Source organism: Streptococcus sp. DD12, from assembly GCF_001578885.1.
Classification (GTDB): Bacteria; Bacillota; Bacilli; order Lactobacillales; family Streptococcaceae; genus Streptococcus.
This window is the reverse complement of the sequence record NZ_KQ969495.1, coordinates 281532-338334: the sequence shown is the minus strand read 5'-3', so window position 1 is coordinate 338334 and position 56803 is coordinate 281532. Positions and strand designations below refer to the sequence as shown.

59 protein-coding genes, 4 tRNA genes and 2 pseudogenes (1 of these 65 running past the window's edge) are annotated in these 56803 nt (G+C 44.2%); 7 read left to right on the top strand and 58 right to left on the bottom strand.

What is annotated here, in order from left to right; genetic code table 11:
* The 21 genes and pseudogenes from mmuM to STRDD12_RS01510 all read right to left on the bottom strand — a co-directional run.
* A protein-coding gene (mmuM, locus tag STRDD12_RS01610) for a homocysteine S-methyltransferase (protein WP_066914311.1) crosses the window boundary here: on the bottom strand, positions 1–209 show its start. Its footprint begins 763 nt before the window's first position; only the first 209 of its 972 coding nucleotides appear in the window; its start codon is at positions 207–209; its stop codon lies beyond the left edge, outside the window.
* Positions 209–1585, bottom strand: a complete 1377-nt coding sequence (locus STRDD12_RS01605) for an amino acid permease (RefSeq protein WP_066914309.1) — start codon at positions 1583–1585, stop codon at positions 209–211. The genes mmuM and STRDD12_RS01605 overlap by 1 nt, the downstream gene beginning before the upstream one ends.
* A gap of 122 nt (positions 1586–1707) precedes the next feature.
* Positions 1708–1779, bottom strand: a tRNA-Arg gene (locus tag STRDD12_RS01600).
* Between the two features lie 66 nt (positions 1780–1845).
* Complete coding sequence (gene rpsA, locus STRDD12_RS01595; protein ID WP_066914307.1) at positions 1846–3045, bottom strand: 30S ribosomal protein S1; 1200 nt, start codon at positions 3043–3045, stop codon at positions 1846–1848.
* 120 nt (positions 3046–3165) lie between these two features.
* Positions 3166–3237: transfer RNA gene (locus tag STRDD12_RS01590), tRNA-Gln, on the bottom strand.
* Between the two features lie 26 nt (positions 3238–3263).
* Positions 3264–3344 (bottom strand) — tRNA-Tyr (locus STRDD12_RS01585).
* Between the two features lie 52 nt (positions 3345–3396).
* Positions 3397–3627: a DUF2969 family protein gene (locus STRDD12_RS01580; protein ID WP_066914306.1), complete on the bottom strand. Its 231-nt coding sequence runs from the start codon at positions 3625–3627 to the stop codon at positions 3397–3399.
* A 72-nt stretch (positions 3628–3699) separates the two neighbouring features.
* Positions 3700–4725 (bottom strand): branched-chain amino acid aminotransferase, encoded by a 1026-nt coding sequence (locus STRDD12_RS01575; RefSeq protein WP_066914304.1) that lies wholly within the window; start codon positions 4723–4725, stop codon positions 3700–3702.
* 96 nt (positions 4726–4821) lie between these two features.
* Positions 4822–6573 (bottom strand): thiol-activated cytolysin family protein, encoded by a 1752-nt coding sequence (locus STRDD12_RS01570; protein WP_066914302.1) that lies wholly within the window; start codon positions 6571–6573, stop codon positions 4822–4824.
* A 158-nt stretch (positions 6574–6731) separates the two neighbouring features.
* Positions 6732–9206 (bottom strand): DNA topoisomerase IV subunit A, encoded by a 2475-nt coding sequence (parC, locus tag STRDD12_RS01565; RefSeq protein WP_066914300.1) that lies wholly within the window; start codon positions 9204–9206, stop codon positions 6732–6734.
* Positions 9207–9412: 206 nt separating this feature from the next.
* A complete protein-coding gene (locus tag STRDD12_RS01560) occupies positions 9413–11083 on the bottom strand; it encodes a formate--tetrahydrofolate ligase (RefSeq protein WP_066914297.1) in 1671 nt (556 codons plus the stop codon).
* A 122-nt stretch (positions 11084–11205) separates the two neighbouring features.
* The gene (locus STRDD12_RS01555; protein ID WP_066914295.1) at positions 11206–11943 is read right to left on the bottom strand and encodes a PHP domain-containing protein; all 738 of its coding nucleotides are present in this window, start codon (positions 11941–11943) and stop codon (positions 11206–11208) included.
* Positions 11944–11948: 5 nt separating this feature from the next.
* The gene (locus STRDD12_RS01550) at positions 11949–12974 is read right to left on the bottom strand and encodes a SepM family pheromone-processing serine protease (RefSeq protein WP_066914293.1); all 1026 of its coding nucleotides are present in this window, start codon (positions 12972–12974) and stop codon (positions 11949–11951) included.
* A complete protein-coding gene (coaD, locus tag STRDD12_RS01545) occupies positions 12971–13453 on the bottom strand; it encodes a pantetheine-phosphate adenylyltransferase (protein WP_066914291.1) in 483 nt (160 codons plus the stop codon). Before coaD ends, STRDD12_RS01550 begins: the two co-directional genes overlap by 4 nt.
* Positions 13443–13982 carry a 16S rRNA (guanine(966)-N(2))-methyltransferase RsmD gene (gene rsmD, locus STRDD12_RS01540; RefSeq protein ID WP_066914289.1) on the bottom strand — a complete coding sequence of 180 codons (540 nt, stop codon included), beginning with the start codon at positions 13980–13982 and terminating at the stop codon, positions 13443–13445. Before rsmD ends, coaD begins: the two co-directional genes overlap by 11 nt.
* 50 nt (positions 13983–14032) lie before the next feature.
* Complete coding sequence (locus STRDD12_RS01535; protein WP_066914287.1) at positions 14033–14377, bottom strand: P-II family nitrogen regulator; 345 nt, start codon at positions 14375–14377, stop codon at positions 14033–14035.
* 13 nt (positions 14378–14390) lie between these two features.
* Positions 14391–15626, bottom strand: a complete 1236-nt coding sequence (locus tag STRDD12_RS01530; protein ID WP_066914285.1) for an ammonium transporter — start codon at positions 15624–15626, stop codon at positions 14391–14393.
* 251 nt (positions 15627–15877) lie between these two features.
* On the bottom strand, positions 15878–16123 hold the full coding sequence (locus STRDD12_RS01525) for a KH domain-containing protein (protein ID WP_066914283.1): 246 nt from the start codon (positions 16121–16123) through the stop codon (positions 15878–15880).
* A gap of 8 nt (positions 16124–16131) precedes the next feature.
* Positions 16132–16404, bottom strand: a complete 273-nt coding sequence (gene rpsP, locus STRDD12_RS01520) for a 30S ribosomal protein S16 (RefSeq protein ID WP_066914281.1) — start codon at positions 16402–16404, stop codon at positions 16132–16134.
* A 101-nt stretch (positions 16405–16505) separates the two neighbouring features.
* Positions 16506–18232: pseudogene (locus tag STRDD12_RS01515) on the bottom strand (ABC transporter ATP-binding protein).
* Positions 18222–20015 (bottom strand): ABC transporter ATP-binding protein, encoded by a 1794-nt coding sequence (locus tag STRDD12_RS01510; RefSeq protein WP_066914280.1) that lies wholly within the window; start codon positions 20013–20015, stop codon positions 18222–18224. Before STRDD12_RS01510 ends, STRDD12_RS01515 begins: the two are co-directional and overlap by 11 nt.
* Before the next feature lie 280 nt (positions 20016–20295).
* Here STRDD12_RS01510 and nrdI point away from each other — a divergent pair, with 280 nt between their 5' ends.
* Entirely contained in the window at positions 20296–20739 is a 444-nt protein-coding gene (gene nrdI, locus STRDD12_RS01505; protein WP_231853436.1) for a class Ib ribonucleoside-diphosphate reductase assembly flavoprotein NrdI, read from the top strand.
* A gap of 119 nt (positions 20740–20858) precedes the next feature.
* Here nrdI and STRDD12_RS01500 read toward each other — a convergent pair whose 3' ends face one another.
* The 19 genes from STRDD12_RS01500 to dnaG form a co-directional block, all read right to left on the bottom strand.
* Entirely contained in the window at positions 20859–21950 is a 1092-nt protein-coding gene (locus STRDD12_RS01500) for a nucleotidyltransferase (RefSeq protein ID WP_066914275.1), read from the bottom strand.
* A complete protein-coding gene (locus STRDD12_RS01495; protein ID WP_066914273.1) occupies positions 21947–22684 on the bottom strand; it encodes a class I SAM-dependent DNA methyltransferase in 738 nt (245 codons plus the stop codon). Before STRDD12_RS01495 ends, STRDD12_RS01500 begins: the two co-directional genes overlap by 4 nt.
* A gap of 42 nt (positions 22685–22726) precedes the next feature.
* A complete protein-coding gene (gene rsfS, locus STRDD12_RS01490; protein ID WP_066914271.1) occupies positions 22727–23080 on the bottom strand; it encodes a ribosome silencing factor in 354 nt (117 codons plus the stop codon).
* A 1-nt stretch (position 23081) separates the two neighbouring features.
* Positions 23082–23675 (bottom strand): bis(5'-nucleosyl)-tetraphosphatase (symmetrical) YqeK, encoded by a 594-nt coding sequence (gene yqeK / locus STRDD12_RS01485; RefSeq protein ID WP_066914269.1) that lies wholly within the window; start codon positions 23673–23675, stop codon positions 23082–23084.
* The gene (locus tag STRDD12_RS01480) at positions 23672–24304 is read right to left on the bottom strand and encodes a nicotinate-nucleotide adenylyltransferase (RefSeq protein ID WP_066914268.1); all 633 of its coding nucleotides are present in this window, start codon (positions 24302–24304) and stop codon (positions 23672–23674) included. The genes yqeK and STRDD12_RS01480 overlap by 4 nt, the downstream gene beginning before the upstream one ends.
* Positions 24305–24332: 28 nt before the next feature.
* Complete coding sequence (yhbY, locus tag STRDD12_RS01475) at positions 24333–24644, bottom strand: ribosome assembly RNA-binding protein YhbY (RefSeq protein WP_066914266.1); 312 nt, start codon at positions 24642–24644, stop codon at positions 24333–24335.
* 11 nt (positions 24645–24655) lie between these two features.
* The gene (gene yqeH / locus STRDD12_RS01470) at positions 24656–25762 is read right to left on the bottom strand and encodes a ribosome biogenesis GTPase YqeH (RefSeq protein WP_066914264.1); all 1107 of its coding nucleotides are present in this window, start codon (positions 25760–25762) and stop codon (positions 24656–24658) included.
* The gene (locus STRDD12_RS01465) at positions 25763–26290 is read right to left on the bottom strand and encodes a YqeG family HAD IIIA-type phosphatase (protein WP_066914263.1); all 528 of its coding nucleotides are present in this window, start codon (positions 26288–26290) and stop codon (positions 25763–25765) included.
* A 159-nt stretch (positions 26291–26449) separates the two neighbouring features.
* A complete protein-coding gene (locus tag STRDD12_RS01460) occupies positions 26450–26680 on the bottom strand; it encodes a DUF4649 family protein (protein WP_066914261.1) in 231 nt (76 codons plus the stop codon).
* A 102-nt stretch (positions 26681–26782) separates the two neighbouring features.
* Complete coding sequence (locus STRDD12_RS01455; RefSeq protein WP_066914259.1) at positions 26783–27376, bottom strand: MptD family putative ECF transporter S component; 594 nt, start codon at positions 27374–27376, stop codon at positions 26783–26785.
* Positions 27377–28081, bottom strand: a complete 705-nt coding sequence (locus STRDD12_RS01450) for a YjjG family noncanonical pyrimidine nucleotidase (protein ID WP_066914257.1) — start codon at positions 28079–28081, stop codon at positions 27377–27379. It lies immediately after the preceding gene.
* Between the two features lie 68 nt (positions 28082–28149).
* Entirely contained in the window at positions 28150–29067 is a 918-nt protein-coding gene (locus STRDD12_RS01445) for a DMT family transporter (RefSeq protein WP_066914255.1), read from the bottom strand.
* A complete protein-coding gene (locus STRDD12_RS01440; protein WP_066914253.1) occupies positions 29064–29561 on the bottom strand; it encodes a YkgJ family cysteine cluster protein in 498 nt (165 codons plus the stop codon). Before STRDD12_RS01440 ends, STRDD12_RS01445 begins: the two co-directional genes overlap by 4 nt.
* A gap of 215 nt (positions 29562–29776) precedes the next feature.
* Entirely contained in the window at positions 29777–31585 is a 1809-nt protein-coding gene (gene lepA / locus STRDD12_RS01435) for a translation elongation factor 4 (RefSeq protein ID WP_156471426.1), read from the bottom strand.
* A gap of 166 nt (positions 31586–31751) precedes the next feature.
* Positions 31752–32246: a thiol peroxidase gene (gene tpx, locus STRDD12_RS01430; protein ID WP_066914251.1), complete on the bottom strand. Its 495-nt coding sequence runs from the start codon at positions 32244–32246 to the stop codon at positions 31752–31754.
* A 79-nt stretch (positions 32247–32325) separates the two neighbouring features.
* A complete protein-coding gene (locus tag STRDD12_RS01425) occupies positions 32326–33282 on the bottom strand; it encodes a glycosyltransferase family 2 protein (protein ID WP_066914249.1) in 957 nt (318 codons plus the stop codon).
* Positions 33283–33618 (bottom strand): metal-sulfur cluster assembly factor, encoded by a 336-nt coding sequence (locus STRDD12_RS01420; RefSeq protein ID WP_066914248.1) that lies wholly within the window; start codon positions 33616–33618, stop codon positions 33283–33285.
* Positions 33619–33628: 10 nt separating this feature from the next.
* On the bottom strand, positions 33629–34738 hold the full coding sequence (gene rpoD / locus STRDD12_RS01415; RefSeq protein WP_066914246.1) for an RNA polymerase sigma factor RpoD: 1110 nt from the start codon (positions 34736–34738) through the stop codon (positions 33629–33631).
* Between the two features lie 9 nt (positions 34739–34747).
* A complete protein-coding gene (gene dnaG, locus STRDD12_RS01410) occupies positions 34748–36562 on the bottom strand; it encodes a DNA primase (protein WP_066914244.1) in 1815 nt (604 codons plus the stop codon).
* 138 nt (positions 36563–36700) lie between these two features.
* Here dnaG and mscL point away from each other — a divergent pair, with 138 nt between their 5' ends.
* Both mscL and STRDD12_RS01400 read left to right on the top strand, forming a co-directional pair.
* On the top strand, positions 36701–37081 hold the full coding sequence (mscL, locus tag STRDD12_RS01405; protein ID WP_066914242.1) for a large conductance mechanosensitive channel protein MscL: 381 nt from the start codon (positions 36701–36703) through the stop codon (positions 37079–37081).
* Positions 37082–37139: 58 nt separating this feature from the next.
* A tRNA-Thr gene (locus tag STRDD12_RS01400) sits at positions 37140–37210 on the top strand.
* Positions 37211–37298: 88 nt separating this feature from the next.
* On the opposite strand, the gene udk is transcribed toward STRDD12_RS01400, so the two are convergent.
* Complete coding sequence (udk, locus tag STRDD12_RS01395; protein WP_066914240.1) at positions 37299–37922, bottom strand: uridine kinase; 624 nt, start codon at positions 37920–37922, stop codon at positions 37299–37301.
* Between the two features lie 251 nt (positions 37923–38173).
* Between udk and STRDD12_RS01390 the strand changes: the two genes are divergently transcribed.
* Both STRDD12_RS01390 and STRDD12_RS01385 read left to right on the top strand, forming a co-directional pair.
* Positions 38174–39271: a DEAD/DEAH box helicase gene (locus STRDD12_RS01390; protein WP_066914238.1), complete on the top strand. Its 1098-nt coding sequence runs from the start codon at positions 38174–38176 to the stop codon at positions 39269–39271.
* 9 nt (positions 39272–39280) lie between these two features.
* Positions 39281–39967, top strand: a complete 687-nt coding sequence (locus STRDD12_RS01385) for a YoaK family protein (protein ID WP_066914236.1) — start codon at positions 39281–39283, stop codon at positions 39965–39967.
* Between the two features lie 129 nt (positions 39968–40096).
* Here STRDD12_RS01385 and STRDD12_RS08400 read toward each other — a convergent pair whose 3' ends face one another.
* The 17 genes and pseudogenes from STRDD12_RS08400 to STRDD12_RS01300 all read right to left on the bottom strand — a co-directional run bounded on the left by STRDD12_RS08400 (position 40097) and on the right by STRDD12_RS01300 (position 55248).
* A complete protein-coding gene (locus STRDD12_RS08400) occupies positions 40097–40330 on the bottom strand; it encodes a hypothetical protein (RefSeq protein WP_066914234.1) in 234 nt (77 codons plus the stop codon).
* Positions 40331–40390: 60 nt separating this feature from the next.
* On the bottom strand, positions 40391–40588 hold the full coding sequence (locus tag STRDD12_RS01375; RefSeq protein WP_066914232.1) for a hypothetical protein: 198 nt from the start codon (positions 40586–40588) through the stop codon (positions 40391–40393).
* Positions 40588–40875 (bottom strand): hypothetical protein, encoded by a 288-nt coding sequence (locus tag STRDD12_RS01370; RefSeq protein WP_066914229.1) that lies wholly within the window; start codon positions 40873–40875, stop codon positions 40588–40590. Before STRDD12_RS01370 ends, STRDD12_RS01375 begins: the two co-directional genes overlap by 1 nt.
* Before the next feature lie 27 nt (positions 40876–40902).
* A pseudogene (locus STRDD12_RS01365) lies at positions 40903–41379 on the bottom strand (phage minor capsid protein); the annotation flags it as partial.
* A gap of 127 nt (positions 41380–41506) precedes the next feature.
* Entirely contained in the window at positions 41507–42934 is a 1428-nt protein-coding gene (locus STRDD12_RS01360) for an NADP-dependent glyceraldehyde-3-phosphate dehydrogenase (RefSeq protein ID WP_066914227.1), read from the bottom strand.
* Between the two features lie 113 nt (positions 42935–43047).
* The gene (locus STRDD12_RS01355) at positions 43048–43743 is read right to left on the bottom strand and encodes a LexA family transcriptional regulator (RefSeq protein WP_066914225.1); all 696 of its coding nucleotides are present in this window, start codon (positions 43741–43743) and stop codon (positions 43048–43050) included.
* A gap of 69 nt (positions 43744–43812) precedes the next feature.
* Positions 43813–45942 (bottom strand): type I DNA topoisomerase, encoded by a 2130-nt coding sequence (gene topA / locus STRDD12_RS01350; protein WP_066914223.1) that lies wholly within the window; start codon positions 45940–45942, stop codon positions 43813–43815.
* Between the two features lie 112 nt (positions 45943–46054).
* On the bottom strand, positions 46055–46900 hold the full coding sequence (gene dprA, locus STRDD12_RS01345; RefSeq protein ID WP_066914221.1) for a DNA-processing protein DprA: 846 nt from the start codon (positions 46898–46900) through the stop codon (positions 46055–46057).
* 161 nt (positions 46901–47061) lie between these two features.
* On the bottom strand, positions 47062–47472 hold the full coding sequence (gene ndk / locus STRDD12_RS01340) for a nucleoside-diphosphate kinase (protein WP_066914219.1): 411 nt from the start codon (positions 47470–47472) through the stop codon (positions 47062–47064).
* Positions 47473–47502: 30 nt separating this feature from the next.
* Complete coding sequence (locus STRDD12_RS01335) at positions 47503–48459, bottom strand: ABC transporter permease (protein ID WP_066914217.1); 957 nt, start codon at positions 48457–48459, stop codon at positions 47503–47505.
* Positions 48456–49526, bottom strand: a complete 1071-nt coding sequence (locus tag STRDD12_RS01330; protein WP_066914215.1) for an ABC transporter permease — start codon at positions 49524–49526, stop codon at positions 48456–48458. The genes STRDD12_RS01335 and STRDD12_RS01330 overlap by 4 nt, the downstream gene beginning before the upstream one ends.
* On the bottom strand, positions 49519–51054 hold the full coding sequence (locus STRDD12_RS01325; protein WP_066914213.1) for an ABC transporter ATP-binding protein: 1536 nt from the start codon (positions 51052–51054) through the stop codon (positions 49519–49521). Before STRDD12_RS01325 ends, STRDD12_RS01330 begins: the two co-directional genes overlap by 8 nt.
* Before the next feature lie 122 nt (positions 51055–51176).
* Positions 51177–52241, bottom strand: a complete 1065-nt coding sequence (locus STRDD12_RS01320) for a BMP family lipoprotein (RefSeq protein WP_082753035.1) — start codon at positions 52239–52241, stop codon at positions 51177–51179.
* Between the two features lie 86 nt (positions 52242–52327).
* Positions 52328–52720, bottom strand: a complete 393-nt coding sequence (locus STRDD12_RS01315) for a cytidine deaminase (protein WP_066914209.1) — start codon at positions 52718–52720, stop codon at positions 52328–52330.
* Complete coding sequence (gene deoC / locus STRDD12_RS01310; protein WP_066914207.1) at positions 52707–53372, bottom strand: deoxyribose-phosphate aldolase; 666 nt, start codon at positions 53370–53372, stop codon at positions 52707–52709. Before deoC ends, STRDD12_RS01315 begins: the two co-directional genes overlap by 14 nt.
* Positions 53369–54661: a pyrimidine-nucleoside phosphorylase gene (locus STRDD12_RS01305; protein WP_066914205.1), complete on the bottom strand. Its 1293-nt coding sequence runs from the start codon at positions 54659–54661 to the stop codon at positions 53369–53371. Before STRDD12_RS01305 ends, deoC begins: the two co-directional genes overlap by 4 nt.
* A complete protein-coding gene (locus tag STRDD12_RS01300; RefSeq protein WP_066914203.1) occupies positions 54658–55248 on the bottom strand; it encodes a class I SAM-dependent methyltransferase in 591 nt (196 codons plus the stop codon). Before STRDD12_RS01300 ends, STRDD12_RS01305 begins: the two co-directional genes overlap by 4 nt.
* A gap of 186 nt (positions 55249–55434) precedes the next feature.
* Here STRDD12_RS01300 and coaA point away from each other — a divergent pair, with 186 nt between their 5' ends.
* Both coaA and rpsT read left to right on the top strand, forming a co-directional pair.
* Positions 55435–56355, top strand: coding sequence for a type I pantothenate kinase (gene coaA, locus STRDD12_RS01295; protein ID WP_066914201.1), 921 nt, complete (start codon positions 55435–55437; stop codon positions 56353–56355).
* Between the two features lie 52 nt (positions 56356–56407).
* Positions 56408–56659: a 30S ribosomal protein S20 gene (rpsT, locus tag STRDD12_RS01290; protein ID WP_066914199.1), complete on the top strand. Its 252-nt coding sequence runs from the start codon at positions 56408–56410 to the stop codon at positions 56657–56659.
* Positions 56660–56803: the final 144 nt, after the last annotated feature.

The window sequence follows — 56803 nt, the reverse complement described above, 5'->3', positions numbered from 1 at the left end:
GCCTGATAAGACGAAGTTGTCACCACATCAGCCCCTGCCAGAATGTAATCCTCATGTATCTGACGAATGACATCCGGTTGTTTACTGATGTATTGCGCAGACCAAAGGCTACCAGATACATCATAGCCTCGAGCTTCTAGCTCTGTTCCCAGAGCGCCATGTAAAATCAAAGGGCGCCCCTCTTTTAAAACTGATTCAAATCGATTCATTACCAACTCCTATGACGTAAGTAATAATAGAGATAACATAGACCAATAAAAGGCACACCAAAGTATAGACCAGCCCTTTGAGAAGCATCCCAAGCAATCCCAATGATTGAAATAACCAGTAAAATAACGGTAATCCAAGGCAAAATTGGGGTTAAGGGTGTTTTATAAGATAGGTCATCTTCTGTATGTGTTTTAAGCCATTGCTTGCGAAATCTAATCTGTGCAATCGGGATACTCAACCAGACCACTACCACGGCAAAACCAGCAATGGAAACCAAAGCGAGATAAACCGTATCAGCTGCGTAGATACTTGAAAACAAAGCTAAAACAGCACCAACCATAGACAAAATCAAGGCACGGAATGGAACCCCATGTTTGTTGATTTTTACCACACGTTTGTCCAACATGCCCTCATTGGCTAAAGACCATAACATCCGACTAGAAGCGTAAAGTCCTGAATTTCCTGCCGACAAAATGGCTGTTAAAATAACAAAATTCATGATGTCTGCTGCGTAAGGAATGCCCATTTTATCAAATACATCAACAAAAGGTGCCTGAGATACCCCAGCCTCTTTCATGGGGAGGAGTGAGGCCAATACAACAATCGTTAAAACGAAGAAAATAACCAAACGTCCAATGGTGGTTTTGATAGCCCTGGGAACAGCTACTTCCGGATGTTCTGTTTCACCAGCAGCAATCCCAATCAATTCGGTTCCTGAAAAAGCATAGTTAACAGCCAACATGACTGAAACAACAGCTACAAGACCATTAGGAAAAGCCCCATTAGCCACTAAATTTTCAAAAAGAATGGGACGATGCCCGCCCTCATAAGAAACCAGACCAAACATAGCACCAAGTCCAAGTACAATAAAGACGATAATGGCAATAACCTTGATACTAGAGAAGAAGCTTTCAGCCTCAGCAAAAAGTCGTACACTTAAAACATTCAAGCCAAAGATTAAAAGAGCAAATAAGGTTGCAAATAACCAGGCCGGTACTTGTGGAAACCAGCGTTGCATCAGCATGGCTGCTCCTAGAAACTCCGTCCCTAAAGCAACAGTCCAACAAATCCAGTAGAGCCAAGCAATCGTAAAACCAGTCCCTGGACTAATAAAGCGAGTAGCATAGGTATGAAACGAGCCAGTTACGGGCATGGCCACAGCCAGTTCTCCCAAAGACAGCATAACCAGATAGACCACTACCGCTCCAATCAAGTAAGAAATGACTGCACCTAGTGGACCGGCTTGAGCAATCGTATAACCCGAACTCAAAAATAGCCCCGTTCCAATAACACCACCTAAAGACAGCATAAATAAATGACGACTCGTCATCTTGCGATGAAACTGTCCATCAGTTGTTTCAATTTTTTCTGACATAAAAATCTCCTTTATCCTATTTTACCATGTTTAAGGTCTAAAGACCTATTAAGATTTCCTATCACTTGATAAGGAAAAACTATAAGGACAAGAAAAAAAGCCACCCCTAAAGGTGACACTAGTCCGTCCTGAGGGAATCGAACCCCCATCTCAAGAACCGGAATCTTACGTGATATCCATTACACTAAGGACGGTTACTCAACTAGTATATCATAAAAAAGCGACAAAAAAAAGAGCTAATTAAGCTCTTTTTCAAATTATTATAACTCGATATCACCGAACAAGTCAGCCATAGAGAAACCAGTTTGTGTTTCTGGTAATTCATAGTCACGTTGTTGACGTTTTTGACGACGTGGACGTGATTGACGACGTTCAGATTTTTGTTCTTCAACACCTTCTGGACGTTCTTCCAAAGCTTTGATAGACAATGAAACACGTTCGTTTTCAGCATCGACGCTCAATACTTTAACTTGAACTTCTTGACCTACAGACAAGACATCTTTAGGATGCTCAATACGTTTGTGTGAGATTTGAGAAATGTGAACCAATCCATCGATTCCAGGAAGCACTTCAACGAAAGCACCGAAATCAGTCAAGCGTTTCACTTTACCGTCGATAACATCACCTGCAGCCAATTTTTGAGCAACGCCATCCCAAGGTCCAGGGGTTGTTGCTTTCAATGACAAGGAGATACGTCCTGATTCTTCATCCAAATCAAGAACCTTAACTTCGATTTCTTCACCAACTGAAACCACTGATTTAGGGCTAACGTTGTGATCGTGTGACAATTCTGTCACGTGAACCAACCCATCAACACCACCAAGGTCTACGAAGGCACCAAAGTTTGTCAAGCGAGCTACTGTACCAGTAACAACTTCACCAACAGCCAATTTAGAGAAGATTTCTTTACGAGCTTCTGCTGCTTGCTCTTCAACAACGTCACGACGTGACAAGATGAAACGGTTCTCAGCTGGATCAACTTCTTTGATTTTAGCTTCAACATCTTGACCAACGAAACGTTCAGTGTTACGTACGAAACGTGTATCGATCATTGATGCTGGAATGAAACCACGAAGACCTTCGAAATCAACAGACAAGCCACCTTTGACAGCGCGTGTTACTTTAACAGTAACAACTTCGCCTTCGCGACCGACTAATTTATCCCAAGCTTTGCGTGCTTCCAAACGTTTTTTAGAAACCAGATAAGAAACAGTGTCAGTATCTTTACCAACTAATTGTTTAACAACGAGTAATTCCAAGCTGTCGCCAACTTTTACCAAATCGTTGATATCTGCATTGCGGTCGTTGGTCAATTCACGAAGCGTCAATACGCCTTCAACGCCTGTACCAGAGATGATAACGTTCGCTTGGTCGCTTTCTACAGCTAAAACTTCAGCGGTAACGATATCGCCTTGATTCACTTCAGCAACACTGTTTAGCAAATCTTCAAATTCATTCATTCTAAAAAATCCTCCAACAGGAACTAGCCCATTCTAGCCCTGACTATATTATTTTAAGGTAACCCGCAACGACAATGACTATCTTTGACGGTGTCAGATGTTGCCATCTAATACCTTGTACTGGGGTAGCTGGATTCGAACCAACGCATGAGGGAGTCAAAGTCCCTTGCCTTACCGCTTGGCTATACCCCAAAATTATCGGATGTTGCACATCCAAGTGGAAGGGGAGGGATTCGAACCCCCGAACCCGAAGGAGCGGATTTACAGTCCGCCGCGTTTAGCCACTTCGCTACCCTTCCGATATGTAACAGTAGCTATTCTAGCATACAAAACTTAAAATAGCAACCCTTTTTAATGATTTAAATGATATTTTTCCAGAATGGCTGTGATTGCTTGATCAAGGGTCTTATACTGTTGTGTCACATTGCCTTCTTCAATCTGACTAAAGCCGTTATCTGTCTCAATGAGTTCTCCGATAGTCTTGGAGCCTAGTGCCAACTTAAGGCCATCAAGGGCTTGTCCCTGAAGCGTTAAAGTCACTTCTTCTAATGTCACGTCGATTTTCTTATCTTTTTTTCGCATACCTACTCCTTTACAACAGCTACTATTTTACAAAAAAAAAGAGAGCCTGACAAGCTCTCTTTTTCTAAAATCTTAAGCCTCAACTGGGAAAATCCAACCTTCTGGCGCTTCGACATCACCAAATTGGATACCGGTCAATTCGTCATAAAGGCGACGGGTCACAGGACCGACTTCTGTTTCACTGTAAAAGACATGGAAGTCATCGCCGTGTTGCACGCCTCCAATTGGGGAGATAACTGCGGCTGTCCCACAGGCACCTGCTTCGATGAATTTGTCCAACTCATCAATCCGTACATCCCCCTCGATAGCGGTCATACCAAAGCGTTTTTCGGCTAACTCTAGGAGAGAATACTTGGTGATAGATGGAAGGATTGATGGGCTTAGCGGTGTAATAAATTCATTATCAGCTGTAATACCAAAGAAGTTTGCGGATCCGACTTCTTCTATTTTCGTATGTGTCGCTGGATCCAAGTAGATAACATCAGAGAAATTGCGGTCATGTGCAATCTTACCTGGAAGCATGCTGGCAGCATAGTTTCCACCAACCTTTGCTGCACCAGTTCCATGGGGAGCAGCCCGGTCATATTCATCCTGAATAAGGAAGTTGGTTGGCGCTAAGCCACCTTTGAAGTAATTGCCAACAGGCATTGCAAAGATGGTAAAAATGTATTCGTCGGCTGGATGAACCCCAATGATATCCCCAACACCAATCAGAAGCGGACGCAAATAGAGGGTAGCCCCACTGCCATAAGGTGGCACATAATCTTCATTGGCACGAACCACTTGCTTACATGCATCGACAAATTTATCCGTTGGCACTTGTGGCATCAAAAGACGATCGGCCGTTCTTTGCAGACGTTCCGCATTCTTATCAGGACGGAACAGTTGAACAGAACCTGACTTTGTCCGGTAAGCTTTTAGTCCTTCAAAGGCCTCTTGACCATAGTGCAAGGATGGTGACGCTTCGGAAATATGTAAGGTTGCATCTTCTGTTAGTTGCCCCTCATCCCATTTGCCATCTTTAAAATAAGAAATATAGCGAAATGGTAACTTTCGGTATTCGAACCCTAAATTTTCCCAATCTAAATCTATCGTCATAGCAAGTCTCCCTTTTTTATGTTGAGACTAGTTTAGTCCTTTTTTCAGAAAATTGCAAGTATTTTTCATAAAATTCTGACAATTCATCTCTTAATCTCAGGCGTTTACGATTTCTTCTTTCACTTTTGGATTAAGGGTTGTGCCACGATGCGTAATAGTCCGATTTTGAACCAAAGGCAAATCGACACGGTTGTATACTGTTCGCCAAGGTTCCCAAGCCAGGCCTGTCCGCTCTTCGATTTTGACGGAAAGATTGCGTACATTCCCCTTAAACTGAAGTTCTGTCTTAAAGCCGGCTGTTCGGCCTTTACCATTATCTTCCCACTGGCGGTGAGTGATAACTTCTTTGCCATCCTTATCGTAAGACACTTCGTCCCAAGTGATGGTATAACGCGCAATATAGGCCCCTTTATGTTCGAGTTTTAGGAAACCATTCTTATAGGCAGTAGCCTTGGTTTCAATGTAATCTGTATGATTTTTAAAAGTTGCTGTCGCATTGTCTTTCAAGAAGGCTGTCTTATAAGAAATGGCTACCGCTGGGCTTTGTGCGCTAAAGCTTGCGCCTTCACGGATGAGTTCTTTAAGGGTTTCGATGTCTCCTGTTACCACGCGCGCGGCTCCTTGCGCATTTCCACCAAGGATGACAGCTTTCACTTTGACATCTTTAAGGGCATGGGCCCATTCTGTTCCTGGTGCAATTGTAACGCCTTTGATAAGAGCGCCGATTGCAGCTTTAAACTCAGTAGACTTGCTAGTTGTTTCAAAAGTCACATACATTTGACGCCCATAAGACACACTAGACACGTATACAGGTGGCGTTTTTGCATCAACTCCCCGTCGCTTCAAGTCAGTCACAGATACCTTGGCATCAAAGACATCTGCTGGATTTTCCGGAGCATCCATAGTCACTGTGTAGTAGATTTGCTTGAAGTCTACGATTTCAATTTGTTTTTCACCTTTATTGACCGCTTCAAAATCAATTTTGAGTGGTGCTCCGATTTTTTCAAAATCAAGACCTAGTTTAGCTTTCACCTGGTTCATGCTGTAGGCAGAGGTCATTTCATACTGCATACGAGCTGGTGTCGCTTGACTACCTGCATGATTTGATTGCCAATTAGCAACTAAGGTATTGACGGCATCTTGCACTTGACTTGCAGTCGGCTTCACACTAAGGCTACTTTGCTTGCCAACCAAGCCTGGTAGATCAATCGAAATGGTTGCCTTTTGCCGAGGGACACTAATGAGCGTTGGTTGATTTTCCAAAAGGCTTTGGTCTGCTTTTAGCAAGGCGCCAACATAGATGGCATCATTTCCGTTGACGGATACATCACTAGTCCCAGTAGATAGGGTCTTTTTCGTTTTTTCAACGACAACAAATTCCCCATTCTTTTCTTGTGTGCTGGTAGCAGGGACATTTTCAACGGTCTCACCTTGACGCGTTAAGATATTCGTTTTGTCGTAATCCAAACCATAAAGATAATCATTGACAGAGTCAGAGTTGGTTTTTTCAGCGACAGTTGCTTGTTCTGCTGCTGTGTCGTTCTTTGTAGGATTGGCAACTGCAGTATTTTCAGCAACTGAACTCACTTCTTGAGTCTTGACGTCTGACGTGGTAACGTTTGACACATCAGCAAGACCTTGGTCACTAGAAACAGTTTCATCACCTGTTACTGGAGAGGCAGTCGTAACCACTGTCTCAACACTTATCGGTGCTTCTTGTGCAACTTCATCTGCTTGAACAACTGGGGACGCTCCCAAAATAAACGCCCCAATGACAGCAGCGCAAACGCCGATACTTAACTTGCGGATACCATAACGCAACCGCTGTTCACCATTATTTTGACTCATGTCAATCTCCTTTTCTGACTTAGGAAACTGTAACCGTTTTCCTAGACGCGACTATTTTACTACTGATTTTGATGAAATGTCAACACTTTTTGTATTAAACGTTTGACATTTTTTAAGAAAGAAAAAAAGAGGACATAATCCTCTCCGTTTTTTTAGTATTAATCAACATAAGCTTGAGCGACACCTTGGTCGGAAATCGTATCTGAGATGAAACGCCCATTGTTTGTGCGCTCTGACAGGGATAGGTCCTCTAGGATAACTTCATAATGCTGACCAGCTTGGTCAAAGACATGAAGTGTCTCTGTTTCCTCTTTGTCCGTCTCCTTAGGTGATGCGAAAAGATTTAACTCCTCCACAGCTTGATCACTGTGACCGGAGACAGGACCCCCTACAAAGACTTGGTGAGGTTGCGTCTTAAGCTCACGCAGGACAAGTAGCCCACGATTGGCCCGTGACGTGACCGGTATGGTATCAACCGCTTGACGTTTAAGACTTCCCCTTTGTGTTAGTAAATAAAAACTATCCGAAACTGTTAAAAAGGCACTGGCAATCGTATCATCATTTTTAAGGTTCATGGCCTTGACACCGGCAGCCTTGGCCCCTACAAGAGGCACCTCCGTCATGTCAAATCGTAAGGCATAGCCCTTCTGACTGATCAAAAGGACTTGATCTCGTTCAGCCACCTCACCAACAGAAAGAACGCGGTCATCTGCAGCCTTTAATTTGGCATATTTGGCCGCCTTGCTCTTGTAGGAACGCCCAGGCTTGAGGTCCATTTGTGCAAAACGTTTTATCTGCCCCTTAGCTGTAACAGCGTAATAGGCGGTAGCTTCTGAAAAATCTGAAAGCACTTGCGCTAAAATAATTTCTTCTTCGGTCGCATATGCCGTAATGGTCTGTGACAGGTGTTCACCGATGTCTTTCCATCGAATATCCGCGAGTTCGTGGATAGGACGGTAAATGACATTCCCTAAATTGGTAAACATCAGCAAGACCTGCGTTGTTTTAGCTTGCTCGCGCAAGATTAAACGGTCATCATCCCGTTTTCCGAGTTCGTCAGGGGTTGATGCCGCATAAGATCTCAACGAGGTTCGTTTAATATAACCTGAACGCGTGACGGTCACCATGACATCTTCTTCAGCAATCAAGCTGGCCGTATCAATCTCGATGGTTTGCGTCTGGTCTTGGAGTTCTGATAAGCGAGGGCTAGCAAATTTCTTTTTGACCTCTCTGAGCTCTTTTTTCATGACATTAAAGAGCGTGCGCTCATCGCCGATGATAGCTTTTAGTCGTGCGATTTCTTGGCGTAGTTCCTCTTCTTCTTGCTGCAAGGTCACAATATCCGTATTGGTTAAACGGTAAAGTTGCAGCGTCACGATAGCCTCAGCCTGTTCTTCTGTGAAGGCGTAGCTGACCTTAAGGTTTTCCTTGGCATCTGACTTGTTTTCAGAGGCTCGAATCAAGGCAATCACCTCGTCGAGGATGGAAATGACACGAATCAAGCCTTCAACAATGTGCAAGCGCTTCTCTGCTTTTTCCTTATCAAAGCGGGAACGTGCGACAATAATATCCTGACGGTGGGCAACATAACTTTTTAAGATAGGAAGAAGCCCAACCTGCCTTGGCGTATAGTTGTCGATGGCAACCATGTTAAAATTGTAATTAATTTGTAAATCTGTATACTTGAGCAGGTAGTTGAGTACCACCGTGTCATCCGTATCTTTTTTTAATTCGATGGCAATACGCAAGCCATCACGGTCAGATTCATCCCGCACATCGGCAATCCCAGGAACCTTATTGGCCAGAGCAATTTCTTCGATCTTTTTAACCAGATTCGCTTTATTGACTTCGTATGGAATTTCTGTGACGACGATTTGTTTTTTGCCACCTTTGAGGCTTTCGATAGCTGTTTTTGAGCGAACGACAACACGGCCCTTGCCGGTCTCGTATGCCTTTTTGATCTCACTACGCCCTTGAATGATGGCACCAGTCGGAAAATCAGGCCCTGGCAAAAAAGTCATGAGTTTGTCAACATTTGCCTGGGGGTGATCAATCAAGTAAATGACGGCATCAATGACTTCCGAAAGATTGTGAGGTGGAATATCCGTCGCATACCCTGCCGAGATACCCGTTGCACCATTGACCAACAGATTGGGAAAGGCAGCTGGTAGGACGGTCGGTTCTTTTTCGGTATCATCAAAGTTCCACGCAAAAGGTACCGTTTTTTTGTCGATATCTTTTAAGAGATAGCCGGCAATTTCGGACAAGCGAGCCTCAGTATACCGCATAGCTGCGGGGGGATCGGCATCCATGGACCCATTGTTTCCGTGCATCTCAATGAGCGTTTCACGGTTTTTCCAATCTTGCGACATCCGAACCATCGCATCATAGATGGACGAATCCCCATGGGGGTGGAAATTCCCCATGACATTACCGACTGATTTAGCCGATTTTCGATAGCCTTTATCAAATGTATTGCCATCCTTATTCATCGAATAAAGAATGCGTCGTTGCACAGGTTTTAACCCATCACGAATATCTGGTAGGGCCCGTTCTTGGATGATGTACTTGGAATAACGTCCAAATCGGTCTCCCATAATGTCCTCTAGGGACATGTTTTGTATAGTAGTCATGCTCTACCTCCCCAAAAGACAAGACCAAAATCATTGGCTTTCTTAGGGCTATTCCTTTCTAGAAGGTAACTTGTCTATGCGCTCAAACAATAGACAGTTCAATCACCAAGTATATCATAAGCAGGGCACAAATACAAACAAACCCTCGCTTTTGACTGACGAAAAAGGCTTGTGGTCTTATACGCACAAACCTTTTTAACATTGTTTTAAAAGAGACCGATTGCAGTTCCGTCAGCTGCGACATCCATCTTCAGTGCTGCTGGTTGTTTTGGCAAGCCAGGCATGGTCATCACATCACCAGTCAAGGCAACGATAAAGCCAGCCCCCAATTTTGGTACCAGTTCACGCACGGTAATATCGAAACCTTCCGGTGCGCCCAAAGCTGTCGGATTGTCTGAAAAGCTATATTGCGTTTTTGCCATACATACTGGTAACTTGTCCCATCCCAGACGCTTAAATTGCGCCAATTGGGTTAAGGCTTTCTTTTCAAAAACAACCTGACGGCCACGGTAAATGTCACGAACAATCGTTTGGATTTTTTCTTCGATACCTGCTTCTGCATCATACAAGGTATGGTAGTCGGCAGTGCCTTCATCCAACACCTTAACAAGAGTTTCCGCCAACTCTACACCACCTGCAGCACCGTCAGCCCAAACACTCGCCAAGGCGACCGGCACGTCAATGCTTGCACACAATTCGCGTAAAGCTGCGATTTCAGCAGGGGTATCGCTAACAAATTCATTAATGGCAACAACAGCTGGCAGGCCAAATTTACGCACATTTTCAACGTGGCGAGCAAGGTTTGCAAAACCAGCACGAACTGCTTCGACATTTTCTTCGTTGAGTTGGTCTTTTGCAACCCCACCATGCATCTTCAAGGCACGAAGTGTCGCCACAATCACAACCGCATCTGGTGCTGTTGGTAAGTTAGGTGCCTTGATATCCAAAAACTTCTCAGCCCCTAAATCAGCTCCAAAACCTGCTTCTGTTACCGTGATATCAGCCAAACGGAGGGCTGTAGCTGTCGCCAACACTGAGTTACAGCCATGAGCGATATTGGCAAATGGTCCACCATGAACAAAGGCTGGAGTTCCATAAATGGTTTGGACCAAGTTTGGTTTAATGGCATCTTTAAGAATGAGCGCAAGGGCGCCTTCAACCTCAAGGTCACGAACATATACCGGTGTCCGGTCATAGCGGTAGCCAATCACGATACTTGCCAAACGTTCCTTAAGGTCTTCAATATCCGTCGCCAAACATAGAATAGCCATAATCTCAGAGGCTACAGTGATATCAAAACCATCCTCACGTGGAATACCATTTACAGGACTTCCCAAGCCAATGGTGACGTGGCGCAAAGCACGGTCGTTCAAGTCTACGACGCGTTTCCAGATAATGCGACGTTGGTCAATTCCCAAGGCATTCCCCTGATGGAGGTGATTATCAATCAAGGCAGACAGGGCATTATTAGCAGTTGTAATAGCATGCATATCTCCTGTAAAATGCAGATTGATATCTTCCATAGGGAGAACTTGCGCATAACCACCACCTGCAGCGCCTCCTTTAATCCCCATGACAGGGCCTAAAGAAGGTTCACGTAGGGCAATCATCGTTTTTTGACCGATTTTATTCAAGGCATCTGCGAGCCCGATGGTCACGGTTGATTTTCCTTCACCTGCGGCAGTCGGGTTAATGGCTGTCACCAAAACTAACTTCCCTGGTTTTTCATCACGAAGACTCGCAATCTTATCAAATGACAACTTGGCCTTGTATTTGCCATACAATTCCAAATCATCAGAGGTAATTCCCAAAGGAGCAACGACCTCGGTAATGGGTTTTAACGACACCTCTTGGGCGATTTCGATATCTGACTTCATAGAAACTCCGTTCTTCTTTTTGATACCCTTTTATTATAGCAAAGTTCGCAAAAAACTGCCAAATATTTCTCTCAGAGAAGACATTTAGCAGTTTTTTATGTATTATCCGAACATTCTAGCGCTTAATGCAACAATTGTTCCTCGCTAATATGACGACTGTCCAAAATGTCTGCCAGTCGTTCAAATTGTAAACGAAAATGGTTCAACTGATGACCATCAGAACCCAATGAAAAGCGTCGACCGCCCAAGTCAAGAACCAAATCCAAAGCATAGAGATATAAGGCTTCATGGTGGTAGAGGTACATGGACTTGCTATTGAGTTCAAAGGCGAGATCATGCGCAATCATTTTTTGAAAAATGCGACGCAGCTGCGCCTCATAGACTTGCAGTTCAGCTACTGTGACATCAAATAAACGAAAACCATAATCGAAATGTGCCAAAACATCCGCTTCTACCCGACCAATGGCCGCTTCTAATAAGTCTAAATACTCTTGGATAACCAAATCCTTATCTCGCTCAGCCACTTCCTCATCTAGGTAATCATTCACCCCATTGTGATGAACCGACAACAATTTAAGGTCATAGCTTTTATCGGATAAATAGCTCAGAATATCCGCTTCTCTCGGGGCATAATAGCCAATTTCTATCCCGCGCTTAATCCGATTGCCGTAACGGCTATTGAGCTCAGCGATTTTTTGGCTATAGGCCTGATAGTCTGGAATATCATCTTGCTTTGTATAAGGGTTTGACAAATCAAAATGTTCTGTCGTCACCACTTCACCAGGATAGGCCTCCAGATAGGCTTCAAAATCTTGGTCAGAATCATAGGAAAAATAAGTATGTAAATGATTGTCTCGCATCTGTCTCACTTCGTTTCTTTTAGGTAGTCGATAGCATCTTGCGCCTTTGTAACAGGAACAATCACCATCTTTGTCTTGAGGCGCTTGGCACTCGCCTTAGCTTCTTCATAATTTGTCTGACCTGAGGAGACTGGATTATTGGGAACAAAGAAAATGTCCGCTCCCGCATCAGCTGCCGCTTTGACCTTTAGAGCCACTCCACCGACATCACCGACGCTTCCGTCACTCGCAATGGTTCCCGTCCCCGCAACCTGACGCCCTTTAAGCAAGTGATTGCCTGTTAGTTCATCGTATATGGTCAAGGTAAAGAGCAAACCAGCACTGGGGCCACCAACACCATCTGTTGAATAGGTCACCTTATTTTTTGACTTGATTTCGGTATGGTCAACCAGGGTAATCCCAATACCGTTTTTACCATTTGACAGGGAAACAATCTTGCCCTTAGCCGTTTGGCTTTTGCCGTCACTTTCATAAGTAATCGTGACCTTAGCCCCTTGCTTTTGCTGGCCCACATAAGCCACTAAGTCTTTTGAACTCGCAAAAGTCTGCCCATTGATAGCGGTCACCGTATCAGCGATGTGAAGGGTATTTTTAAAGGTTGAATTGTCGGCTACCGACATCACGTAGACTCCCTTATAAACCAAGCTGACTTCTTGACCAGCTAAAAGGTTTGCTTGGTAGACCGCCGTATCTTGAGAGGCTTTCATATAGTAGGTATTTATCCGCTCATAGTCGGCATTGCTGGCACCGCCAGTCACCTCTTTTTCTGGCTCAATGGTCGTAAAAGGGGTAAGCCAAGCATAGAGCATACTAGCTGGCGTGGCCTGGCTAACGGCTACGGCAACAAATTGGTAACCACCCTCCTTGGCAGGCTTTTTGCCCTCTACTTGTATGGCAGTGGCTGTATCAAAAGTCCCTCCCGGGGCTTCAATATAGTAAGGTAAGGGAGTCAGAAAGAAAAAACCACTAAAAACTAAAAAGCAGAAAGCTGCTAACCACCAGAGACGCTGGCGTTTTTTTAAAACTGTCACAGACGCTTCCTCACTTCTTCTACAGCACTTTCAGGAAGGTAGGCAGAAAAATCAGCCCCAAAGACAGCCAACTCGCGCACACGACTCGAACTGATATAACGGTAGGCAGGTTTGGCCATCAGGTAAACAGTGTCCAAATCGGGGGCCAAGTCATGGTTAAAGAAATCCAGACTTGCTTCATAAGCCATATCTTCAGCGCCACGCAAACCGCGTACCAAAGTCGTCACCCCAAGTTCTTTAGCGACATCTACAACCAAGCGCGTCTGAGTCGTAAAAACGCTGACATTTGGCAGGTGCGCCAGGGCCTTTTTCAAGGCAACCTCTCTGTCTTCTATAGCTAGGAAACCTTGTTTATCCTGATTAAAAAAAATGCCAACATAGAGGGTGTCAAACAAATGACTGGCCCTTTCAATCACATCGACATGCCCAAGCGTCACGGGGTCAAAACTCCCTGTAAACAACCCAATTCTATTGCTCATATATGGTCACCTGACTAATTCCATAGTGTTTTTGTTTTTTGATTCTAAAGGGCCCGATAGTTTCTGGCAAAGTGACTGCCTTGTCCGTCTCACAAACAATCAGACTATCACCGTCAACAAGCGCTTTTTCGCTAAGACTCTCTATAACCGCCACAATTTCTTCTTTGGCATAGGGAGGATCTAAAAAAACCAAATCAAAACGGCCATCCAATTGGGCTAGGGCCCGTTTATCATCCATTTTTAACAATTGAAAAGCAGATGACCGTTTCGTCATGGCAATATTTTCAGTAACAATCGCCTGTGCTTTACGATCTTTTTCAACCAAAATAGCTTGTGCAATTCCACGGGAGACAGCTTCAATAGACAAGCCCCCTGAACCAGCATACAAATCTAAAGACCGCCCACCATTAAAATAGGGACCAATCATATTAAAGATGGCCCCTTTTACCTTATCTGTTGTCGGGCGCGTTGTCTTACCTGGCAAACTCTTTAAGGGCCTGCCACCAAATTCTCCAGCAATAACTCTCATGGTTCTTATTATACCAAAATTATTGTGAAGTAGCTAAAGACCTCCCGCACCTAATTGAGGGCATCAGCCCCACGTTCTTTGGTTCGGATGCGAACAGCATCATCAATCGGAATGATAAATATCTTACCATCACCGATTTCTCCTGTCCCCACTGCATCGCAGATCAAGTCAATCAAGTTCTCCGTGTCCTTATCTTGGACGACAATTTCAACCTTGACCTTAGACAAGAGCATGGGAATGACCCGTTGACCTCTGACATATTCCACAAAGCCTTGCTGGCTACCATGCCCCAAAACTTGACTGACTGTCATCCCTTTCGCATAATGCGTTGTTGATAAGGCATCTTTCAGATTTTCAATCTTATCTGTACGAATAATCGCTTCTACTTTTTTCATGCAAGATATCTCCTTAAGAATCTAGTCCCATAAAGGTTGGATAAGCTGTTTCTTCATGTTCATTATCATCTAGACCAATAGCTTCCACGCGATCGGAAACACGCAATGGCATCACCCAACGAATAGCAATAATTAACAAGTAGGCCACTACAGCTGTCCAGACAATCGTAATAGCAATGGCTAACAAGGTCACCCAGAAAAGATGGGTTTGACCAAATAGCAAGCCTGCCTTTTCAGCCCCGCCTGACAAAGCTGGTGTCGCAAATACCGCAGTGACAATACCACCAAAAATCCCACCAATACCATGACAGCCAAAAGCATCCAAGGCATCATCATAACCTAATTTGTGTTTAACAACAGAGATAAAGAAGTAAACGATAGGACTGACCAACAAACCGATGATAAAGGAAGCCGCAACGGAAACATAACCCGCTCCTGGCGTAATCGCAACTAATCCTGCCACTAAACCAGTACTCGCACCTACAAGAGATACCTTGCCGTTAAGGAGTTTTTCCAGAATAATCCAGGATAACATGGCTGAAGTCGCTGCAATGTGTGTTGTCATCAAAGCATGGACTGCCGTCGCTCCAGCAGACAAGGCAGACCCTGCATTAAAGCCATACCAACCAAAGAGCAAAATCCCAGCACCCAAAAGAACAAAAGGAACATTGTGAGGCCGGTAAGCTTGCCGATCAAAATCTCTCCGTTTTCCGACAACAATGGCTAGAACCAAACCGGACACCCCAGATGTAATGTGAACCACATCGCCACCAGCAAAATCAATCGTCCCCAGTTCTTCCAAAAGGCCACCACCCCAAACCATATGAGCGAAAGGGTAATAAATAAACAAGAGGTAACCCACTGCAAATAAGGCGAGAGGGGTAAAACGCATCCGACCCGCTACCGAACCCGTTGCAATCGCTACCGCAATAATGGAGAACATCATCTGAAAGGCAGCAAAGAGTAAATCAGGGAGAGCTAAACCACGGCTAGAAGTCGTTTCAGAAACCCCATTAAAGAAAACATGGGACAAATTTCCAATAAATCGACCTGTCCCTGCAAAAGACAGGGAGTAGCCACAAATCAGCCAAAGCACAGACCCAACAGCCATCGGTAAAATACACATCATCATGGTATTGATAACATTTTTACGCCGGCCGAGACCCCCGTAAAAAAAGGCAAGTCCAGGGGTCATAAAGGCCACCAGCATCGCAGAAACACAAATAAAAGCAATCGTTCCAGAATCCATAAATCTCTCCTTCTATGTAATAACTTCTAACACGAATATCGTATTATGTTATATAATGTAACATATCAAAAGGTGAAAAGCAAGGGTTTTTTGGAATTTTCTGAAAATTTATGAATTTCTTTCACGATTTTTGAATATAAAGAAAGCAACTAACAAGGTTACATTAGAATTAGAGTCCCTTCTATCACCAGTGTTCATTCTTCTTTATTTAACACTTGTGATTTGGCTACAAAAAAAACACCGAGTTTCCACTACTCGGCATTTTCATCAATGATAATCCGTGTCTTCTTGCCCTCTGTCGGAACAGAATACACGATGGTACGGATAGCTGAAATGGTGCGTCCTTTGCGACCAATAACGCGTCCGATGTCCGCAGGATTGAGCACTAGATGGTACTCTAGAAACTCGTCAGACTCCTCGATGCGGATAGTTAATTCTTCTGGATGCGCAATGAGAGGTCCTACAACTGTCGCAATCAAACTCTCAATGGATACCATCAGTCAGCTTATTTAGAATATTTTGAATCGTGGAATTTCTTCATAACACCAGCTTTAGACAAGATGTTACGAACAGTATCAGAAGGTTGTGCACCTTTAGCCAACCAATCCAAGACACGGTCTTCTTTCAAAGTGACTTGGTTTTCAGCAACCAATGGGTTGTATGTTCCAACCGTTTCGATAAAACGGCCATCACGTGGAGCACGTGAATCTGCGATGTTGATACGGTAGTAAGGTTTCTTTTTAGAACCCATACGTGTTAAACGAATTTTAACTGCCATGAATGGTCTCTTTTCTACTAAAAAATTTTGTTCAGTCGTTACTGACTTTATTAGTTTACTACAGTCTAGCTTTGCTGTCAAGAAAAAAACTTGACAGATTTTTAAAGTTTTCCTGTCTGCAACTGGTACATCTGACTATAGGTCCCACCTTTTTCCAGCAGGGCCTCATGACTACCTGCTTCGATAATACGGCCCTTGTCCAAAACATAGATACAATCCGCATCTTGTATGGTCGATAAGCGGTGTGCGATGGCAATGGTGGTTCGGCCTTGTCGCATCTTTTTCAGCGAGTTTTGGATAATATCTTCGGTCGCTGAGTCGATATTAGCAGTGGCTTCGTCTAGGAGTAAAATTTTTGGCGACATAGCAATGGTACGAGCGAAGGCCAGCAATTGCCGTTGCCCTGTCGAAAAGGTTGTTCCTCTTTCCGTCACGGGAGACTGGTAGGCATCAGGCAGTTGTTCAATAAACTGGTCGGCATGCACAAAACGGGCAGCTTCTTTGACCTGGTCATCTGTCAAATCTTGATACATGCGAATATTTGAAGCAACTGTGCCATGGTAGAGAAAAGGCTCTTGCAAGACCAAGCCAATCTTGCTCCGTAATTCCTCCATGGAAAAATCACGGATATCTTGCCCGTCAATGCTAATACGGCCTGATGAAAACTCATAAAAACGCATAAAGACGTTGATAATGGATGACTTGCCCGAACCTGTTGCGCCAACGAAGGCAATGGTTTGCCCAGGTTGAACAGAAAAAGAGATGTCTTTCAAAATAGGGCGCTTGCCATCATAGGAAAAGTTTACCCCTTCAAACTGGATTGCCCCGTCCTTAATGCGACCACTTGCTTGACTTTGCGCTGGTTCGATATCCTGACGATCAATAAGCTCAAAAACACGCCCCGCAGCCACCATAGAGGTTTGTAAGGTTGAAAAATTTTGTGTGACCGAAATAAGTGGATCAAACAGCCGATTAACATACTGGATAAAGGCATACATCAACCCTGCCGATACAGCAGCTGTTTGCCAGGTCAAGCCAAAATAAGCCATTAACAAAGCATAGGCTAATAATTTCAACAAGGACATGGCTGGGCGCAAGAAAAGGCTATCTAGGGCAGTTGAACGATTGGCATAATAAAGATGCTCGCCATTGATTGCTTCAAATTCCTCCAAAAGCCGCTTTTCCTGCCGAAAGGCCTGGATAACACGAATCCCCTCAATACTCTCAGAGAGTTTGACATTAAGGTCACTCAATTTAGCGCGTGTTTCTTTGACCACTTGCACAGAAAACTTGCGGTAACAGAAGATTAGAAGAAAAATGATCGGCAAGAGAGCAACCACAAAGCCTGTGAGGCGAAAATCTAACATGACCATGGTGTAAAAGGTCACTGAAAAATAAAAATTGCTGATACAAAGGTGCTCAGAACGCCCGAGAACATATCGCTGACCGTTTCCGTATCATTGGTAATCCGAGAAACAATCGCTCCTGCTGCTGTCTGGTCATAATAGGACATGCCCAGTTTTTCAATGGTGGCAAAAGCGTCTTGTCGCATATCCCTTACGACACTATAAGCAACACGCGCAAACAGGAGATTACCGACAAAGGAAGTCACCATTTCCAGCAAATAAAGCACATAGTAACCTAGCAAAAAGATGGCTTCCTTTTGCCCGACATGGCTAATCATATGGTCGATAAAATATTCGGCCACCAGAGGAATCACGGTTTGAATAATCGTCGTCACCAGCAAGAAGATCAGGGCTAGCGCAGACAAGACCTTATATCGACTCACATAGCCTAGTAAGCGTTTAGTGGCTTCTTTAATAGCCATGCGCCACCTCCTGTTCTTGGGCAAATTGTTGCGCTTTATAGGTTTTGGCATACCAGCCATCCATAGCCATCAAGTCTTGGTGACTACCTCTTTCAATGATACGGCCCTCTTGCAAGACTAAAATCAACTGACTATGTGCCACTGCACTCAACCGATGCGCTGTAATCACTGTCGTTTTCCCTTGCCTGTTTGCTTTTAACTGCTCGATAATGGCTCGCTCCGTCTTAGCATCAACTGCCGACAAAGAGTCGTCCAGAAGTAAAATGTCTGGATCTAAAACCATCGCTCTCGCCATGGCAAGGCGTTGCCGTTGCCCACCTGACAAGGCTAGGCCTTTTTCGCCAATCATGGTTTGAAAACCCTCTGGCATAGCAAGAATATCTTCATAAACTTGAGCCGTTTTCGCAGCGGCCTCTACTTGCTCTTGTGAAAGATTTGGGTCTCCAAAGCGAATATTTTCAGCAATGGTCTGAGCAAACAAAATCTGATCCTGAGGCACATAGCCCATCAAACCATGCAAGTCCTTCAAGCGATAAGACTTAATATCATGGCCATTTAAATAGATGGCACCCTGGCTGATATCATACTCACGAAGGAGCAAGCGTAAGAGCGTCGTTTTCCCTGCCCCTGTTTCTCCTACCAAACCCAGCGTTTGTCCTTTTTTGAGGGTAAAAGCAATGTCTTCAAGGGCCAGATGGTCTTGATAGGAAAAGCTATCAATCGCAAATCTGATATCCCCGTTTTGAATAGTGGCTAGTGGATTAGCTGGCTCTTCAATCTCACTTTTTTGCTCTAACAATTCCAAAATTCGCTGGTAGGATACCGTCCCTCTTTGTATCACATTATAGAGAAACCCAATCGCCATCAAGGGCCAGACTAACATATCCAAATAAGCTACAAAAGTCACCAGATTCCCTACTGTGATGCTTCCTTGAGAAATTTGCCAAGCACCTACTAAGAGCGTCAGCGCATAACTAGAACCTACAAAAAAGAGAACGAGTGGGTCAAAAAGCGTGTCATAGACCATGGAACGCATATTCTTGTTAAAAGCCAGGTCGTTAATGTGCCGAAATTTCGCCACTTCAGCGTCTTGATAACCAAAGGACTTGGTCACCTTTACCCCTGACACCGCCTCTTGGACCATATTATTGAGCTCTGAAAAGGCGGCTTGGGATTCCTGAAATGCTAGATGGCTGCGACGCCCCAAACGAGAGGTCGCGAGCGCCATCAACGGTAAAGGGATAACAGCCACCAAAGTCATTTGCCAAGAAATGAGCGTCGCCATGGTGATTAAGGTCACAACCGCCGTAAGACTAGCATCGACAGCTGACATGACACCGCCCCCCGCAAAACGTGTCAAGGCATTGATATCATTGGTGGCATGCGCCATCAAGTCACCCGTACGGTATTTTTGGTAAAAAGAAGCCGACATGCCCATAAAGTGTTCAAATAGGCGTTTTCGCATAATGCGCCCCAAACGATAAGCAGTCGCAATAATATACATCCGCCAGACATAGCGTAAACCATACATGGCAAAAGCAACGAGTACGATTAACACTAAATCTCGCATCAATTGCGGAAATTGTAGCCGTTTCGCATCGATACTATCAATCACATCCCCCATCAGACGTGGCGGAACCAGATTGAGAAAAGAGACAACACTCAGGGCCAAAATCCCCAAACAATAGCGTCTTCTTTCGAGTTTAAAAAACCAAGCCAACTGAGAAACAATTGACGGTTTTCGATTTCCCTTTCTCAAAAATTGCGTTTTTCTAGCTTTCATCAGGCTACCTTCTTGCTATCGAGCGCTAGGACTCTCCCAAATAGGATAGAGGCCGGCTTCATTTTTTCTGTTTAAAGTTTGTTTAAGTGTACACCTGGCCAGTTTAAAAGTCAAAAAACTTGTATTGCTAGCAATACCGGACCAGTTTTGTCACTGCAACTGAGGACGATTTTTTTACAAACTGATTTTTCTAAGCATTAGCCAAAAACCAGTTTTCCTCTTGATTAACACAATATATAGTGTTACAATCTACTAGTATTCGCAAGATATGGAGATACTTATGGAACTGACATTTATTTATATCAGCATTAGTGGCAACACCAGAAGCTTTATTCAACGGTTGAAAACAGACCTAGAAAACCAAGGCCACCAGGTTGAAACCCTAGACGTCTCAACTTTAGATAATGCAACTTACCCCATAGAGCGCCCCTTTATCGCCTTTCTTCCCACCTACCTAGAGGGAGGCAACGGCATCGATAATGGGGACCACGAAATCTTGACAAATGGTCTAGGAGACTTTATCGAAGCCCATGATAACTTTAAACAGTGTTTAGGTATCGTTGGTTCAGGCAACAAAAACTTCAACAATCAATATTGCCTAACAGCCATGCAGTATGCCAAATACTTTGATTTCCCATTTTTAGCAGACTTTGAAATGCGTGGCACCCCAAAAGATATCACACGCATCGGACAAATTATTCTAGAGACCTACCAAAAGGCATAAAAGCAGTGATTCTTATCCTAGCCCACCCTGGGATAAAGAATGACTGCTTTTTTTCTGTTTATAGCCATTGTCATCCAGTTCAACTGTGCAAAAAAATCTCTAAATAATCGGATTTCCGACTAGGGAAGGACAATGGGCCGCCGCCCGTAGTTTTGTTCTTTTAATTCCGGATTGGCCAAGCGATAAACCTCATCTGCTTTTTGGGTCAGCAAATCCCACGGTTCTTTCCCAATGCGCGTCACGAAGGCTACCCTATGTTTGAGCCTTGACAAGTGTTTCTGGCCACGTTTAGAAAAGCCTAAGACATGAATACTGTCAGGCAAAGGACAGTCTCTTGCTTGTACCAGCAAGTAGGTCACTAAACGTCTTACACGGGCTTTGGTGTAACGCTTGGTCGCAACACTTGCCACCAATTCTTCGATTGACGACACCTGATGGATGGCCTTTTTAAAACGCTGAGCCAATTCTTGATTCATCTGTAAGATATCTTGTAAATTGGGATGGGTTAATATTTGGTATTTGACTACTAAAAACAAATCGTCCCAGAAGACTTTAGGCGCAGTATTTAGTATGAGGCTACTAGGGCTTGCTTCTGCCACAAATGCCTTATCCTGCCAGTTCTTTCGCAGAGCTGTGGCAGAGGCATAGACCTCTTTTTGGGTTGAGTGAAAACCTTCTCCAATCCGTTGAACAGGACATAGGCCTATCCCCTCATAGGCACTGATTGCTTTGGTATAAGCTAAGGCCAAAACATGATTGGGCGTCTGACCGGAGAAAGTCATCCCTGAAAGAGATTGCCAGGCTACCTGACTTTTTTGCGGATAAGATAAGGCATCTGGAAGGTCTAAAACAAGTGCCTGCATCTCCTTTTGCTGATTCCGATAGCTAGTGGCTAGCGCATTATAATCAATGACTTGTTCACTGCCAAAAACAAGTTGTGTCATGCCTAAAGAAGCTAAAATGCCAACGGCCCCCTCAGCAAAATAATCAGCAGCCTGCACGCTGACGAGAAAAGGAAGTTCAACAACCAAATCAGCGCCATGTTCAAGAGCCATCTGGGCTCTTTGCCATTTGTCGATGAAGGCTGGTTCTCCCCTTTGCACAAAATTACCGGACATGGCAACGATTTTTAAACCATCCGCTTGATCGAGTAGGTACTTATGCCCATTGTGAAAAGGATTAAACTCTGCAATAATGCCTGAAATAGTCATGCTTTTTTCGCTACGAAAAACCAACGCTGGCTGGTTTTCGATGGCGCCTCATCTTCAAAATCAGCGTAAACTGAGACCTCAGAAAAACCTGCTTCTTCTAGTAAAACCTCGTAGGTTAACTGCTCATAGGTCCTTTCTTCATGCAACTCATCAAAGCGTTCAAAACGCCCATCTTCATCCTGGATAAAAAAGGTAAGTTCATGAACAATGGAATGTGGGGCCTGATCAGGATAAGAATCCCATACAAAGGCAAAGTCTTCTGCATTTTCATGGTAACTATAGCCCGGGAAAACTTGGTCAACCTGGTAGGTTGAATGCACATCAAAAATAAAGACACCACCAGGCGATAAATGCTCATATACCTGAGCCATGACATCACCGACAGCAACCTCATCTTCCATATAACAAAGGGAATCAGAATAGCAGGTGATGATGTCATAATGCTCTAATGGGGACAAATCCAACATATTGCCTTGCACAAAGGGAATCTCACAGGCATGCTCTTTGGCACGCTTACGCGCTAGCTCGAGCATATCTTCAGACAGGTCAAAGCCAGTCACTTCAAAACCACTTTTTGCGAAATGCACACTTTGAATTCCCGTGCCACAAGCCAGTTCTAAGAGTTTTCGTTTCCCTTGCGGGAGGTGCCGCAAACTAAAATCCGTCCATTTGTCATAGAGACTTTCATCCATAATGCTGTCATAGACGCGTGCAAAGGTTTCATATGTCGCCATGTATTCTCCTCCTAAAAAAGGCAGGGCAAGCCCGCCTTTGCTTTATTTTGTGTCCAAGTTGAGTTCCACTTGGGCTGCTTCATGCCAGAGTTTTTCCAATTGGTAATGGCTCCGCCCCTCTTCAGAGAAAATGTGGACGATAATGCCGCCAAAATCTAAGAGTACCCAGCCAGATTGGCTTTCCCCTTCTGGTTTTCCTGTCGAAACGCCAGCAGCCTGCGCTGCTTCAAGCAAGTGGTCCGCCAGGGTATCTAACTGACGGCTATTCATCGTTGAAAAAATCAAAAAGTAATCCGCCAAAGTGGTCAGACCTTGCACATCTAAGGCGACAATGTCTAGCGCACGTTTATCGTCAGCTACTTGAGCAAGTTTTTGTAAAAGTTCTTCTTGGTTCATGTTATACCTCCTTGAGATAAGGGCAATAGGCGTTATAAGTTTCTAAAGTTTGTGGGAAGATTGGCTGTCCCTTTTGTACTAAAAAGGCAATCGTATGAGCCGTTTCATAGGCTACTGCTGCTGCTAACGATAGTTTAGCTATTGCACGCGCCTTATCAACTCCTGGAAAATCTCTGCCATCCTCGATATAATCTGCCACATAAACAATCATATCTAAGTCAGACATGTCCGCGCTACCGACCGTATGGAACTGAATCGCCCTAAAAATAGCCCTATCTTGTAAATCCAAATCTTCTTTGACACGATAGGCGCCAACCAGACCGTGCCAGACATTATTGCCCCAATGCTTCCAGTCAGGATCCAAGCCATAGCGGTCGATTAAGGTCAAAAATTCTTGATCAGGAAGCTCTTTGGCATAATCATGCAAAAGCCCTGCCAGCCCCGCTCGCTCAGGGTCTTGACCAAAGCGAATTGCCAGGTCAATGGCAGCTGCTTCTACTCTCAGGCAGTGCGCCAAGCGTTTTTGGCTCATCTGTTGGCCCATCTTCTTTATCAAACTGTCACGGTCACAAGAAATATAGTCAGCGTAACTCATTGGTAGAGCCCCTCTTTTTCAATATAATCCAGCACAGCCGCTGGTAAAAGAAAGTTAGGTTGACAACCTTTTTGAATCTTCTCACGAATGAGGCTGGATGAAATATCCATCATCGGAACATCCACCCAAATGACAGGGTAGGAGGTTCCAGCACGGTATTTCGGCCTTTGAACACCAACAAACTGCACCAAGTGCAACAAGTCATCGATACGGTGCCATTTAGGGAGATAGTCCACCATATCCCCACCGATAATGAAATAATAATCGACATCTGGATGCGCCTCTGTTAATAAGGCCATCGTATCATAGGTATAGCTAATCCCTTTGCGCTCTAGCTCGATGGTTTCAATTCCTAAGCCCGGCACGTCCGCAATGGCTAGCTCCAACATCTTAAGACGATGCTTTTCATCAATGGTTCCTTTTTTATCCACGTGGGGGGGTAAATATTCTGGCATGAGAAGGACCTGATCCAGCCCCAGTTGTTGACGAACTTGATCAGCCATGACCAAGTGGGCATTGTGAATGGGGTTAAAGTTCCCTCCTAAAATACCGACCTGTTTTCTGTCTGTCGGCTTGTCCTGCGTTTCCAACTCCACCTTGGTAAAGGGGGTTAATAATTCTAACGCCATTTTTATCTCCTTATATTGTCAGGACTTATCAGATTGCCTTTACTGCTTCAGAGAGTTTGCGATTGTTTTTGCGAGAAGACGGTTTAAAGAGGATAAGGATGCGCCCAATCTTTAAAACGGTATCTACACCAATCTCCTCTTCAAGAATCTCAGCCACTTCGTGAATATCTTCATCCGTGTTTTGAAGCAATTGAACTTTAATTAATTCGCGCGCATCCAAGGCTTGACGAACACTGGTCTTGATTTCATTATTTAAGCCATTTTTCCCAATCTGGATAATGGGCTTTAGGCTATGAGCCTCCTTTTTGAGAAAGGCTCTTTGTTTACTGGTTAATGCCATAGTAACTCTCCTTAAATTAATGGGGAACGTAGGCTAACGCCGACACCCTTTGGCGCCCAAACCGCAACTTGGCAGGGACCTGTTGCCCGTATCCAGCCTAAACCTGAAATGACCAGGTCTGTTTTTTGGCTAATGCGGTAGGTATGTTTGACCAGGTCCGGAAAAGTTGCTTTCTCTTTCCCGTTCGGTGGCGTTAATAGACTCCCTTTGTGTTTGTCATAAAAAAGATCAGCGCCCTCAAGCTTTGTCCGGTGAATCTTGAGCTGATTATCTATGTATGCTGTGTAGCCCTGCTTGGGCCCTGAAAGGACATCAAAACGCGCTAAGCCACCAAAAAATAGAGTCTGCTCTGCTTGAAGTTGGTAAGTTTTCGGCTTAATTTCCTTTTTAGGGCTGACATACTGTAGACTTTTTGCAGACAGGTAATGCGCCATCTGGTCCCTGTGCACGATTCCAGGTGTGTCATACAGAAAACTGCCATCATCTAACGGGATTTCTATCTTATCTAAAGTCGTACCAGGAAAACGTGACGTTGTAATCACGTCCTTATCGCCGGTCAATTCTTGAATAATAGCGTTGATAAGGGTTGATTTCCCGACATTTGTCACACCAACCACATAGACATCACGGCCTTTACGCAAACGGTCAATACTGGCAATCAATTCCTTAATGGCCAACTTGCTTTTTGCAGATGTCAAAATGACTTCCAAAGGACGAAGCCCCACTTCATGTGCCCGTTCCCTTAACCAATTGGTTACTTTAGCCGTTTTCACCGACTTGGGTAAGATATCTTTTTTATTTCCTACCAAAAGCAAATCATTGCCACCTGTCAGGCGCGCCAACCCAGGAATTACAGAGCCTGAGAAATCAAAGATGTCCACGACATTGACAATCAGGGCATCTTCTTTACCAACTTCCTGCAAGAGGTGCAAAAAGTCATCGTCCGTCAATGAGACATCAGCGATATCGTTGTAATGACGTAAACGAAAACACCGCTGGCAATAGATTTCACCTGTCTCTAAGTTTTTTTCAAGAGCTGATTTTGGCGTATACCCCAACCCTTCCGGGTCTTGCGTCTGAATACTTGCCCCACAGCCAATACAAAACAATTTTTCCACTTACAATTCCTTCTTGTAATCAAAAGCGCCATAGAGGGCCTCTAATTTTTTCTTGACCCGACGTTCTCGGAAACGATTAATCTTCGTGTTCCAAGCATCAGAAGTCACCAAAGGTTTCACCAAAATAGAGCGTATCCCAGCTCGATGCGCCGCGCGAATATCAGTCATCAATTGGTCACCCACAAAAACCACTTCACTACGGTCAAAACCATAGCGTTCAATCGCTTCATTGATCCCTTTAGCAAATGGTTTCATGGCACGGCTGACATAGTCGACATGAAATTTCTCAACTGCTCGGTGCACCCGTTTTTCCTTATTGTTAGAAACAACCACTACTGGGATATTGGCCATCGTCATCTCATCCAACCATTTACGCAGTTCCGGCGTACCGTCGGGATTGTTCCAAGCAATTAAGGTATTATCTAAATCCACTAAGACCACACGGATATCGTGGCGTCTTAAACTTTCTGCTGTTAAGTCATACACCGCTTCCAAACAGAAGTCCGGCCTATAATCTTCTATACTCAAGTTCTACTCCTTTTTGACGTATTCTCTCTATTTTACCATAAAAAACAAGGAATTGCTGATTTCTCTTTGGACTTTATTTACTCTTAGCCAACCTCCCCATAGGAACCAGGTCTTTTGGCCACTCAAAAACAGATAGCTTTTTTGCTATCTGTTTTTCGCTCACGCCTTTTCTAAATAGGCAGTTAAATCTTGTTTGAGGAGGTAATGGTAAAGCTCCCCATACTGGCCTTGAAAATCCAAAACATGGCCATTGATAGTGACTCGAACCACCTTGCAATAATCAGGAACATTGATCCAACAAGCTTGTTGCGCACGGACAAACTCATTATAATTCTCAAAATGTTCCAACCTTTCTTGCTTGGCTGCGTTCAAATAAATGATGTCAATCATAAACTTTCCCCCTATCTGATGCCTTTTAGTATAGCCCTCTAATCGTCTAAAATCAACCACTAGGTCCTTAGGGGAGTTCCTCACGTCTCTATACAGCGTTTTTTATTCTTCTGTATCTAGAATTTCAATCTTGGTAGCCGTTCGCCGGTAAGATGTCCATAAATGCCCGATGATAGAACCAACAACGGCACCAATCAAGGTAGCCACGACAAAGAGAAGGATGTTTCGGATATCCGGCGCCACCATGACCCGATCAATATAGGCTTGACTCTTGCCACGCGCAAGAAGACTGGCAATGTAATCCGCTCGAGCAAACCACATCATCAGAATAGGACCAGTCGTCCCAAAAGCAAAAACAAAAAATGAAATGGCCTGTTCTGGACTGTTTTTATAGCGACCCATCCGTGAAATCACATCGGCTAAAAGCCCACAGATAATGGCTGGTAAAAAAGCACCCGCACCATGCCGTGTTAAAAGAAAGAAGCCTGCCAATACCAGCCCAACAAAGGTAATAGCACCAAAGGTACGAATCCGTTCAACAAAATACCAATAGGCCAAACCACCCACAAAAGCCGAACAGGCTGGGGCATAAAACATATTCCCCGTATGGTCAATGACGTTGGCTAGCAAAACCCCAAGACCTACACAGCAAAAATACACGACGGCAAAAAGCATTGTCATGCCTAATTTTTTCATTTACTTATCCTTTCTAGCAGACAAAAAAGTTAAAACGTCATCAAAATCCTTCACAACTGCTGTTGGTTGCGGGTCGTCTTTGTCAAGCGCAAGCCCCTTGGGGTTATACCAAAGACAGGTAAGTCCCGCATTCACAGCTCCTTGAATGTCAGATGTTAAACTATCCCCGATGACAAGGGCTTGTGTGGCATCATAGCCTGGAATCGCTCGAGCCACCAGGTCAAAAAAAGTTCGTGAAGGCTTTTGCGTTCCCATTTGTTCAGAGATGAAGACTTTTTTAAAATAAGGGGCCAAAGACGAGACAGTCAAACGCCCCTTTTGGATTGCTGTGATGCCATTTGTAATGGCATACAACTCATAACCACCTTTTCTCAGGGTCTCTAATAAAGTTATCGCCCCTGGGAAAACTTGCCCTTGTTGGCTCAAAAGTTCCTGATAGCGCTTGGCCAAATCTTCGCCATTTCTCTCTAGCCCAAAATGAGCAAAGGTTCGTGAAAAACGGGTCTTGACCAAGGTATCCTTAGAGATTTCTTCTCTCTCATGGGCCTTCCATAACTGTTCATTCAAGGGAATATAATAACTCTTAAAGGCTTGGATATCTGCCACTCCTTCTTGACCAAACAGTTGGTCGAGTGCCTTATCCTCAGCAGTATCAAAGTCCAGTAAGGTACGATCTAAATCAAAAAGTAAAAACTTATAGGACATGGGGCTACCTCTATCTATTATCCGTTATCTAAGGGGACTTTCCAACTCTCTAGCTAGTCCCTGCCTTTCTATTTATTAGCGAAGAGGCTATTTAGGAGCATGCCTAGGATGATCAGAGCAAGTCCAAGAAATCCGATAGCATTTGGCCAAGCGTCGCCAAGGAAAAGACAGCCTCCTAAAAGGGTAAATACCACTTCACCCGATTGCGTCGCTTCTATAATCGCCAGCTGTTTGTGGTGGTGCTTCACTAAGTTGGTCGCTTCAAAGAACAGCAGGGTCGCAATGACACCAGAAAAAAGCGCAACAATGAGTGACTGCATCAACTGACTGACTGGCGGAAGACCTACTGAAAGTCCAGAGTAGAGCGACAAGGCTAACCAAAAAGGCAGACTCATCAAGGTCATGCCAAATACCCTTTGTAAGGTCGACAAGTCTTGTGAATGCGTCAGGTGTAACATTTTCCGATTTCCCAAAGGGTAAGAAAAAGCTGCGATTAGTATCAAGGTTAGCGCCAAAAAAAGGTGATGGCCGAGACCTTGTGAGAGATAGGGCAGTTGCAAGACAAAGACCCCTAACAAAACCACCAATGATAAACCCAGTTGTTTTAGAGGAAGCTTTTGCCCAAAAAGAGGACTCAGTAAAACACCAGCTACAATAGTGATTTGCCAAGTCGCTGCGATAAACCAAGATTGCCCATAAAGCGATGCCAGGGTCAGCGGGGCATAAAAGAAGCCAAAACCAATCGTACTCCAAAGCAGCCACTGCCATGGATTTCGGCTAATAGAAGCCCCTACCGCCGATAGACCCTGCTTTCGTTTGACCAAAAACCATAAAATAGGCAAACTCAGCACATAACGTAAACTGGCACTCCATCCCCAAAAACCGCCCGTCACATTCATGCTACGGTTAAAGATAAAGGTAAAGGAAAAAAAGAGGGCCCCTAAAATCCCTAAAACCAGGGCGCGTAGAAATTGTGATGATTTCATGATAATCTCTCCATCAACTTTTCGACAAAGAGATAAGCCGCCGGACAAGTCAAGGTATTTTTTAGGGTCAAGTGGTTAATCTGGTAAATTTTTTTGCGGTCTGTATGGGGAAACTCTCGACAAGCTTTAGGCCGCACATCATAGATACTGCAAAGATTATCACCACCTAAAAACGGACAGGGCATGCTTTTAAAAACCTTATCCCCATCTTCATCGACTTGTAAAAATTCCGCTTCAAATGCGGGCAATTTCATTTTAAAGTATTTAGCGATTCGCGTGATATCAGCTTCCTTAAAATCAGGTCCCAAGCTTTTGCAACAATTCGCACAAAGGGTACAATCAATCTCACTAAAGACGTCATCGTGAATCTCACGCGCCAGCTTATCCAACTGTTTGGGTGGCTTTTGTTTTAATTTACTTAAAAATTTACGGTGGACCTTTTGTTTTTGTAAGGCCAATTGATGGTAATGTTCAATATCGATAGTTTCTGTCATCCTAACCTTTTCTTTTTTGAGTTATTTCTTGTTATTCCCATAAAAAATCACAAAACTAATTATACCATAAGTCCCTCTAACCTCGCTCTAAAATGAACAAAAAGAAAGGCCTTGCCTTTCTTTGTTTTATATTTATTACATTTGTTCGTTTTTGTTCACTTAAGCTTTTAAACGACTCTTCCAGAAAGGAAAAGCATTTCAATGGCAGCCAAGCTTTATTCCTCGTCCATGCTAAGCACACTGAGGAAGGCTTCTTGTGGCACCTCGACTGAACCAATCGCTTTCATGCGTTTTTTACCAGCTTTTTGTTTTTCTAGCAGTTTGCGTTTACGAGAGACGTCACCCCCATAACACTTAGCCAAAACGTTTTTACGCAAGGCCTTGATATCCGTTCTCGCCACAATCTTGTGACCAATGGCCGCCTGGATAGGAACTTCAAACTGTTGGCGTGGAATAATTTTCTTGAGTTTTTCCACGATAACCTTACCCCGTTCGTAAGCAAACTCTCGGTGAACAATGAAACTCAAGGCATCAACCTGGTCGCCATTGAGCAAAATATCCATCTTAACGAGTTGTGACTGACGATAGTCTGAAAGCTCATAATCGAGACTCGCATAACCCCGCGTTGAGGATTTGAGTTTATCAAAGAAGTCAAAGACGATTTCGGCCAAAGGAATCTGATAAATCACATTAACACGGTTGTCGTCAATGTATTCCATGGTTTCAAAGTCGCCCCGTTTTCTTTGGGCAAGCTCCATAACCGCACCCACGTATTCTTGCGGCACCATAATTTGTGCTTTCACGTAAGGCTCTTCAATGCTATCCACTACTGTAGGGTCTGGAAACTCTGAGGGGTTTGACACAGATAACTGTTGCCCATCCGTTGTGTTGATATGATAAACCACGGAAGGAGCCGTCATGATAAGGTCAATATTAAACTCACGCTCTAACCGCTCTTGGATGACGTCCATGTGAAGCAGTCCCAGGAAACCACAACGAAAACCAAAGCCCAAGGCCTGAGAGGTTTCTGGCTCAAATTGCAGGCTGGCATCATTCAGTTGCAATTTTTCCAAGGCTTCTCGTAAATCGTTGTATTTATTGGACTCTATCGGGTAAATCCCTGCAAAGACCATAGGATTCATTTGCTTATAGCCATGCAGGGCTTCCGCTGCTGGACGATTGTCCAAGGTGACCGTGTCACCCACTCGCGTGTCAGCAACTGTCTTGATAGAGGCAGCAATATAGCCCACATCACCAGTTGCTAAATAGTCACGGGAAACGGCTTTTGGCGTAAAAATTCCAACCTCTGTCACATCAAAGGTTTTGCCATTTGACATGAGACGAATCTTGTCACCTGGTTTAAGCATCCCATTGATAATCCGTACTTGCAGAATAACCCCACGGTAGGCATCATAAACCGAATCAAAAATCAGAGCTTGCAAGGGGGCTTCAACATCCCCTTGTGGTGCAGGGACCAGGTCAACGATTTGTTCCAGAATGTCTTCAATCCCAATCCCAGACTTAGCAGATGCCAACACCGCATCTGAAGCATCTAAGCCGATGACATCTTCAATTTCCTGACGAACCCGTTCTGGGTCCGCAGCAGGCAAATCAATCTTGTTGATGACTGGTAAAATTTCCAAGTCATTCTCTAAGGCCAAATAGACATTAGCCAGAGTTTGCGCTTCAATCCCCTGTGCCGCATCGACAACCAAGATAGCCCCTTCACAAGCCGCCAGCGAACGAGAAACCTCATAAGTGAAGTCAACATGCCCTGGCGTATCAATCAAGTGAAAAATATAAGTTTCCCCATCTTTGGCCGTGTAATTTAACTCGATGGCATTGAGTTTAATGGTAATCCCACGCTCACGCTCCAAGTCCATACTGTCCAAGAGCTGGGCTTGCATCTCCCGGCTAGATACCGTTTCGGTCGCTTCCAAAATACGGTCAGCCAAGGTCGATTTCCCATGGTCAATATGTGCAATAATCGAAAAGTTTCGAATTTTTCTTGCCGTTGTTTTAATGCTTCAAAGTTTGTCATAATCTTCCTTTACCGTCTCACTAGTCTTTTTATTATAGCATAAAACTACCTCTAGACCTAGCGAGAAAAAGGACTTTTCACAAGAGACGGCAACTAAAAAGACCCAGCTTCATTCTTTTCAAAACACAAGCTAGGTCTTTTCTTTCACATTAGTCAAGTTGATTCAATGCCTCTAGGGCCGCATCGTAATCAGGTTCACTATTGACATTTTCCAAATACTCTGTATAAACCAAGCGGTCATTGGCATCAAAAACCAATACAGCTCTCGCTAAGAGTTGCCATTCTTCCATCAACAAGCCATAAGCCTTACCAAAACTATGGTCACGGTAATCAGACAAAACAACTGCCTGCTCTAATCCTGCCGCACCACACCAACGGCCTTGCGCAAAGGGCAAATCTTCAGAGATGGTAATAACCACTGCGTCTTCTCTACCAGCAATGGCTTGGTTGAAATGACGCGTCTGGGTCGAGCAGATGCCAGTATCCAGCGATGGCACAACGCTTACGACTTTTTTCTTACCTGAAAAGTCAGACAAGGAGACCAAAGACAAGTCTGTCCCCAATAAGCTAACATCCTTTAAGCTGTCACCAACTTGAAGCTGAGGGCCTGAAAGGGTTACTTCTTGATTTAAAAATGTTGTCATACTTCTACCTCCACCCTCATTATAGCGCAAGATGAGAAGCCTGCCAAAAATACAGCTTGAAAAAAAGGCAGACAGCAGTCTACCCTTTTTCTTTAACAATATAGACCGGACGTTTTTTCGTCTCGAGGAATATTTTAGCAATGTATTTGCCAATAATCCCCAAAGCTAAGAGTTGAATACCTCCGACAAATAGCATGATACAAACCAAGCTTGCCCAGCCTTTGACAGCATCTCCCAGCACGAGTCGACGAACCACGATAAAGGCAATGCCAATCAAAGAAAGCACGAAGGAGAAGACCCCTCCATAAATCGATAGGTTAAGCGGAAACTCCGAAAAGTTTATAATGCCATCAATCGAATAGCGCAACAAAGACCAAAAGTTCCAACTGGTCTCCCCTGCGACACGTTCTTGATTTTCATAGGAAATGTAGGTGACATCATACCCAACCCAAGAGAAAAGACCTTTTGAAAAACGGTTAACCTCTTTGAGTTCTAAAATACTGTCAACCACCTGCCGGGTCATCATCCGAAAATCACGAGCCCCATCCACCATTTCTGTCTCTGAAATTTTATTGATGATACGGTAGAAAGCACGGGCAAATAGGGAACGAATAACAGGCTCGCCCTCACGGTTGCTCCGTCTGGTACCGACAACATCATAACCTTCTTGGATTTTTTCAAACATAGGAATCAAGAGTTCGGGTGGGTCTTGCAAATCTACGTCCATGACCGTGACCAAATCCCCACGAGCTGCTTCAAGGCCAGCGAGTAGCCCAGCTTCTTTCCCAAAGTTCCGAGAAAAAGAAAGGTAGTGGACATTGTCATAAGTTTTTGCCACTTCACGCAAAACATCTAAGGTCTGGTCTTTAGAGCCATCATTGACAAAAATATAATCAAAGAGCAACCGATCTCGCATTTGCTCTTCTGTCTGCTTTGTCGCAGCTAAAAAGGGATGGATGGTGCTTTCTTCATTGTAGCATGGCACAACAATACTTAAAACGGGTAACTTTTTTGTGTTAATATCTATTACTGTCATTTAGCGAATCCCCAATGCAATACGCGCGTAACGACTCATTTTTTCAACAGACCAAGCTGGCGACCAAACCAACTTCACGTCAATTTCTGTCACCTCTGGCACATCTCGCAGGACGTCATAGATTTGGTCTGTCAAGAGGTCAGCTAAGGGGCAACCCATAGTCGTTAGCGTCATGTCAATCTCCGTCTTTCCATCATCGGCAAAACGGATTTCATAAACCAAACCCAAATTAATGATGTCAATACCGAGCTCAGGGTCAATGACCATTTCCAAGGCTTGAAGAATTCGATTTTTAATGTCGTCGACTTGTTCAGTTGTATACTGTTCTTGCGTCATACCTTTCCCCTTAATCTTCAATAAAGTCCTTAAGTTGTTTGCTTCGGCTTGGATGGCGTAATTTCCGTAAAGCTTTCGCCTCAATTTGACGAATCCGTTCACGGGTCACATCAAAAACCTTGCCCACATCTTCTAGCGTTCGCATCTTGCCGTCATCTAGGCCAAAACGCAAGCGCAAGACGTTTTCTTCACGGTCGGTCAAGGTATCCAAAACCGCATCCAATTGTTCTTTTAAAACAACACGTGTCGTGTAATCCACAGGATTTTCGATAATATCATCTTCGATGAAGTCACCTAAATGGCTATCATCTTCTTCACCGATTGGTGTTTCAAGAGAGACAGGCTCCTGCGCAATTTTAAGGATTTCACGCACCTTATCAGGTGACATGTCCATGCGTTCCCCAATTTGCTCTGGGGTCGGGTCTTGACCAAGTTCTTGCAGGAGGTTACGTTGCTCACGCACCAACTTATTAATCGTCTCAACCATATGAACTGGGATACGAATCGTTCTAGCTTGGTCAGCAATGGCACGTGTGATAGCTTGACGAATCCACCAAGTCGCATAAGTTGAAAATTTGAACCCTTTGGAATAGTCAAATTTGTCAACGGCCTTCATCAGACCCATATTGCCTTCTTGAATCAAATCCAAGAACTGCATGCCACGGCCGACATACCGTTTAGCAATAGAAACCACCAAACGCAGGTTGGCTTCTGCTAAACGTTGCTTGGCTTCCAAATCCCCATTCTCAACAGCGATAGCCAGTTCTTTTTCTTCCTCATTGGTCAACAAGGGCACTGTCCCAATTTCCTTGAGGTACATCCGAACAGGGTCGTTAACCTTAGCTGAATTACTTCCCAGAAGCTCTTCATCTGTCAACTCCTCAGGTTTGACTTCTTCAACAGCGTACTTACTAGAAGGGTTGCCTTCCTTGTCAGTGATGGAGATGCCCCCATCTGTCAAGCGTTCGACCAAATTATCAATTTGGTCTGCATCCAGACCAAAAGGAATGACCAAGGTATCTGTCACTACATCATCAACAGCCACCCCATCCTTTTTGTGGTTGCGAATAAACTCAGCAACTTGGACGTTAAAGGTAGAAATATCTGTTTTTTTAGCCATAAATGTCTGCTACTCCATTTTTCTTTTTTGTGCAATGAGGTCTGCTAAAGCCGCCAGGGCTCCATCAGTATCCCCTTGTTTGGTCATTTCTCGGACACGTTGTCCTTGCTTTTTAAAATCTTTTTGCATCAGGCAGGCTGCCTGCCGTTTTTCTAAGGCCTGCATTTCACCTGGTCCCAGGTCTTTAGGTAGGGGTTCCTCTAAGACCTGGTAGTAAACGGTTTGAACCCTATCTGATTCTTGAGCGAGACGCCCACGGTCGATACTACCTTCTTGACAGAGGAGCTCGTACAGGCGTTGACGTTCCGGTGTGTAAAACTGAAAAGCCTCCTTTAACCGATAGTCATTTAACAAAACATCCGAATCTAAAAGGCGATTGAGCAACTGATTCTCTACCGTCTCCAGAGCAGTCTGTTGCCGATGTTGCGGTAAATCTAAAACAACCGGTGGCGCGACAGGCCTTTGTATAGCATCAGTACTTTGCGCCTGATTGGCCCGTTGCAAGCGTAATTGGTTCACCGTATCTTCGACCTGTTGGTAGGTGAAATCGGGCAAGCCCTCGGCCAACTTCATGATATAAGTGTTTTGGGCAGTTATGGAAGGTTCTTGAACGATGAGTTGAGCCATCCGGTCCACATAGGCAATTTCCTGTTGGAGATTATCTGGATTTTCAGGCTTCAAGTGCGTCATCCAAAACTCAGTGGCAGAGAGACGGTTATCATTCAAATGCCGAACAAAGTCCTCAGCAGCGTATTTTTGTAAATACTCATCTGGGTCCAGACCTGTCGGAAAGACTACCACCCTAGTCGTCGCTACGGGAACAAGGCTTAGCGCCTTGGCAATGGCAGCTTGTCCCGCACGGTCGCCGTCATAGGCCAAAATAACATTTTTGGTATAGCGCCCTAGATGCTGAACTTGTTCAGGGGTTAAAGCCGTCCCCATGGAAGCTACCACATTAGAAATCCCTGCACGAAAGGCAGCAATCACGTCCATAAACCCTTCCATGATATAAACCTCATGGGCTTGTTTTATAGCCACTTTGGCTTGGTCTAAATGGTACAACTCCAAGGACTTGTTGAAAATCTTTGTCGACCGACTGTTCTTATACTTCCCGCCTTGTGGCAGTTCTACATCTTGCCAGACACGCCCCGAAAAGGCCACCACCCGACCTTGGTCATCCGTCAAGGGAAACATAATCCGGTTTCGGAAACTATCTAAAAACTGATTCGTATCGGTTACCGAAAAGAGACCAGAATCGAGCACAATCGATTCGTCATACTTCCCCTTGAGACTCCGATAAAAGAAATCCGGTTCATCTGGAGCCAAACCAATGCCAAAATGTGCAATCACTGCATCATCCAAACCACGTGCATACAGGTATTCACGAGCTTTTTCACCAATTTTAGTGGTTTGCAAAACCGTTTGATAAAAATGACGAGCGTCTTCGTGGATATCATATAAGGCCTGATGAGGGGATTGTTTGGGTTTTGCATAAGCCACATCACGCTGATCCAAGACAACCCCGGCCTTGTCCGCTAGAATCGCCACACTTTCAGCGAAAGACACCTGACGGTAATCCTCGATAAACCGATAGACGTCACCTGACTTCCCACAGCCAAAACAATGGTAAAATTGTTTGTCCTCAATGACATGAAATGAAGGGGTCTTTTCTTGATGGAAAGGACAGAGTCCGACATAGTTATGTCCAGTTTTTGAGAGACGGACAACTTCGCCGATAACATCAACGATATTTAGCCTTTCTTTGATGTCTTCTATCTGTCTTTTGTCAATCGCCACAGCCTCACCTCCAGACAATTCACCCATTTTTGCATAAGTACTATTATAGACTCCTTTCCCTGTTTTGTAAAGAAAAAAGCATTTTTTCAAGCATAATACTAGCCTTTAAGCTTGCTTTAACGTATAATCTGTTATGGTAAAAAAATGAAAGGAAATCTTACCGAAATGATTAAAGAATTAAAGGACTTCTTGTTCCGAGGAAATGTCCTAGACCTTGCTGTTGCCGTTGTTATGGGGGCTGCTTTTAATGCCATTATCACATCACTTGTTTCTGATGTGATTACGCCTCTCTTTTTGAATCCACTCTTAAAAGCCGCTAAAGTAGAAAATATCGCTTCTCTTTCATGGAATGGTATTTCATACGGTAGCTTTTTAAGTGCGGTAATCAACTTCTTGATTGTCGGTATCACACTTTTCTTCGTTGTCAAAGCCGCTAACAAAGCAATGAACTTAGGCAAAAAAGACGAAGCTGAGGAAGAAACTCCAGCAGCACCTAGTCAAGAAGAACTCTTGGCTGAAATCCGTGACCTGCTCAAAGAAAAATAATTTATTTTTTAAAAAAGGGCTTTACAAGCCCATCTATTTATAGTACTATAAATAGGTCGCCGCTATAGTTAAATGGTATAATAGAGCAATGGTAATGCTCCGTTCCGAGTTCGATTCTCGGTGGTGGCAAAGCAAACAGACAGCTAAAGAGCTGTCTGTTTTTTTATTTAAAAAAGGATAGCAAAAAACCAATTTCTCTCGAAACTGGTTTGGTAAACTATTCTCCTAAAATGCTGGCAATCTTTGTGTTTATCAAATCGATAGCAACCAGATTGCTCACCCCTTCTGGAATAATAATATCCGCATACCGTTTGGTCGGTTCGATAAATTGATGGTACATGGGCTTTACAACACTAGTGTATTGGTCAATGATGCTATCTAGGCTACGGCCACGCTCTTGCATGTCACGTTTAATCCGTCGAATAATCCGAATATCATCGTCCGTATCCACAAACAACTTGATATCCATGAGGTCTCTGAGGCGCTCATCCTCTAAGACCAAAATCCCTTCGACGATAAACACATCTTGAGGGTCTTGGCGATAGGTCTTATCACTGCGCGTGTGTTGCGTATAATCGTAAATGGGAATATCGACAGACTGACCTTGGCTCAAGGCATTTAAATGCTCAATGAATAAAGACGTTTCAAAAGCCAAGGGATGGTCATAATTGGTCTCAATGCGTTCTTCAAAGGTCAGGTGACTTTGGTCTTTGTAGTATGAATCATGTTCAATCATGGCAATCTTTTGGTCAGGAAAATGGGACAAAATCGCCTTAGATACACTGGTTTTTCCACCACCGGACCCGCCAGTGACACCAATAATAATAGGTTTGTTTCGCATGCTATCTCCTTAAAATCTCTCCTTATTTTACACTAAATCGCCTCATAATGAAATAAGGAGATAGGGAAAAATGAAGAATAGCTCTCAAAAATCCTAGTAATCCCCAACCAGGTGTGGGTGACCTGCGTCAGCAAACCTCGCTTTTACCTTTTATGGCTCATTTTTTTGAGAATGCGACCTGTTCCCCTAGACCCAGCACACCCTGGAAGCTGAAACATGGTATAATGAGTAGGAATACGAGGAGAAATGACATGACACTATCACTACCCAAAGAATGGCTAGACATCTGTCAAAGCATGGCCATTAGCACCTACACCCCTGTCCAAGAGCAAGCCTTTGCACCTATTAGCGCTGGTGAAAACGTCCTAGCCATCAGCCCCACAGGAAGTGGTAAAACGCTAGCTTTTTTATGGCCAACCTTGCTTAGTCTTAAAGCCAAACAGGGCCAACAATTATTGATTTTAGCACCAAATTCCGAATTAGCAGGGCAACTGTTTGAAGTGGCAAAGACCTGGGCTCACCCCCTGTCACTCAATGTTCAGCTATTTTTATCCGGTTCCAGCCAAAAACGACAAATTGAACGACTCAAAAAAGCCCCTGAAATCCTCATTGGCACCCCAGGCCGTATTTTTGAGTTAGTCAAATTAAAAAAAATCAAGCTCATGGCCATCAATACCATTGTCTTAGATGAATACGACCACTTGCTCGAAGCTTCCCAATACCAATTTGTTCAGAAGATTCTTAGTTATGTCCCAAAAGACCATCAGCTTATTTTTACCAGTGCAACAGACGCAGTCATTGACAGCAACTTGCCTGAACCGCTAACCCGCATCAGCATTTCTCAAGAGCAAGACACACTGACCCACTACTATCTGCAGGTTGAGGCCAGAGACAAAGTCGAAACACTTCGAAAACTGTCTCACCTAGCTGACATGCGCGCTTTAGTCTTTTTCAACCAACTATCAGATGTCGGTAACGCTGAAGAAAAGCTCCTTTATCGGCAAGCCAATGTTGCATCTTTAGCCAGTGATGTCAATGTCAAATTCCGGAAAACTATCTTAGAGCGATTTAAAAACCATCACTACACCCTTCTTTTGGTCACTGATATCTTAGCACGGGGCATTGATATCGAGCAACTAGAATGGGTTATCAATGCCGACCTCCCTGTCACCCAAGAATCCTTTACCCACCGTATTGGGCGAACCGGGCGAATGGGCCAAACAGGTAATGTATTGACCTTCATCAGCAACTCACGTGACTTGAAGACACTCAAACGCTATACCCAAAATCCTTTGACAGAAGTCAAAATTCAGCGGGGACAGCTTGTTCCAGTTTCCAAAAAAGGCTAGGAGACTCCCATGTCAACTCTCAAAATCATGCCTCAAGATAGTCGGTTTACGGCCATCCTCCTTGGTTTTATTGGAGGGGCACTTGATGTTTTTTGCCATATGCACTTCGACTCACTGGTCGCCACACAGACAGGTAATATTGTCTTGTTATTAGCCGACCTCAAGCCAGATAACTGGAACCATACCCTAATTAAGTGTGTCTCCATTGTCTTTTTTTCCATCGGTTTTTTGACTGGGACTTATTTCAAAGACCGAGCGAAGACAGCTTATTGGAGAACCTACCTTCTGCTTCCTTTGGCTATCTTTGCTAGTCTGCTCCCTTTTTTCAGACTCAATGCCTATCTTTGGGTCTGTCCTCTGGCATTTGGGACTGGTTTGATGATGCTCACCTTTACGGGGAGCCATATCGAATCACACCCATTCACTATTTTAATGACATCGGGCAACTACCGAAAAATGTTAACTTCTTGGTACTATTATGTTATTGGTCGGCAAAAAGATGCCAAACTCAAACGGCAGGCAAACAACTACACCATTGTGGTTACCAGTTTTATCCTTGGTGCCTTGGCCAGTGCAGTTTTTGATCGTCTGATTGGCCAACACACCCTTTGGCTGGTTGCCATTGCCCTTATCACTGTTATCAGCTACTACAGCCTAACTGTGCACCGTTATCACCTTGAAAAAAGCAACCTCTAGCAGGCGAACAAAAAGAATAACAGATTAACTCCTCGAATTTGCACGGTCAGATTTGGGGAGTTTTTGTTAGTCAGCCCCATGAGATCTCTAAGAAAACCAATCAGCATCAGGAGATGCTCACCTGACCCATTAGTCTAGCGAAAAATTAATGGAATTAAAAGACCAAATGTCACTATCCAGCTTGTACTGGTCAAATTGGGCCTGTAAGTCTGCAAGCTGTTGCTTGCTTTCCTCGCTAGCTCCCTCTTTTGCCTGCAAGTCCTTGATAGCTTGGTTTTGTTGCTCAAGTAAAAACTGTATGGCACATCCAGCCATTCGTAGAGAGTTCTCAAGTTCACGTTTCTTTTTGATACGTTTATTCATGGTTACCTCCTGATTTTGGGTACAAAAAAGCACTTAGATACTTTCTAAGTGCTAATTTATTTATGCTGGATCTTGATAAGTCAATAGTGCGTATTCTTCAAACAATTCCAGTTCTTCCATAGTCAGAACTGAGAGGGGATTATCTTCGTTGTCATCTTCAGTCCAACCAGTCTTTTGAGCATTTTCTTTTCTCTGGTCCTCTAAATATTGCAACAAATCTTTACCTAATTTGCTTGAAACTAAATCATACAAATCCATTAGATGACCTCCAAATCTACTCCAATAAGAGACAATTGCCTTGAAAACTCTCTCAAGTTATCTTCATTATACCCTTTTTTATCGAGTTTGAAAAGGAAAGACCTATACAACCCCTCGTCTACGAGATTATGCACAGTATACTTAAAAATTTTTCCATCATGACAGGCAATAAGACCATATTTATAACCTCGTTCATAGGAAGCCTGTAAGTCAGCGTAACTAGGAACAGAACTACCTGGGTGGTTATGAATGCCGATTATTACACCTTTATCTGAGTTCTTCAACATCTATCGCATTCCTTTTTGTCTTGCTATGACCCTGATTTCTTTCTTAGCCTTGGTATACGGGTCGTCATAGTACTTCTCCCTAGCGTAATCACGGTGTAGGAAAGGGTGCTGTCTGAGATAGTCTCTCATAGCTCCCTGTTGTATCCTTACCTTGCTCTTATACTTGTTTATCAGCTCCTTATCGCCTAGTTTCTCTGCAACGTGCAGATATTCCTTGGACTGTCTGATAGACCGTTCTAGGGCTCTCTGCTTAGCCTGCACGTTGGCATTTTCGATAGCCTGCTCAGGTGTTATGTCTTTGACATCATCCCTCAAATCAGGCTTGTAGTTGGCACCGACCACAAAGGGAGTGATTTCATGGGTACAGTTGATACCTAAGCAACCGTCAGCCGTTCCATAGCCATAGTCTGAGAGGGCAAGAATACGCTCGCCTTTTTCAGTCCTAGCAAGGCCAGTAGTAACTATTCTGTGCTGTAGAGGGGCACACATTTCCCTGGCTGTGGAATTGATATTAGCTTCTTATTGACGACCAGCCAAACACAATCAAAAAAGCTCTCAGAAGCAAAACTTCTGAGAGCTTTTCCATGAGAATGACAATCACCAAAAATTCAGCAACTCCCACCCAATAAAATTATTTGATATCAAATACTGTTGATTTCACACGTGTCATGGCTTCGATAGAATATTTGACACCTTGTGTTCCGGCACCAGATGATTTCACACCCAAGAATGGGAAGTTATCGGTACCACGTTGTGTTTTGTTGTTGATATGAACAGTTCCGACTTCCAATTGTTCAGCAATGGCAAACGCACGTGGGTAGTCTTGTGTGAAGACAGCGCCTTGCAAACCAAATTCAGATTCGTTAGAAATCTTGATGGCTTCCTCAACAGATGAAACACGGATAAATGGCAATACAGGACCAAATGGCTCTTCCCATGCCAAACGCATGTCAGTTGTCACATGGTCAAAGACGGTTGGATAGATAAGGTTACCTTCACGTTTAAGTTCTGTCTTAGCAGTTGCACCCTTTTCAGCAGCGTCGTCAATCAATCCTTGAACGAAATCAGCTGCTTTCGTGTCAATCAAAGGTGTTACACTAGCGCTATCTTCAGGCATACCAACAGTAATATTAGCAACCAAGGCAGTCACTTTTTCCACCAATTCATCAGCAACACTATCCATGACAAGTACACGTTTGATGGCTGTACAACGTTGACCAGAGTAGTCAAAAGCACCAGCAACAATGTTTTTAGCTGTCAAGTCAAGATCCGCATCTTCAAGAACGATGGCAGCATCTTTACCACCCAGTTCCAACATGATAGGACGCATACCAGCCAAACGACCGATATTTTCTCCAACTGGTGTAGAACCCGTAAAGTTAATGAAGTCTACAGCCTTGTGCTCAACGATGTAGTCACCGATGACAGAACCACGACCTGTAATGGTATTCAAAACACCAGCTGGGATGCCAGCTTCTACAAAAGCTTCCGCCAAGAGCAAACCAGAGATAGACCCTTGCGTTGGTGGTTTAAAGGCAACTACGTCCCCAGCAATCAAAGCTGGAGCAATCTTAGAACCAGCCAAGTTAACTGGGTAGTTAAATGGTGAAATCGCTAGCACCAAACCTACTGGTTCGCGACGAACAATAGCGATTTTTTTCTTGCTACCTGCATCGAAAGCACCACCTTCAAGGACTTCTCCCTCCATGCGGAGACCTTCTTCAGCAGCAAAGTGGATAATTTCAGCTGTACGGACCACTTCACCCACAGCAGATTTGTAACCTTTAGCAATTTCTTTTGACAAGACAGCACCGATTTTTTCGGCATCGCGTTCCAAAATATCAGCTGCTTTATGCAAGTAAGCTGCCCGTTCTGTATAAGACAAAGCACGCCATGCTGGTAAAGCTGCCTTTGCTGCTGCCATTACCTCATCAACGTCTGCTTGGCTCATTGCTGGGACGGTACCCAACAGTTCACCATTTGCTGGTTCAAAAATTTCAATTTTACTTTCAGAACCTTTCCACTCACCGTTGACATAGTTTTTATAATCTTTTGTCAAAGCACACACTCCTTTATATGTTATAAGGCTATTTTATCAAAAATTGCATTAAAAGCAATCTTTTACTATAGTAATTGTCAGAAAATTCTTCCAATTAGGCCAAAACCTGCCTCTTAACTGCCTTGTGGCATGAAATTTCCGACAATTTTTCCGACAATCCGTGGCTCTTCCTCGTAGGGGGCAAATTTGTCTTGGTATTTTTTGTTAATCGACACCAACCGTAACCCATCTGCTTCCCGATAAACCTTCTTGATATAGGTCTGTCCATCCCAATCAACGGCATAGACAGCCCCATCGTAGTCAAAACCTGTCTGTTTGATGAGGACAACTTCCCCATTGAGATAGGTTGGCTCCATCGAATCCCCGAAAACCCATGAAGCAAAATCATGGTCGAATTTTTCATGATAAAAAACTTCATCATAACTGCCGTCATCAAAATAAGAATAACCCGTCCCAGCTGATAAGCGCTCATATACCTTATAGGCAAACAAAGGCTTGATTACCTTAGTTGACTCTTCACTTTCTGCGGCCTTCAAATCTAAAAGAGATCTAGCATAAGACAAGACCCTCCCTTGAGCTTTTGGGTTTAATTGGTCATAGATACTCGTCAGCTCATACTGCCCTTCAAAATAATCAAGGCTTACCTCAAACAATGTAGCAAGCATCTGTTTATTTTTCTTGTTTGGTTGCGTCTTCGCAATTTCCCAATTGTGGTAGGAGGGTTGAGCAACCCCCAAAGCTTGGGCAACCTGCACCTGTGTCAAGCCTAATTCAAGCCGACGGGCCTTTAAGCGTTCTCCTGAAAACATCACAACTCCTTAAAGTTTATAAACTATATAGAGTATAGCATAAAAGAGTGGCAGAAACCACTCTTTTTCTTATTTGATTTTATCTTCCTTGTAGTCACAGTCCTCGCTACTACACACAACTTGCTTACCGCCACCACGGATTTTCTTTTCGACAAGAAAATCACCTGATTTTGGACAAGTGCGTCCAACAGGTTTATCCCAAGAGGTGAAATCACAGTCCGGATAACGATCACAACCATAAAAGATACGATTTCGCTTCGTTTTACGCTCGATGACCTGACCTTTTTCACATTTGGGACAGATAACCCCGATTTCCTTTGTAATCGCTTTTGTATTGCGACAATCTGGAAAGTTTGAACAGGCGTAAAACTTGCCAAAACGGCCCATTTTAATCACCATGGGATGGCCACAGAGGTCACAATCAAAGCCGGCGGGTTCATCCTTGATTTCAATCTTTTCAATCTCGCTCTCAGCCTTTTCCACCTCTTTTTCAAAAGGTTTATAAAAGCCATCAATAACGGTTTGCCACTGCTTTTTGCCTTCTTCGACAGCGTCTAGCTGTTGCTCCATTTCGGCTGTAAAGGTGACATCCACGATATCGGGGAAAAAGTTAACAATCAAAGTATTGACAATCTCGCCAAGTTCAGTAGGTTCAAACCGTTTGGCTTCTAAACGGACATAATAGCGTTTTTGAAGGGTTTCTAAAGTCGGAGCGTAGGTCGATGGGCGACCAATACCGATTTCCTCTAGGGTTCGTACGAGAGTAGCTTCCGAATAGCGAGCAGGCGGTTGGGTAAAGTGTTGCTCGGGGAGGGTTTTGACCTTTTTAACACTATCGCCAACAACCATGTCAGGGAGCATCTTATTCTTGTCGGAATCGTTGTAGACCGCCAAATACCCTTCAAACTTCACTTGACTGCCATTTGCCGTAAAGATGACGCCATTTTGTTCTAGGGCCACGCGCATGGTGTCATAGACGGCATTGGTCATCTGACTGGCCACAAAACGGTTCCAAATCAAGGTATAGAGCTTAAGTTGGTCCTTGTTTAAGTACTTAGCAACAGACTCTGGCGTCCGATAAACACTTGAAGGACGAATCGCTTCATGGGCATCCTGGGCACCGCTTTTGTTTTGCACGCGATTGCTATGCTTGCTGTATGTTGCCCCAAAGCGGTCTGTGATAAAAGCAGCTGCTTCACCTTGGGCGACTGGGCTAATCCGAGTCGAGTCGGTCCGCATATAGGTAATTAACCCCTGATGTCCTGAACTTCCTAAACTCAACCCTTCATAGAGCTGCTGAGCCACCATCATGGTTTTGCGGGTCCGAAAATTAATCTTATTGACCGCATCTTGCTGTAAAGAAGAAGTTGTGTAGGGCAAGGGAGCCTTACGTCGCCGTTCTTTTTTATCCACCTTGGTCACTGCCCATTGGTCCTGCGTCAAGCGGGCCAAGACTTCCTGAACTTGGTCATTTGTCTCAAGCTTTTTCTTTTTGCCATCTAGACCATAGAAGCTGGCTTGAAATTTTCGTGTCCCTTTTTGAAATTGCCCATCAATGGTCCAGTACTCTTGAGGCTCAAAATTCTTAATCTCATTTTCCCGATCAATAATAAGCTTTAAAGCAACTGACTGGACACGTCCAGCAGACAGACCACGTTTGACTTTTTTCCACAAGACAGGCGAAATAGAATAACCAACGATGCGATCTAGAACCCGCCTTGCTTGCTGGGCATCGACCAAATCCATATTGATCTCACGAGGCTCCTTGAGCGCATCTTTGACCACATCTTTGGTGATTTCATTGAAGACCACACGATTTTTATCTTTAGGATCCAAATCCAAAATGTGGGCCAGATGCCAGGAAATCGCTTCTCCTTCTCGGTCCGGGTCACTAGCCAAGTATACTTTTTTGGCTTTTTTGGCTTCCTTTTTCAAATCTTTGATTAAGGGACCCTTGCCTCGGATATTGATATATTGCGGTTCGTAATTATTGTCAAAATCAATGGACATACTAGATTTTTTTAAATCACGAATGTGGCCGACACTAGCGACGACCTTGTAGTTACGTCCCAGATATTTTTCAATGGTTTTTGCTTTGGCTGGTGACTCAACGATGACTAGATTTTTCTTTGGCGTCGCTCGTTTTTTGCTGGTTGTGGCTTTTGTTTTCGTTTTTTTAGTTGCAGTACTTTGTGCCATAACGCCTCCTCTTTTCAGAACAAACTGATAGCATGATATATCATTTTCATACCCTTGTCAATCAATTTCTTCTATATAAGGGACATTTATGGGGAAGCGAAAGCGCCTTTTTTTAGCTTAGGGCAAATTCATCAAGGATATCTCGCCCCGACATGACCAATTTAGCACCCTCTTGGATGAGGTGATGGCAGCCATCTGAACGGCCATCCAAAAGGCTGCCAGGAATGGCAAAGACATCTCTTCCTTCTTCCATGGCCCTTTCACAGGTGATGAGACTTCCTGAACGCAGCTTGGCCTCACATACTAAAACGCCCATTGACAAACCTGCAATGATGCGGTTGCGTTCGGGGAAATGGTATTTCAAAGCAGGAACACCGGGGCCATACTCCGATAAGACAAGATGGTGTTTAGCTAGATAATCTTGTAAATCGCGATTTTCACTCGGATAGTGACCATCTAAACCTGTTCCTATAACGCCTATGGTTCGACAACCCAACTGGAGCGCAGCCATATGCGCTGCACTATCTATCCCCCGAGCCAAACCTGACACAATAGCAAACTTTTGCTGTAATTCGGATAAGATTTTTTTAACAGATGACGTCCCCACCTGGCTAGATGAGCGAGCTCCAACAACAGCTAGCTTAGGAGCCTCTAACAAGGACAAATCTCCTTGGTAAAAGAGTAAAACAGGCGGGTTATAAATCTGCCGCAAGGCATCCGGATAACAGTCATCTAAGATGGAAAATGACTTAAATTGACCAAAACGGTGACGAAGTTCTGCCAAGTCCAACTGCTTATAGGACTGAATAAACAAGGAAGGATTTTTCACCCTCGAAACCACCGCCATATCACGTAAGGAGAGATGCCTTTTTTCACGTTCTTGATAAGCCAAGAGATGATTTATATTGAGGTTACTCAAGCCTGCTTCTTTTAGTTTAAATAGTTCAAATGTATTCATGCCTACCTCCACTTATCTATCCGATAAAAATCTCAGAAAGCTAGAAAACTAGCGCGTACACAGGCTAAGGCCACAAGAAAACCAAGATCCTCTGCCTCATCTGTAGGTTACATACAAGAGACATGTAAAAAGCCTGCAACTGACGTTACAGGCTTCTGTTATTAGTTAAACCAAATACCGATTTCACGTTGGGCTGAAGCTATCGAATCCGAACCATGCACCACATTGCGGATATGGTCGCCGACCGGCGCTGTAGCAAAATCACCGCGAATGGTACCTGCCACTGCTTCACCTGGGTTGGTCGCACCCATCATGTGACGCCAGCCCTCTACAACATCAGGACCCGATAGGACACCGATGACAGATGGCCCTTCTGTCATATAGTCCACCGTAGACGGGTAAAAAGGGCGATCGACAATATGGGCATAATGTTGGTCCAAACGTGACTTATCCAAGGTCAAAAGGTTGAGCTCTTCTATCTGGTAACCACGGCGTTCAATCCGATGAATAATTTCACCGACGATGCCACGTTCCACAGCATCTGGCTTTATCATAAAAAATGTTTTTTCCATGTTATTTCCTTATCTGATGAGGGCCTTAAACTACTTGGACTTGATGTAGTTGATACCGTCAGCTTTTGGTGCAACAGCCTTACCAAAGAAGATAGCTAAGACTAAAATGGTTAAGACATATGGCGCAATTTGCAGGTAGACAGAGGGTACCGCAGAAAGCCCTGGGATAGAGCCACCGACAATGGCCAAGGATTGAGACAGACCAAAGAAGAGACTGGATAACATAGCCCCGATAGGATTCCAGCGGCCAAAAATCATGGCGGCCAAAGCAATAAATCCAGGCCCAGCGATGGTTGTCACCGCAAAGTTATTGGAAATGGATTGGGCGTAGATGGCACCACCGACACCTCCCAAGAAACCGGAAATCATAACCCCATAATAACGCATGGCATAGACATTGATACCTAAGGTATCTGCAGCTTGTGGGTGCTCACCAACCGAACGCAGACGTAGGCCAAAGCGAGTTTTAAAAATGATAAACCAAGAAAGAAAGGCAACTGCAATCGCCACATAAGCTGGTAAAGACGTGTTATTAAAGAAAATGCGTCCTAAGAAAGGAATATCTTTTAAAATAGGGAAAGAAAAGCGACCAAAAGATTGGGTAATCGTGTCGGTCTGACCGTGGTCATAGAGCACTTTACACAGAAAAACAGCCAAAGATGGGGCAATCAAGTTAAGCACTGTTCCTGAGACCACATGGTCTGCCCGAAAATTAATGGTCGCCACTGCGTGAATCAGTGAAAAGAGCAGACCGACAAGTCCTGCGACCAAGCAGGCAATCCAAGGTGTCCATGCCCCTAAGCTATCTGCGAAGGTCAGGTTGAAAACAATCCCTGAGAAAGCACCGATAACCATAATGCCTTCAAGTCCCACATTGACAATCCCACCACGTTCGGAAAAGGTTCCACCGATAGAAGTGAAAATCAAAGGCGCGGCATAGATCAGCATGGATGACACTAACAGGGTTAAAATGGTGGTAAAATTCATGCGGATTTCCCTCCTTTAGCCGTAACTTTTTTTGTTCGAGGCCGAACCAAATAACGAATCATATAGTTAGCTCCAACAAAGAAAATGATGAAGGCTGAAACCACATCGATAACTTCTGATGGCACACCTACCATACCTGTCTTACCAATTGACAAAACTGCAAACAACAAGGCGGCAAAAGGAATACCAAGTGGGCTATTGGTTGCCAGCAAGGCAACCGCCATACCATCCCAACCAATACTCAAAGATGACCCTTGAATAAAGACGTTCTGGAAGGTTCCTAAACCTTCAACAGTCCCTCCAAGCCCGGCTAAGGCACCAGACAAGACCATTGATAAGACAATGACACGTTTGGAAGACATCCCAGCGTATTCTGCTGCGTTAGCGTTTAGACCAACCGCACGAATTTCATAACCAGTTGTTGTTTTCTTCATCAAAAACCAAACCAAAGCTACGGCGATTAAGGCAAAAAAGATACCTAAGTTCATCCGGGAATTATCTGTCAAAGCCGATAACCATTGGGTTTGATAGCTGGCATTGGCTGAAACAGCATTGGACGCATCCGAGGTCCGCATCAGTTGACGAGGAATTCCCCCACGCACAATTGCATTTGCGGTATAGAGGATGATATAGTTCATCATGATGGTAACAATGACCTCACTGGTTCCTAAATAAGCTCGCAAATACCCTGGAATTGCCCCTGCAATACCACCAGCAACCAAACCGATGACAAGGGTACAGAGAATAGACAAGGGTTTAGGCAAATCTGGAAAGCTCAAGGCGAACCAAACTGCAGCCGTCCAGCCTGCCAAGGCCTGACCAGGCAAACCGACGTTAAAGAAACCTGCTCGTGAAGCAATTGAGAATCCTAATGCAATGAGGATTAAAGGCCCCATAGCCCGAAAAATTTCTCCCCAGTTTTTGACCGTACCAAATGCTGTATAGAGCAAGTCATTGTAGGCAAAAAGAGGGTTGTAGCCAAAGGCTAACATCAAGACCGCTCCCAAGAGCATCCCCAATAAGACCGCAATCAGAGGGACGGCCCAGTTTTGTGTTTTTTTAGACATCTTTGTCCTCCTTGTTTACGGTTCCTCCAGCCATCAGAATCCCTAGTTCTTGTTTATTGGTTTCTTCTGGTGATAAGATTCCTTGGATACGGCCATCATGAATTACCGCAATGCGGTCTGAGACATCCAAAATTTCATCCAATTCGAAGCTGACAACCAAAACCGCCTTCCCTTTATCCCGTTCTTGGATAATGCGTTTGCGGATATACTCAATGGCACCGACATCCAAACCGCGAGTAGGCTGGCTAATAACCAATAAATCCGGATTGCGGTCAATCTCACGAGCAATAACAGCCTTTTGCTGATTTCCACCTGACAAAGACCCACCTGAAACAACCTCGCTTGCTGCCCGAACGTCAAATTCAGCCATCAAATCACGCGCATAGCCATTGATTTTACCATAGTCCAAAATGCCACGACGGCTAAGCGGTTCTTTATAGTAAGTTTGCAAGGCAATGTTTTCAGCAATAGTCATATCCAAGACCATACCGTCCCGGTGGCGATCTTCTGGCACATGACTGACTTGCATTTCTGTAATCTGTCTTGGGCGCAAGTGGGTAACTTCACGCCCTTTGATTTTGATGGAGCCTGATTTGGCCTTGCGTAGCCCTGTAATCGCTTGGACAAGTTCACTTTGGCCATTGCCATCAATCCCTGCAATCCCAACGACTTCCCCAGCATGGACATCCAGAGAGAGATTTTTAACAGCAGGTACCCCACGATTTTCATGGACCACTAAATCAGAAATTTCTAAAATGGCTTCTCCGACCTTGGCTGCTTCTTTTTCCGTTTTAAACGAAACCGCATGGCCGACCATCATTTCAGCTAACTCTTGACTGGTTGCGCCTTCGACAGGGACCGTTTGGATAGACTTCCCTTGACGAATGACCGTTACACGATCTGCAACCGCACGAATTTCATCCAACTTGTGGGTAATTAAAATAATGGACTTGCCTTCTTTTACCAAGTTTTTCATGATTGCCAAAAGCTCAGTGATTTCCGAAGGGGTAAGCACAGCTGTCGGCTCATCAAAAATCAGAATATCCGCTCCCCGATAGAGGGTTTTTAGGATTTCAACCCGTTGCTGGGCGCCGACAGAAATGTCAGCAATTTTAGCTGCTGGATCAACGGCTAAGCCGTATTTTTCAGACAGGGCTTGGATTTCAGCAGTGGCTTCTTTGAGATTGAGAACACCCCTTTTGGTCTTTTCACTACCCAAGATAATGTTTTCAGCCACTGTAAAAGCTTCCACCAACATAAAGTGCTGGTGTACCATACCAATCCCTAGCTTGGCTGCTTTAGAGGGAGAATCAATGGCAACAGCCTGGCCGTTGACAAAGATTTCTCCACTAGTGGGTTCCAACAAGCCAGACAACATGTTCATGAGAGTTGATTTTCCTGCCCCATTTTCACCAAGTAGCGCATGAATTTCTCCCGGAAGAACATCCAGATTTATCTGATCGTTGGCGGTAAAGTCACCAAATTTTTTGGTGATGTCCCGCATTTCAATGACAAATTCGCTGGTCATAACTATTTCCTTTCAGACATTTTATGTCAGTAAAACCCACTAACCTTCCGGGTTAATGCGCTTTACTGAGACAAGTGTCTCAGCCTTAAAAAAGCGACCGCGAAGGGTCGCAATCTTAAGTCTTATTTAGTTGAAACGCCATCTGGTACTGTAATTTTACCGTCGATGATTTGTTGTTTCGCTTCTTCTACAGCTTTTTTCGTAGCGTCTGGCAAGTTCTTAGTCACAATGTCAATACCGCCATCTTTCAAGCCATAAGTAGTTGTTTTGTTGCCATCAAAAGCTTTGCCCTTGAGTTGGTTGTTAGAGATGTCTTTAACAACAGCTCCAACTTCTTTGATGGTAGATGTCAATACAAAGTTAGATTTTGTCTTGTCTGAAGCTGTGTAGTTTCCTTCTTCTGTTTGGTCACGGTCAACTCCGATAACCCAAACTTTTTCAGAAGCATCAGCCGCCAATTTTTCATCAATTTCTTTGGCTTGTGAGAAGACACCTGTACCAGAACCACCAGCGGCATGGTAGATGACATCCGCACCATCTGTGTACATTGTTGCAGCGATTGTCTTAGCTTTGGCAGCATCGTTATATGAACCAACGTATTTGACATCAACTTGAATATCTTTGTTGACAGAAGCGACACCAGCTTTAAAACCAGTTTCAAAACGAGTAATGGTATCTGATTCTACCCCACCAACAAAACCAACTTTGTTTGTTTTGGTTTGTTTAGCCGCTGCAATACCGGCAAGGTAAGCCCCTTCATTATCTGCAAAGAGCACACTCTTAACATTGTCCAAACCAGTGATTTGGTCGTCAACGATCACATAGTTCACCTTGGTGTTTTCCTTTGCAGCTGATTCAACAGCAGAGTGCAGGTTGTAACCAATACCAAAGATCAGGTTGTAGCCCTTAGATACCGCAGAATCCAAGTTAGTTGCGTAATCAGATTCGCTATCGGATTGGAAGTAAGTGTAATCCGTATCCTTGGTCAACTTGTTTTCTTTACCCCAAGCTTGCAAACCTTCCCAAGCGGACTGGTTAAAGGATTTATCATCCACGCCACCGGTATCGGTAACAATGGCAACCTTGGTGCCGTTTGAGTTAGACGAGCTTGACGTATTACGCTGACAAGCTGCTAAGGCAAGGCCTGCGACAGCCAAGAGCCCAAAACCAATAAGTTTCTTGTTCATCTTGATGAACCCTCCTAAAAAAATCTTGCAACTGCTGTTGCGGTATTATAACAGCCTATAAAGCTGGATAATCAAGGTTAGCAGATTTATGATAAATCTGAAAATGCGTAGGGCAATAATTGTCCCACTGTTGTGTGGCGTTCGTTTTCGTCGCGACCGACCAGGACTACTGGCGTGTCTGAAGACATAAACTCAGACATGACTTGACGACAGGCTCCACAAGGGGCAATCGGTTGGTCAGTATTTCCGAAAATAACCAGTTGCGCAAACTCGCGTTTGCCCTGTGCCACGGCATTAAAAATCGCTGTTCTTTCGGCACAGTTAGTCAAACCAAAGCTAGCATTTTCGATATTACAGCCCCTATAAACTTGGCCATCCTTTGTCAAAAGGCTAGCTCCCACAGGAAAGTTTGAGTAAGGGACGTAAGCAAAGCTAGCTGCTGTCTTTGCTTGAGAAATCAAATCCTCAGTAGTCACCATGTGCAGTCTGTCCTTCCATGATAGCAGGCCCTGCAGATGTCCCAATGCGGTTGGCACCCGCATTGATAAAGGCAAGCGCATCCTCATATGAACGCGCGCCACCCGCAGCTTTCACGCCCATATCTGGCCCAACCGTTTCCCGCATGAGTTTGACATCCGCGAGTGTAGCGCCACCGGTTGAAAAACCTGTTGACGTCTTGACAAAATCAGCCCCTGCTTCTTTAGCGAGTTGACAAGCTGTCACTTTTTCGGCATCCGTCAAGAGACAAGCTTCAATGATAACTTTGACTAAAGCAGGACGACTGGCCTCAACAACCTGACGGATATCTTCGGCTACCACTTGTGTCTTACCAGATTTGAGAGCGCCGATATTGATGACCATATCAACTTCTTGAGCGCCATGACTGACCGCTTCTTTAGCCTCAAAGGCTTTAGTGGCTGTCGTATTGGCCCCTAGAGGAAAGCCGACTGTTACACAAGTCTTGACGGAACTGCCTTTAAGAGCATCTGCGACATAGGCCACCCAAGTCGGATTCACACAAAGACTGGCAAACTGGTAAGCCTTAGCCTCCTCAATGGCACGGTCGATAGCAGTTTGTGAACTGTCGGGCTTGAGTAGGGTATGGTCGATATAGGTATTAATAGCTGTCATACACTGTCCTCCTCTCCGATAACTGTCACGATTTCCCGTGGACGAACACGTTCCTTATCTATAATAACATTTTTTTGGAAATCTTTAAGGGCATTTTCACTAATTTTTTCTTGAGAATAAATTCTAGCAACCACATCCCCCTCTTGGACAGGGTCACCGACCTTTTTCTCAAAGACCAGACCAACTTCATGGTCTAGGCTATCTTCCTTGGTAGCTCGGCCAGCACCCAGTGTCATGGCAAAATGACCAAAGTAAAGAGCTGGTAGGCCTACCACATAACCAGAAGCTTGGGCATGAACCTCTGTTACCTCAGCAACTTCTACGTCTCGATAAAGGTCTGTCAAATCCCCACCTTGCGCTTGAACCATGGCTTCAAACTTAGCTAAAGCAGGACCAGTTGTCAGATAACTAAGAATTTGGTCAAGCGTAACTTCCGTATTGGCCAATGATAACATGTATTTTGCCAGCTGGCAGATAAAGAGGGTGACGTCTATCCGCCCATTCCCTTGCATAATTTGCAAGGCTTCTAAGACTTCTAGACGGTTCCCAATCGCTTGACCAATCGGTTGGCTCATATCGGTCACCACCGCCTGACACTTGCGACCGACAGCCTGACCGAGATTAACCATGACACGCGCCAGTTCCTCAGCCTCTTCATCAGTTCTCATAAAAGCCCCGTCTCCAACGGTCACATCCAGCAAAATCCGATCCGCACCTGATGCAATCTTTTTCGACATAACAGAACTCGCAATCAATGGCAGACAATCCACGGTCGCGGTCACATCACGCAGGGCATAAAGCAACTTATCCGCTTTGACAAGCTGTTCAGATTGGCCAATAATGGCAAGTCCGATGTCTTGAACCTGTTCGATAAATTCTTCTTTGGTCCGTTCCGTTTGAAAGCCTTTAATGGACTCTAGTTTGTCAATGGTACCGCCAGTATGCCCCAAACCACGGCCACTCATTTTAGCGACAGGAACACCAAAGGAAGCTACTAAGGGAGCCAAAATCAAGGACACCTTGTCACCGACCCCACCCGTTGAGTGTTTGTCCAATTTGATTCCTGAAATGGCACTCAAATCGAACTCTTCGCCTGTTTCAACCATGGTCATGGTGAAATCACTGATTTCTTGGGTTGTCATGCCTTTAAAGTAAGTCGCCATCGCAAAGGCCGCCATCTGATAATCAGGCACTTCTCCAGACACAAAGCCTTTCAACAAAAAGTCGATTTCTGCTTGGGTTAAGGCTTGCCCATTTCTTTTTTTCTCAATAATATCAACTGTTCTCATAGCTTTTCACTCTGTAATATGTAATATCCCTTATCCTTTTTAAGGATGCTGACATCCCCAAAGACTTCTGCCATCTTAGCCTTGGCCGAAGGAGCGCCTTGTTTCTTTTGAATCACCAAGGTCAAGGTTCCCCCAGCTTCCAGAAAATCAGGCGCTTGTTCAATGATGGCATGAACCACCTGCTTGCCCGCCCGAATGGGGGGGTTAGACACAATGGCCTGATAGCGACCTGTTACCTTTTCATACAGGTTGGAGGCAAAGATATCTGCCGTCACGCCATTGGTTTGGGCATTTTCTTTGGCCAGGGCAACCGCCCGTTGGTTGATGTCTACGAGTGTGGGTTGGACTCCCTGAACCTTGGCCAGAGTCAGACCGATAGCCCCATAGCCACAACCAACATCTAAAAGGCGCGTCTTAGGAGCAAAATCAACAGCGGATAAGAGGACACGGCTACCGTAATCAATCATTTTTTTGGAAAAGACACCCGCATCTGTGGCAAAGGTAAATGTTTCACCCAACAAGGTCACATCGAGGTGGTGAATATCATGTGCAGCTGTCGGGTCTTCTGCAAAATACATCTGAGCCATCTGATTTGACTTCTCCTCCTTTATATCATTTTAGGCCAGGCTCTAAAAAGCTAGCTACTGTGGGGTTGCCGAACTAGATAGAAACCAAGGCGTTTTGGCAAACCCTTCATCACCACCTATTGTACCATAGCTAGCTAGCGCTTTCAAACTTTGCCGGCTTAAGGTATAATAGTTTTGAGGTAATTTATGGAAAACGAGCTCATGACTTATAACAAGCTAACACGTCAGCATTGGAAAACCCTTCGTCAAGGGCAAGAAGCCCCGCTGACTGACAAGGAACTACAGTCCATCAAGAGTTTAAACGACTCTATCAGTATCTTAGATGTTGAAGAAGTTTATCTCCCTTTGGTCCATCTCATTCAGATTTACAAAAATACGCAAGAAAATTTAGCATTTTCAAAAAGCCTTTTTCTTCAAGAGGAGCCTACCAAGCGCCCTTTCATCATTGGGGTTTCAGGCTCTGTTGCCGTCGGAAAATCAACGACCAGTCGCCTGCTCCAACTGCTCTTGGAGCGCAGTTTTTCCGGTGCCCAAGTCGAGTTGGTCACCACGGATGGTTTTTTATATGATAATGCCACTTTAAAAGCCCAAAACAATCTCAACCGCAAGGGCTTTCCAGAAAGTTATGATATGGAAAAATTACTGGGCTTTCTGGACCGCATCTCAAACGGGCAAACCTGTCACATTCCCGTTTATTCGCACGAAATCTATGATATCGTTCCCAACCAAAGCCAAAAAGTGACACCCAGCGACTTTTTAATTGTGGAAGGCATCAATGTTTTTCAAAATCGCCACAATAACTCCCTCTACATGACGGATTACTACGATTTTTCAATCTATATTGACGCGCAAACTCCCTTGATTGAGGCTTGGTATCTGGAGCGTTTTGAAACCTTGCTGGACATGGCTAAGGACGATGCCAGCAACTATTACCATCTCTTTAGTCAGATGCCACGTTCCGAAGCACTAAGCATTGCCAAAAAGACATGGAAAGGGATTAATCTTATCAATCTGACGGATTACATTGAGCCCACCAAAACACGGGCTGAGGTCATCCTTCACAAGCGTGAAAACCATCAAATCGATAAAATCTATCTGAAAAAATAATTTAAACTTGTCAAAAAATAAGGAATATTATATAATAGCGTAGTTAGTAAAAATGGAGGTAAGAACTGTGGCAAACATCAAATCTGCAATCAAACGTGCTGAATTGAACGTAAAGCAAAACGCTAAGAACTCTTCTCAACGTTCAGCTATGCGTACAGCAATCAAAGAATTTGAAGCAAACCCAACTGAAGAAGCTTTCCGTAAAGTCAGCTCTGTTATCGACAAAGCTGAAACAAAAGGCTTGATTCACAAAAACAAAGCTAGCCGTGACAAATCACGCTTGGCTGCTAAATTGGGTGAATAATAAAAAACTCCTCTGATGAGGAGTTTTTTTATTTGCCTTGATGAGAAAATCAAAGACGGCGTCTCTGCTTTGAACGTTAAGCAACGTATTTCATCTATAGATACTACCGACCTCCGCCAATCAAAAAGATATTTCCAGTTAAGG

Excerpts from the sequence above, each read along its gene's own strand:
- STRDD12_RS01525 (WP_066914283.1), bottom strand. The coding sequence starts at position 16,123 with ATGGTATCCATTGAGAGTTTGATTGCGACAGTTGTAGGACCTCTCATT.
- STRDD12_RS01570 (WP_066914302.1), bottom strand. The coding sequence starts at position 6,573 with ATGAGTCAAAATAATGGTGAACAGCGGTTGCGTTATGGTATCCGCAAG.
- STRDD12_RS01575 (WP_066914304.1), bottom strand. The coding sequence starts at position 4,725 with ATGACGATAGATTTAGATTGGGAAAATTTAGGGTTCGAATACCGAAAG.
- rsmD (WP_066914289.1), bottom strand. The coding sequence starts at position 13,982 with ATGAGAGTTATTGCTGGAGAATTTGGTGGCAGGCCCTTAAAGAGTTTG.
- STRDD12_RS01535 (WP_066914287.1), bottom strand. The coding sequence starts at position 14,377 with ATGAAAAAAGTAGAAGCGATTATTCGTACAGATAAGATTGAAAATCTG.
- STRDD12_RS01560 (WP_066914297.1), bottom strand. The coding sequence starts at position 11,083 with ATGAAGTCAGATATCGAAATCGCCCAAGAGGTGTCGTTAAAACCCATT.
- tpx (WP_066914251.1), bottom strand. The coding sequence starts at position 32,246 with ATGACAACATTTTTAAATCAAGAAGTAACCCTTTCAGGCCCTCAGCTT.
- STRDD12_RS01580 (WP_066914306.1), bottom strand. The coding sequence starts at position 3,627 with ATGCGAAAAAAAGATAAGAAAATCGACGTGACATTAGAAGAAGTGACT.
- STRDD12_RS01500 (WP_066914275.1), bottom strand. The coding sequence starts at position 21,950 with ATGACTATTTCAGGCATTATTGCAGAGTTTAATCCTTTTCACAATGGG.
- STRDD12_RS01325 (WP_066914213.1), bottom strand. The coding sequence starts at position 51,054 with ATGACCAGCGAATTTGTCATTGAAATGCGGGACATCACCAAAAAATTT.
- STRDD12_RS01420 (WP_066914248.1), bottom strand. The coding sequence starts at position 33,618 with ATGACGCAAGAACAGTATACAACTGAACAAGTCGACGACATTAAAAAT.
- coaD (WP_066914291.1), bottom strand. The coding sequence starts at position 13,453 with ATGAGCAATAGAATTGGGTTGTTTACAGGGAGTTTTGACCCCGTGACG.
- STRDD12_RS01425 (WP_066914249.1), bottom strand. The coding sequence starts at position 33,282 with ATGACAGTAATAGATATTAACACAAAAAAGTTACCCGTTTTAAGTATT.
- STRDD12_RS01370 (WP_066914229.1), bottom strand. The coding sequence starts at position 40,875 with ATGTTGAAGAACTCAGATAAAGGTGTAATAATCGGCATTCATAACCAC.
- rpsP (WP_066914281.1), bottom strand. The coding sequence starts at position 16,404 with ATGGCAGTTAAAATTCGTTTAACACGTATGGGTTCTAAAAAGAAACCT.
- STRDD12_RS01385 (WP_066914236.1), top strand. The coding sequence starts at position 39,281 with ATGTCAACTCTCAAAATCATGCCTCAAGATAGTCGGTTTACGGCCATC.
- coaA (WP_066914201.1), top strand. The coding sequence starts at position 55,435 with ATGGAAAACGAGCTCATGACTTATAACAAGCTAACACGTCAGCATTGG.
- yqeK (WP_066914269.1), bottom strand. The coding sequence starts at position 23,675 with ATGAGTTACGCTGACTATATTTCTTGTGACCGTGACAGTTTGATAAAG.
- STRDD12_RS01320 (WP_082753035.1), bottom strand. The coding sequence starts at position 52,241 with ATGAACAAGAAACTTATTGGTTTTGGGCTCTTGGCTGTCGCAGGCCTT.
- STRDD12_RS01305 (WP_066914205.1), bottom strand. The coding sequence starts at position 54,661 with ATGAGAACAGTTGATATTATTGAGAAAAAAAGAAATGGGCAAGCCTTA.
- dprA (WP_066914221.1), bottom strand. The coding sequence starts at position 46,900 with ATGAATACATTTGAACTATTTAAACTAAAAGAAGCAGGCTTGAGTAAC.
- ndk (WP_066914219.1), bottom strand. The coding sequence starts at position 47,472 with ATGGAAAAAACATTTTTTATGATAAAGCCAGATGCTGTGGAACGTGGC.
- STRDD12_RS01375 (WP_066914232.1), bottom strand. The coding sequence starts at position 40,588 with ATGGATTTGTATGATTTAGTTTCAAGCAAATTAGGTAAAGATTTGTTG.
- dnaG (WP_066914244.1), bottom strand. The coding sequence starts at position 36,562 with ATGGGTGAATTGTCTGGAGGTGAGGCTGTGGCGATTGACAAAAGACAG.
- STRDD12_RS01460 (WP_066914261.1), bottom strand. The coding sequence starts at position 26,680 with ATGATTGACATCATTTATTTGAACGCAGCCAAGCAAGAAAGGTTGGAA.
- STRDD12_RS01530 (WP_066914285.1), bottom strand. The coding sequence starts at position 15,626 with ATGGATTCTGGAACGATTGCTTTTATTTGTGTTTCTGCGATGCTGGTG.
- deoC (WP_066914207.1), bottom strand. The coding sequence starts at position 53,372 with ATGACAGCTATTAATACCTATATCGACCATACCCTACTCAAGCCCGAC.
- topA (WP_066914223.1), bottom strand. The coding sequence starts at position 45,942 with ATGGCACAAAGTACTGCAACTAAAAAAACGAAAACAAAAGCCACAACC.
- yhbY (WP_066914266.1), bottom strand. The coding sequence starts at position 24,644 with ATGGCATTAACCAGTAAACAAAGAGCCTTTCTCAAAAAGGAGGCTCAT.
- STRDD12_RS08400 (WP_066914234.1), bottom strand. The coding sequence starts at position 40,330 with ATGAATAAACGTATCAAAAAGAAACGTGAACTTGAGAACTCTCTACGA.
- STRDD12_RS01300 (WP_066914203.1), bottom strand. The coding sequence starts at position 55,248 with ATGGCTCAGATGTATTTTGCAGAAGACCCGACAGCTGCACATGATATT.
- STRDD12_RS01335 (WP_066914217.1), bottom strand. The coding sequence starts at position 48,459 with ATGAATTTTACCACCATTTTAACCCTGTTAGTGTCATCCATGCTGATC.
- STRDD12_RS01390 (WP_066914238.1), top strand. The coding sequence starts at position 38,174 with ATGACACTATCACTACCCAAAGAATGGCTAGACATCTGTCAAAGCATG.
- rpoD (WP_066914246.1), bottom strand. The coding sequence starts at position 34,738 with ATGGCTAAAAAAACAGATATTTCTACCTTTAACGTCCAAGTTGCTGAG.
- parC (WP_066914300.1), bottom strand. The coding sequence starts at position 9,206 with ATGACTACTATACAAAACATGTCCCTAGAGGACATTATGGGAGACCGA.
- STRDD12_RS01450 (WP_066914257.1), bottom strand. The coding sequence starts at position 28,081 with ATGTCCTATAAGTTTTTACTTTTTGATTTAGATCGTACCTTACTGGAC.
- rpsT (WP_066914199.1), top strand. The coding sequence starts at position 56,408 with ATGGAGGTAAGAACTGTGGCAAACATCAAATCTGCAATCAAACGTGCT.
- STRDD12_RS01555 (WP_066914295.1), bottom strand. The coding sequence starts at position 11,943 with ATGCGAGACAATCATTTACATACTTATTTTTCCTATGATTCTGACCAA.
- STRDD12_RS01510 (WP_066914280.1), bottom strand. The coding sequence starts at position 20,015 with ATGAAAGCTAGAAAAACGCAATTTTTGAGAAAGGGAAATCGAAAACCG.
- rsfS (WP_066914271.1), bottom strand. The coding sequence starts at position 23,080 with ATGAACCAAGAAGAACTTTTACAAAAACTTGCTCAAGTAGCTGACGAT.
- STRDD12_RS01455 (WP_066914259.1), bottom strand. The coding sequence starts at position 27,376 with ATGAAAAAATTAGGCATGACAATGCTTTTTGCCGTCGTGTATTTTTGC.
- STRDD12_RS01495 (WP_066914273.1), bottom strand. The coding sequence starts at position 22,684 with ATGGCGACATATGAAACCTTTGCACGCGTCTATGACAGCATTATGGAT.
- STRDD12_RS01355 (WP_066914225.1), bottom strand. The coding sequence starts at position 43,743 with ATGTTTTCAGGAGAACGCTTAAAGGCCCGTCGGCTTGAATTAGGCTTG.
- STRDD12_RS01330 (WP_066914215.1), bottom strand. The coding sequence starts at position 49,526 with ATGTCTAAAAAAACACAAAACTGGGCCGTCCCTCTGATTGCGGTCTTA.
- STRDD12_RS01315 (WP_066914209.1), bottom strand. The coding sequence starts at position 52,720 with ATGGTGACTACTGAGGATTTGATTTCTCAAGCAAAGACAGCAGCTAGC.
- STRDD12_RS01480 (WP_066914268.1), bottom strand. The coding sequence starts at position 24,304 with ATGGCGTTAGAATTATTAACCCCCTTTACCAAGGTGGAGTTGGAAACG.
- rpsA (WP_066914307.1), bottom strand. The coding sequence starts at position 3,045 with ATGAATGAATTTGAAGATTTGCTAAACAGTGTTGCTGAAGTGAATCAA.
- STRDD12_RS01440 (WP_066914253.1), bottom strand. The coding sequence starts at position 29,561 with ATGACAGAAACTATCGATATTGAACATTACCATCAATTGGCCTTACAA.
- STRDD12_RS01445 (WP_066914255.1), bottom strand. The coding sequence starts at position 29,067 with ATGAAATCATCACAATTTCTACGCGCCCTGGTTTTAGGGATTTTAGGG.
- udk (WP_066914240.1), bottom strand. The coding sequence starts at position 37,922 with ATGCGAAACAAACCTATTATTATTGGTGTCACTGGCGGGTCCGGTGGT.
- nrdI (WP_231853436.1), top strand. The coding sequence starts at position 20,296 with ATGGAACTGACATTTATTTATATCAGCATTAGTGGCAACACCAGAAGC.
- mscL (WP_066914242.1), top strand. The coding sequence starts at position 36,701 with ATGATTAAAGAATTAAAGGACTTCTTGTTCCGAGGAAATGTCCTAGAC.
- STRDD12_RS01605 (WP_066914309.1), bottom strand. The coding sequence starts at position 1,585 with ATGTCAGAAAAAATTGAAACAACTGATGGACAGTTTCATCGCAAGATG.